The following is a 57,671-nucleotide window of genomic DNA, read 5'->3' as shown; positions in this document are numbered from 1 at the left end:
ATACGACGCAGGCGCAGACCTTTGACCGGCTCTATCCCGGCCACAACAGCTCCGATTTTTGGACATTCTTCTTTCCAGGCCTATACGAATCCTGGCAGCAATGGGCCTCCAACCCCTCATCCCGCCCCGTTGCCGATTACATTACCCAGACAGCTCCCTATACCGACGCTATCACCGGCAAGCTGATCGTCAGCTTTTTCCATCCGCTTTGGACGCCCGATAGACATCAGGTGGCCGGTGCGGCCGGCGCAGATATTACACTCACGCAGCTTGCCGAGATCGTGGAACATGTGAAAGTCGCTCAAACCGGCTTCGGCTTTCTCGCCATGTCGAATGGGAATGTGGTCGCAATCAATCCCGTAGGCGAAAAGGTCATCGGCTTGCGCGCCGCCAACGATGCCGCCGCCAAGGGGGTTACCGGCCTCGACCGATCCTTGCGCAACAGCACGCAAACGGCCATTACCAAGCTACCGCTCGACGCCGACGGCGTGATCCAGCACATCAGCCTCCGCGAACAGGGAGAGGACGTTCCCTATCTCGCGGTCGTCAAGCAATTGCGCCCGACCAATCTCTGGGTGGACGGACCAGTCAAGAGCGAGGTCATGTCGCTCGGGATCGTGGTGCCCGAGCGCGAGATCTACGCCTCGCTCATCGCCGCCAAGGATGAAATATCGCGGGCGACCAACCGCATTTTGCTCTATCAGATCATGGCCGTTCTCGTCTCTCTGATGATCGTCACCGCGGCGGTTTTTGCCGCCTCGAAACGCGTCACCAGTGGCATCAGCGCGCTGGCGAGTGCCGCAAAGCGCATACAGGCGAAGGATTATTCGGTTAGGGTCGATATTTCGACCAGGGATGAAGTAGGGGATGCCGGTATCGCTTTCAACAGGATGGCGGAGGATATCAGCTTCCACACCGAAAACCTTGAAAAGCTCGTTTCGGACCGGACCAGCGAGATCGAGGCGGCCAAGGAAGAGATCTCAACCCTCAACAGCCAATTAAAGAACGAAAACCTGCGGCTGGGTGCGGAACTCAACGTCGCCAGGCAGATCCAGCTCATGGTCCTGCCGCGGGCCAAGGAACTGACGGCAATCAACAATCTGGAGATTGCCGCCTATATGCGCCCGGCCGATGAAGTCGGCGGCGATTACTATGATGTTCTGCAGAACGGAAAGAACCTGAAAATCGGCATCGGCGACGTGACCGGCCATGGGCTGGAAAGCGGTGTGCTGATGCTGATGGTCCAGTCGATTGCCCGCGCCCTGCAGGAGGCGGGTGAGATGGACCCGGCAAAATTCTTGACCGATCTCAATCGGACGATCTTCAAGAACATCGAACGGACCCGGACCGACAAGCATATTACCTTGTCGTTCCTCGACTACGACGGCGAGAGATTGACGATATCCGGTCAGCACGAAGACATGATCATCATTCGCCAGGACGGCAAGGTGGAGCGGATAGATACGGGCGATCTCGGCCTTCCGGTCGGTCTCGAGCCTGATATCGCTCCCTTTATCGATACACGGCAAGTGCCCTTCGAAAAGGGCGACATGGTTGTGCTGCATACGGACGGCGTCACGGAAGCGGAGAATTCGAAGGGCGAGCTGTTTGGCTTCGACAGGCTTTTGGAGGATGCCCGCCGCCTGCATGGCGGGACTGCGGAAGAAGTCGTCGAGGGCATACTCGACGATTTGATGACTTACATCGGAACCCACAAGATCCATGACGATATCACCCTTGTGGTGATGCGGCACAGGTGAGGAAATGACGACAGCAATTTTCGGCGAGGAACGTCTGGTTTCGTTCGACGCCACCAATGCTCTTCGCATACGACTATTCGACGGACCGCTGCATCTGGCATGGCGCCATTCGGCCATGACATCCGACTTTATCGCGGAGACGATAGCGCTCGGTTTCCGCTCTTCCGAGCGCCAATACAAGACGGTGCGGCACGACATCGGTTACCTGACCAACGAGCTTATCGAAAATTCGATCAAATTCCGCGCCTCGGGCGAGATCCTCATCGAGGCATTGAGGGATGGCCATTATTTCCGGATGCGGATCGTGAATTTGATCGACCGCGAAGCTATGGCGCGATTTCAACAATTATTATTGAGAGTTACCGCTGGCGATCCCGGCGATCTCCTCATAGAACAGATCGAAGCAAGCGTTCTTGCCGGCGACGATGCGTCCGGGCTAGGACTGTTGACATTGATGAGCGACTACCAGGTTCAATTGGCCTGGCATTTCGATGAGAATGGCCCGCAAAAGCGGATCAAGCTCCAAACCTATGCCGCCATGGCGATTGCATCGGCGTGAACCCGCGAGAGGCCGTTTATGGAAATCAAGGAAGAAGCATTCCGCGTCTGGTCCGAAGGCAGCACCTTATATTTTGACGGCACGATGCGCCTGGCTGGTCCCGATGCCTATGCACCGGTCTACGATCTGGCCAGGTCAGTTCTTCATGGGAGCGGAGGCAAAGCGACTTTCGATCTGACCGGTCTGCAGTTCTTGAATTCTTCGGGCATCAACCTGCTTGCCAAACTGACCATAGAAGCACGCAAGCATCCGAATATTCACCTCACAGTGTGCGGCTCCTCGCAAATTCCCTGGCAGATGAAATCATTACCGAACTTGAAAAAACTGCATCCGCGCCTGGATTTACGCCTGACCTAGCCCATGCCGCGCAAAACTGCGCGACGATTTTGCTACGATGACATGCTGAAATCAAAGACTGAAGCGCGACATGGCGAACCTCAAAGATCGCAACGCGCTTTAGCGATCAAGTGCCCGTCGCCAAGCGTCCCAACGCTTGAACGCGAATAGTCGCTGCGACGAGGCGTCGTCGTGACACGAAATAACGCGTGGGTCTATTAGTCGACGAACCTCGGTTAGTTCCACCTTACATCTCTCGGCTTCTTCGTCTACACAAATAAGTATAACAAATCGAAGCTGCTGGAAAATTATTCAGTAAATATCAGTTAAAATAATACCTTAATGGTAAGCGCGCGGCACGTTAGTTAATCTTCGCACTTATTTTCCGTGTCATAAAAATGTACAGAATGCAAAGCTTCTGCATTCCGTGATAATGACAGAATTGTTAATTATCGGTAAAATATAACCGTAAATTGTAGCAATAATTCCTTGTTGTAAAAGCCTTGCACAAGGGAAAAGGCGTTGCTTTTTCCTGAATACTCGGCTGCGCGTCTAATTTACCGGGAGGGTTTGATGGGCATAGCGTTCAAATCTACAAGTATATCGCTAAACAATACAAAGAGACGTACCATCCTCGTTGCGGGCGGCGCAGGGTTCCTTGGGTCACATCTTTGCGACCGACTTCTACAGGATGGTCATGAAGTCATATGTGTGGATGATTTTTCAACCGGACGGATGGACAATCTCTGGCATCTCCTTCGTTACGAGACGTTCAGTTTCATCCGCCACGACGTCATCTCATCGCTCGATCTGCCCGTCGACGAAATCTACAATCTGGCTTGCCCGGCATCTCCGCCGCATTATCAGGCCGATCCGATCCGTACGATGAAAACATGCGTTTTCGGCGCGCTCAACTTGCTGGAGCTTGCCACATATCATCAAGCGCGCATTTTCCAGGCCTCGACCTCGGAAATCTATGGCGACCCCCACGTGCATCCGCAGCCGGAAAACTATTGGGGTAACGTCAATTCCTTCGGCCCTCGCTCGTGCTACGATGAAGGCAAACGCTCCGCTGAAACGCTTTTCCGTGACTTTCACGCCCGTCATGGCGTCGACATCAGGATTGCGCGCATCTTCAACACCTATGGACCGCGCATGCGCCCCGACGACGGCCGCGTTGTTTCCAATTTCATCGTACAGGCGCTGAAGGGTGAGGATATTACCGTCTATGGCGACGGCTCTCAGACGCGCTCCTTCTGCTATGTCGCCGACCTGATCGAGGGCTTCATTCGCCTGATGGCCGACCAAACGACGATCCATACGCCCGTCAATCTCGGCAATCCGGCGGAGTTTACCGTGCGCGATCTTGCCGAACAGGTCATCGCGATTACCGGCTCCAAGTCGAAGATAATCCATAAACCCCTGCCGATCGACGATCCCCGCCAGCGCCGGCCCGATATCACCATCGCGAAACGCGAACTGGGATGGGAACCGTCCATCGCCCTGACGGATGGATTGAAGTCCACCATCGCGTACTTCGAACGTCAGTTGGTACGTACGAGCAGCGAGCTTTTCGAGGTTGCGTGATGGGCAAGCAAAAAATACTCGTCGTGGGTGGCGCCGGCTTCATCGGCAGCCACACCGCGAAGCTCCTGCATCGACAAGGCTTCGAGCCGGTCGTCTATGACAACCTCTCGACGGGCCATCTGACCTCCGTGCGCTGGGGACCCTTCGTGGAAGGAGATATTCTCGACACATCCCATCTTGCCGAGACAATGGAGGAGCATAGACCTGCTGCAATCATCCATTTCGCCGCCTCCGCCTATGTCGGCGAGTCCGTCGAAAATCCTGCTAAATATTATGCCAACAATGTCAGTGGCACGCTGTCGGTTCTGGAGGCATGCCGCCGCACGGAAGCGGATAAGCTGATCTTTTCATCGAGCTGCGCAATCTACGGAATTCCCGCGCATCTGCCGATCCGCGAATGCGAGACGCCTCAGCCGATAAATCCCTACGGCAGAACCAAGCTGATTGCCGAACATATGCTGGCCGACTATTCGGCAGCCTATGGCCTTTCCTATGTGGCGCTGCGTTACTTCAACGCCTCCGGCGCCGATCCGGAACAGGAACTCGGCGAATGGCATAACCCCGAAACACATCTCATTCCCCGCGCATTGCTGGCGGCGGCCGGCACGACCGAAACCTTGGAAGTCTACGGCGACGATTACGACACGCCGGACGGCACGTGTGTGCGCGACTATATCCATGTGCTGGATCTTGCCAAGGCGCATGTCCTGGCGGTCGAATATCTACTGGCCGGCGGAAACAATCTCGCCGTCAATCTGGGAAGCGGCCACGGCACGTCGATCAAGGAGATCGTCGGCGCGATCGAGCGCGTTTGCGGTCGCCAGGTTCCTGTCGCCATGCACAGGCGGCGGCCGGGCGATCCGCCTGCTCTTTATGCCGCTTCGGATCTTGCTGCCGAGAAGCTTGGCTTCCGCGCTCTGCATTCGGACATCGAAACGATCATCCGGACTGCAGCTCCCTTCTTCGGGCTGGAGATGCGAGGATGACATCGATCCGAACACGAGCTCAAGCAATGAAGGACCGGGCGTTGATGACGCCGGTGCTGCAAGGTCGCAAGCGCGCGGAATATATGGTTTGCGCCGCGTTATGGCTTGCGGCACTCGGCTATTTCTGGAGTTGGTGGCTCGCACCCGCGCACCATGTCGACGCTCTCGGGTCGATATTGGTGACCCTGGTACTCGCCTGGGTGACGATCATCCCAGCCTATTTCATTGTCGTCTTCTTCCGCGCCGAAAAGCCGAAAGGGGAATTACGACTTCCTGCCGGCAGCCGCATCGCGATGGTGGTGACCAAGGCGCCATCGGAGCCCTTTTCGGTGGTGGCCCGCACGTTGGATGCCATGCTGGCGCAGGAGGTGACCCACGACACCTGGCTGGCAGATGAAGATCCGTCGCCCTCGACGCGGGATTGGTGCAGCAAATATGGCGTCCAGATTTCCACCCGGAAGGGGCGGGACGATTATCACCGCCAGACATGGCCCCGGCGCACCCGCTGCAAGGAAGGCAACCTTGCCTTCTTCTACGATCACTACGGCTATGAAGGCTATGATTTCGTCGTGCAGCTCGATGCCGACCATGTGCCCGAACAAGGCTATCTTTTCCAGATGCTTCGGCCCTTTGCCGACCCGGCAGTCGGCTATGTGTCCGCGCCGAGCATTTGCGACCAGAATGCCCATGAGAGCTGGGCGGCTCGCGGCCGCCTCTATGCGGAAGCCAGCATGCATGGATCGCTTCAGACCGGGTTCAATCATGGGCTGTCGCCACTTTGCATCGGCTCGCACTATGCCGTCCGCACCAAGGCCCTCAGGAGCATTGGCGGGCTGGGACCTGAACTGGCGGAAGACCACTCCACCACACTGATGATGAATGCGTATGGCTGGCGCGGCATTCACGCGCTCGATGCCATTGCTCATGGCGACGGTCCACGCACTTTCGCCGATCTCATCACCCAGGAGTTTCAATGGTCGCGCAGCCTCATGATGATCCTGCTGCAATATTCGCCAAGCTTGATCAAACGGCTGCCGCTACGCCTCAGAATGCAATTCCTGTTTTCGCAGCTCTGGTATTCCCTCTTTTCTCTCTTCATGGCGCTGATGTTCATCATGCCGATCATCGCGCTTACGAGAGGAAAGACCTTCGTCGATGTGTCGTATCCTGACTTTTTGCTGCATTTCGTGCCGCAGTCCATTCTGCTGATCCTGTTCGCCTACCGCTGGCGCAGTACGCATACATTCAGGCCAGTCGATGCGAGTATTCTGAGCTGGGAGATGACGTTGTTCCTGTTTGCCCGCTGGCCATGGGCACTTATGGGTTCTCTCGCTGCCATTCGCGATTGGACGACTGGAACATTCGTGGATTTCCGCGTCACTCCGAAGGGTACATCGGACGTCGATCCTCTGCCATTCAGAGTTCTTGCACCCTATGCCATGCTCTCTTTTGTCTCCATCCTGCCGGTTCTATTTGTCAGTGCTGCGGAAGAGAGCAGCGGCTTCTATATCTTCGCGACGATGAATGCCACCATCTACACTTTACTGCTGCTGGTCATCATCGTTCAGCATGCGCGTGAAAATACGCTCAGCGCGAGCAGGCGCTTTTACCGGCCGGCGCTCGCCAGCGGTCTGATTGCTCTGACTGCCCTGCCATTTTTCGGCATCATGGAGCACGGCCGCGCCGGAGCACAATCATTGATTTGGGACACCGACGGCTACGTATTGTTCGATACTCGCTTTTCGGTGGCAGGTGCTGGAATTGGCGGTCGCGGACTGCACAGAATGGTGCTCAATCCGCACTGGCACGTGAGCGACACGGGCGATTGAGTTTCATACAGGGACACTATGGTGGAACGCAGATGAAGATGGCTGTTATGGAAACCGAGCAGGATCTCAGCGCGCTGGCGGAACGAAGCCATGCCCGTCAGATCGGCGCTTGCATCTGCGCCATAGGTAAGTCGGCAAGCACGCAAGGTAACCTGCGAGACATTGCCAGGCGGCGAAACCGGCAGCGAGCCTTGAGGGCAGCAGCGCCAAGGCTCGCCAATCACGAACACGGGAGAAATAATATGAAACCATCAAGGAAGCAGACCTCCCTCCTCCCCGCAGCATCGCTGGCATGCGCGATTGTTCTCGGGCTTGCGACGGCGAGCAATGCGGCCGTAGCCGCGACCACCACCAAGGTGCCGGACGGCGCAAGGCCCATGACAGCGGCTGAACTCTACATGCTCTATCACGACAAGAGCTGGCGCTGGCCCGATGGCGCCGGCCGAATGCAGAATACCGACCGTCGGTTCTCAGCCTGGGTCGACGGAACCGGTGGACAATCCTGGGCTGAAGGCCGCTGGGCTATAACAGACACCGGCCGGCTGTGTCTGGAGGCAACCTGGCATGCCGCAAACGGCCAGTTTCCGGCCAAGACCTGCTTCGTCCATCGCATCTTCGATGGAACGATCTATCAGAAACGCGAGACTGGCGGAGCATGGATTGTGTTTCGCCATCCCATTACCGAGAAAACCGATGAGGCAACAAACCTCATCGAAGATGATCTGGTCTCACAACGACTGGAGGCCTTGAAGACCTCTTTAACCGTCCGCAAGACCGAATAGAGGAAGGAGGCAATGCGATGAAAACCCTATCGAAACTAACGACGGCTTTGCTTGCGGCTGGCGCCCTCTGCGGGGGCATATATGCTGCCAACAACGGCTTGGATGCAAGGGCCGAGACCCGGCCGCTCTTCAATGACAAGAGGCCGATTATCACTCCCCAATCGCTACCGGGGGGTGCCTATGATCCCAACGGGGATTTCTCCAATGACCCCAGTCCAAAGATCGAGCACCTCTTCCTGCCTTGGGAAGATGTCGATCTGTCGACGCTGAGCACGGCAGACGAATATGCCCGCAAGCGCGGGCGCTCGCTGCTGATCACGATCGAGCCGTGGTCATGGGCCCGCAACTGGCGGGTCACGCCAACCGATCTTCTCAGTGGAATTCTGGCGGGTCACTACGATTCCAACATGACAGCGATCTGCTCCGCGGCCGCCAAGCTCAAGGCGCCCGTCACCATTCGCTGGGCTCATGAAATGGACGAGAAGAACGGACAGTTCACCTGGGCCTATTGGAAGGCGGACGACTATGTGAAAGCCTATAGGCACGCGATCAATGTCTGCCGCAAGAGCCTTCCCACGGCAAAGTACATGTGGTCGCCGATGGGCAAGGATGGGCTCGAGGCCTACTATCCCGGTGATTCATTCGTCGACGTCGTCGGATTGTCGGTGTTCGGTTACCAACCATTCGATCTACGCAAGCTCGGGCGGGATTCGACCTTCGTGGAAGCGACCAAACCCGGCTATGACCGTGTGAAACGCTTCAAGAAGCCGATCGTGATCGCGGAATTGGGCTACCAGGGCAACGAGGCCTACGTTCACGCATGGGCCGAGGAAGCCAACAAGCCGCACTCCGAATTCCCCGACCTGCAATCGGTGGTCTATTTCAACGATCGTGAAGTCTACCCCTGGCCGGACGGTCTGGGCAGGCCGGACTGGCGAGTCGCCACACCGCCCCTGCTGAACTGACCGCGATGATGAAAGGTGGAGGAGAAACATATGTGCTGGTTCCGTTTCATCATCCTGAATACCATGTTCGCGATGCTGCTGGTCGGTACCGCGAACGCGGCGACGCATCGTCATATCGATCGAATGACGGCGCACGCGGCCCATCAAGCCATGCCGATGAGTGCGAAGGAGCTCAAAAAGCTCTACGCAGGACGCTCCTGGATATGGAAAGACGGGGCCGGCTTCTTCTCCCGCCATCACCGCCGATTCACGGCCTGGTCGCACACGGGCGCTCGAAAATCCTATGCAAAGGGCACCTGGTATGCGACCGATCGCGGTAGACTCTGCATGAGCGCTGTCTGGCACAGCAAGAAAAGTGCAGCATCCAATGTGTCCTGCTTCCTGCATCGCGAGAAGGCTGGGATCATCTATCAGAAACGAGCATCAGGCGGAAAATGGTATGTGTTCCGTCATAATCCGATCAAACATGATGACGAAGTTCTGAAACTACGACGGGGCGATTATGTTCGCAGTCATCTGCCCGGTTGAAGTCGAATACTCACATAGGGGCTTTTTCTTGGATAGCGGGCGGCACGCGTCCCCACTTGTTCCGTAGAACCGCCATCCGGAGAATGCCCCTATTCTTTGCCGCGCGCACAGCGCGACAGTCGCTGGCTCAGCTTAGAACGCGCCGCGATTGTAGCAATGCGACGTTCTTCCAAATCCGCTTGGCGTACAGATATAGGGAGCGCCCTTGAAGTAGTCCTCAGCGGACATCGAAGTAGTCTTGGCAAGCGATCTTCCACTGTAGAAGACGACGTCGTTCTTTTGATACTTCTTCATATATAGCTGAACCGTCTTATTTTTTACATGCAGGTTCTCGGCCGCATTAGCGTTTACAGCCATTCCTGCCGAAAATGCAATCGCAAGTATTACAGGCACGGAAATAGCAATTTTTCGATTGCCAGTAGTCAGATTATAAGAGTTCTTCCAAAAACTCATAAGTTTACTCTCCTTTGCAAGTTTCACTCGTGTATTTCAGCTGAAAATATTTAAGCAACTTCTATAAATATCTTGAAAATATTAACGAAATCTGCTTAATTTCCCTACAGCCTTCCGGCGGGGAACTGCAACAATGCTGCCTGCAATGAATATAGCTTGGCGCGATATTCGGTGGATGCACAGAGCCTTGACTCAGACATCCACAGACTTCTTTGGTTCGCTGGCCAAGGCGCATCGCAGGGCAGAATCATTTTCTCAAGACGTGATCCAATCACGTCCTTTCAGTCCGCCAACCGGCGGACGCTCGGATGGACTGGAATTCGGGCTGTTTTGCGACGAAGGGGGAATATCTTAGATATGCAAGATTTATACTATCCCCGCGCGATCTATTTTGGCCGTCCATCACTCCCTTTCATCCGCCCGTTGCCAGAACAATGCGGCGATCGCCAGTCGAGTTGGAATGCTTCGTCGAAAGGCTATTACGATGATTTGGGATAAAACGGAGACTAGCTCCGAACAACCGACCCTTGTCGACAGGCGTCGCTGGCCCCGCATTTCCGAAGCTCCCCTTTGCGGCAACGCCACAGACCTGCCGGTACTCGTGTCGCTGCCGTTTTCCACGTCCAATGAGGCTCCCAACCGGCAATTCCTGGCTTGGCGGAAGCATATGGCGCCCTTGATCGATGCTTATCTTCCCGAAAGCGCCGAGGCCGCCGATGGCTTTGCTGCGAGCCAAACCGTATGGAATCTGGAAGGGGCACTTCTCGTTCAGCAGCAAACGCCGGCCTTCCGTTATGAGCGCCCTGCAGAAAAAGTACGCTTCAGCGCCATAGATCATTGGCAGATCACCTTTCTGCGCACGGGCAGAACATGGACCAGCGTCAACGGACATGTGGTCGAAAACGAGCCCGGCATGATGGAAATCCGGGCACTTGGCTGCCCGTTTTACGGCCGCACCATAAGCGCGCAATCTGTCTCCCTCATCCTGCCTTGCGATCTGTTTGCCGATCACGGCGGATTGCCTGGAGCAAGCAACAACATCGTCCTGGGGGGTGAGCGCGTCAAGTTGCTGGCTGACTACATTGCTTTTCTTGAAGCAAACCTCGACCGTTTGACAAAAGACGACCTGCATAGTGTACGAAACCAACTGCAGGAAATGATATTTCATAGTGTCGCACCGTTGGTGAACGGCCACACGACCGGCGATCGCAGCTCCGAGATCGGCCTTATGACAAAAGCTCGTCGCTTTATTCAGAACAATCTCGGATCGGCGGATCTAACCCCTGAAGCATTGAGCCGTGAATTGGCAATCTCCCGAACCAGGCTTTATGGGCTGTTCCAGACATCGGGTGGTGTTTTGAACTATGTGAGAAGACGAAGACTTCTGGCTGCACGCGCGGCACTTGCCGACTTGAGCAACGGTCAGAAAATTGCAGATATAGCCGGCAATCTCGGCTTTGAATCAGCAGCTAACTTCAGCCGGGCCTTCACACACGAATTCGGCTATAGCCCAAGCGAAGTCCGCAGGCATACAGGCGAATGCAAAGTCGATCATCTACCGCAGATGACGGAGACATCCACCTTCGGCGACTGGCTTAATACGCTCGGTATTTGAGCGGTATAAAGCGACATGTCGGCATGGCAGTTCCGATGGCAGTAGTTCGGATATTGCTACAGATACATGTGGCGAGCAATATATGCAGTCGATATGCGGTGTAGCGGCTGCTAGGTCACCGACATCACCCGCTTTCAATCCGGCTGTGGTGAAGAGGTTGTTTCCCCCTCGGAAATCTCGCAGGGCAACAAGAGTGGTTTGCCGAGCTCGGGGGCACCCTGCTTGCTCAATAAAACAGCGACCGCCGCAGCCGCTATGTCCTGAATTGGCTGCTTGACGGTGGTCAGACGTGGGATTGTCATGCTTGCAAGCGGAATACCATCAAAGCCGACGATGGAAAGGGCAGCCGGGATTGGAATTCCCAAATCGTGAGCTGCCCTCATGCAGCCGATCGCCTGTTGGTCGGAGCTGGCGAATATGGCGGTTGGGCGCTCGTGGCGCGCGCGTGCGAGAAGATAGTTTCCGGCAGACCGTCCGCTTTCATAGTCGAAAGCGGCTTCTGCGATCAGCGGCGTCGCACTCTCCTCGCCATCGCCGACCAGCTCCATTGCATCGAGATAGCCCTTGAGACGATCGTTCGCGGGAACCGAGTCCTTCGGACCTGAAATGAAACCAATACGGCGATGGCCGAGCTTCACGAGATGCTCGACTCCGAGACGCACGCCGCTTCGATGATCGGCGGCGATGCCGGAGTAGCCCGGCAGGAGGCGGTCGACGATGACGATCGGCAGCCCCTTCGGCAGTTTGAGCGTATGGAAATCATTGCTCGGAACAAGGATGATGCCATCCACCTTCCGGCTTGTCAGCTGGCCGATACGATCCGCCTCCTTGGCTGGATGATCGAAGGAGGTCATGACGATGATGTTATAGCCATGCCTTGCCGCCGCCTGCTCTGCGGATTGCACAAGTTCCGAAAAGAAGGGGTTGGTCAGGTCGGGAATGACGATGCCGATGAGACGGCTGACCTTGCTGCGCATGCTTCTGGCAGATGGGTCTGGCATATAGCCGAGCTGCTCGATAATACCCCTGACCCGCGCCCTCAATTCCTCCGTCACGGAAGGATGATCATTCAAAACCCTTGAAACGGTCCCGGTGGAAACCCCCGCCAGCTTGGCAACGTCTCGAATTCCGACCTTTGGCATATGGATACCGATATCCCTTCATCTCACCTTCCGAGGCGCCTGATTCGGGCTCTCAGCTAATGGTCTCCGCCGTCTTAGTCAAAGGCTTCAAGGCAAGCCGATTCTCCATTGCGCGGATAAATGCGATACTCACATGGAAACGGTTCATCATATCTTTCTTCCGGCGTTGGTAAAGTTGAAATTTCAGCCAAGTTGAGCCGATTTCGATAGCGCCTTGACAATTCTTAGCGGCATGCTACCCAATATGCGTGGAACCGGTTCATTGTCGTGGACAACTCAGGTGGAGCTGAGCCAAGAACCGTTCAGGAGGAGAGAAAATGTCCAATTCTACCAAGCGCGACACCGCCTTCATCAACACGCCGCGGCGCTCTGCGCTGAAACTCGGACTTGCCGGCACTCTGGTGCTTGCGCTGTCCTGCGGCGTGTCGCCTGCCTTTGCTGCCGGCAAGCCCAAGGTCGGGCTGATCATGAAATCCCTGTCCAACGAGTTCTTCAAGCAGATGAAGGCCGGCGCGGACAAGTACGCCGCTGAAAACAAGGACAAGTTCGACTTCAAGGCCGTCGGCATGAAGGACGAACGTGACTTTGCCTCGCAGGTCGACGCCGTCGAGAATTTCGTGACGCAGAAGTACGACATCATCGTCGTCGCACCGGCCGATTCCAAGGCCATGGCCACGCCGCTTGCAAAGGCGGTGAAAGCTGGCGTGAAAGTTATCAATATCGACGTGCCGCTCGATGCCGACGCCAAGAAGGCCGCCGGTATCGATCTCGCCTTCTTCGGCCCTGACAACGCTGCCGGCGCCAAGCTTGCCGGTGATGCGCTCGCTAAGGATCTTGGACCCGGCGCAAAGGTTGTGATCCTGGAAGGCAATCCCGAGGCCGACAACGCCAAGGAGCGCAAGGCAGGCTTCATGGATTCCATCAAGAACGGTAAGCTCGAGCTTCTCGACAGCAAGACCGCACATTGGGAAACCGAAGAAGCCAATACCGTCATGACGAATTTCCTGACGAAATATAAGGATATTCAAGGCGTCATGGCTGCAAACGACTCCATGGCCCTCGGTGTCGTCAAGGCGCTCGATGCATCCGGCCAGGCAGGTAAGATCAAGGTTGTCGGCTTCGATAACATCCCTTCCGTCAAGCCCTTGATCAAGGACGGCAAGATGCTTGCCAGCGTCGAACAGTACGGCGCGGAAATGGCAGCCATGGGCATCAAGTACGGCCTTCGCGAATATGCCGGCGAAAAATTCACTGGCTGGGTGAAGACCGACGTGACGCTCGTCACCGCCAAGGACCTCAAATAGTCGATAAACCCGCCTTGCGGGCAGGGATGCGTCGGCATTCGCCGGCGCATCCGCTTTTCGATCGATATTCTGACCGGCCGTTTAGCGTGAGGCGTTAGCTCCAGTGGAAGGCGGCGCGAGGAAGATCGTTATCTCCAATTCGAAATGGAAACGCTGATGAGGTGGACGTGCCAGAGACAGTAGATGATGTCATCCTGAAGCTGGAAGGAATAGGCAAGCGCTTCCCGGGCGTTGTGGCACTGAAGGATGTCTCAATAGAGATCAGTCGCGGCAAGGGTCACATTCTTCTTGGTGAAAACGGTGCCGGCAAATCGACGCTGATCAATCTGCTTGGCGGCGTCTTCAAGCCGGATGATGGCCACATCCTGTTTGACGGCAAAGCCTATCATCCGTCCTCTCCGCTCGAGGCGTTCAAGGCGGGCATCCGGGTCATTCACCAGGAGCTACATCCGCTTTCCAATCTTACCGTCGCCGAAAACTTGCTTTTTGAGCATCTGCCGCGCCGATACGGCTTGGTAAACTATAGGCAAATGAACACCAGGGCGGCGGAGCTGCTGGCAGAAGTCGGCCTCGGCGTGGCGCCGACGACGCTTGCCAGCAGCTTGAGCGTCGCCCAGCTTCAGTTGCTCGAGATCGCCAAGGCGCTCTCCAACGAAAGCAAGCTTCTGGTTCTTGATGAACCGACGGCAACCCTAACCTCCAAGGAAGTTGATCGGCTCTTTGAGATTCTCAAGCGGCTGAAGGCGCGGGGCGTTACCACGCTCTATATATCGCACAGGCTCGAAGAGATCTTCGAGGTGGGCGATGACGTCACCATCCTGCGCGACGGGCAGCATGTGATCACGCGGCCGCTCGAAGGGCTCGGAATTCCGAAAATCGTCGAACTCATGGTCGGGCGCGAACTTGCGCAGCACGACGCCCTCCGCGGCGACAGTACCATCTCCGGCGAGGCGCTTGGCGTCTCCGGTCTCAAAGTGACGAGCCACAGCCCGGAACTGTCATTTTCCGTTGCCAAGGGAGAAATCGTCGGCATTGCCGGGCTTGTCGGCAGCGGCCGCACCGAGGCTGTTCGAGCCATATTCGGCGCCGACGCCAAGGCTGCAGGCGAAATCCGCATAGATGGCCAGCCGGTCGAGATTACCTCGCCCAAGGACGCCGTTACCGCCGGGCTGTGCCTGGCGACAGAAGATCGCAAGGTACAAGGGCTCATGCTCGACATGAGCTGCGCGCAAAACACCACCATTACCAATCTCGCCAAGGTCTCCCGCAACGGATTGATTTTGCGCAAGGCGGAAGACGAGTCCTCACAGCGTCTCGTGCGTGAATTGCGAATAAAGACACCGTCCATCCATCAGGCCGTCAGGACATTTTCCGGCGGCAACCAGCAGAAGGTCGTCATCGCCAAATGGCTGTTTCGCGGCCCCAAGGTGCTGATCTTCGACGAGCCGACCCGAGGCATCGATGTCGGCGCCAAGGCGGAAATCTACGAGCTTCTGTGGAAGTTTGCCGCCGAGGGAAAAGGCGTCCTCGTCGTGTCTTCGGATCTGCCGGAACTCATGAGCATTTGCCATCGCATCATCGTCTTCTCGGACGGCAAGATAGCCGGGGAAATCTCCCGAGCCCAATTTGACGAGAGCAGGATCCTCTCGCTCGCTTACAAGGAGTACAGTCGTGTCCGGAAACATTGAAAAGGCGACCGAGGCAAAAGAGGCCAGCGTCTGGGACAAGCTTATCCGGATCTCGATGAAAGAGGCCGGTGTCGCCATAGCCCTCGTCCTGATTTTGATTTTCTTCTCGCTGACGGCGCCCTATTTCGCGACGCCGGAGAACTTCCTGAAGATCTTCGTGCAGATCGCCATCAATACGGTGCTTGCCGCCGGCATGACCTTCGTCATCCTCACCGGCGGCATCGATCTTTCCGTCGGATCGCTGCTGGCGCTTTGCACAGTCATCGGCGCGACGATCATGATCGACCCGAGGTTTTCTCCCTGGCAGGCGATCGCTCTCGCATCGCTCGCCTCGATGGGGGCCGGCGCGATCCTCGGTGCCATCAACGGATGGATCTGCGAGAAATGGAAACTTCCATCCTTCATCGTCACGCTCGGCATGCTTAACGTCGCAAGCGGCCTTGCCCGCGTCGTCAGTGATAACTCCACCATCACCGGCCTGCCGCAGCCCTTCGTCGATTTCGGTAATCTGATTTTCTGGGGCGTCCTTCCATCGATCTTCCTGATCGCCATCGTCGTCGTCCTCATCGGCTGGTTCGTGCTGCGCTATACTGTGTTCGGACGTTTCGTCTTCGCAATCGGGACGAATGAGGAGGCCGTCCGCCTATCGGGACATGAACCGAAGAAGTACAAGATTGCGGTCTTCACCATTTCCGGACTGACTGCCGGCATTGCGGCCATGGTCTATCTGCTCCGCCTCAATGTCGGCAGCCCTGTCGCCGGCATCGGCTATGAATTGAACGCGATCGCGGCCGTTATCATCGGCGGAACCAGCCTTTCAGGCGGCAAGGGATCGATCATCGGGACGCTTGTTGGAGCCTGCATTCTGCAGGTGCTGTCCACGGGGCTGCAACTCTTGGGTGCCGACGACAACATCAAGCCGATCGTCATCGGCGCCGTTATCGTACTGGCCGTCATTCTCGACAGCTATCGCGGCCGGTTGATGCGGATATTGGAGAGCCGCTGACAAGGCGGCTCTCCGGAGCAAAGGCTATGGCCCGACAAAATCGAGCTTTGCCGTCAGGCCCGCTGCAATTTCCAGGTCCGGATTTCAAACGGCATGATGTCGGCAGTGCCGGTGCGTTCGATCGGCTCCTCCAGGATGTTCAGCGGCCCCGAAGCCTGCCATCCTGACGGCAGGGTCAGCGACAGGCGGCCGCGCCGACCGGCCGGTTCGTATAGCCGCAGGATAAGACCCTCCCCTTCCTCGGCCGGTTTCAGGCCGGAGAAGGCGACTGGTGCGCCTTCGACGCCAAGCGGCGATAAGGTGCCGGCCGAAAGACCGCTTGCCTCCACGCTGACCAGCGGCTGGTTGAGATCGATCGCCTCAGCTAGAACACCACCGTCATACCACGCGCCCTCATGCGGCATCAGCGCATAGGTAAAGCTCTGCTCGCCTTCATCGGCCAGCGGATCGGGATAGATCGGCGAGCGCACGAGGCTCATGCCGATGACATTGCCGCGGGCGCTGTGACCGTATTTGGCACTATTGAGCAGGGCGACGCCGAAGCCGGGTTCGCTCAGATCGACGAACCGATGCGCCGCCGCCTCAAACATCGCCTGCTCCCAGGAGGTATTGGTATGCGTCTGCCTCTCGACGACGCCGAAGGCGCATTCGAAAGTGGCGGTGCGCGACCGCACGGCAACCGGATTGAGGGTTCTCAGCAGCGTTCGCCGATCATGCCAGTCGATGGTCGTTTCGATATCCAGTCTGCGGGCATTGGCCGTCAGAACATAAAGCTGAGTCACGGTCGAGTTGCGGTATCGATTGATGACACGGATCGCGGCGCGATGCGGTCCCTCCTCGACCAGAGTGATGCTCTCCGGCCGATCGAGCCGGATGCCTTTCTCGGCATAGTCGGCATCCACGTCCCAGGCATCCCAATTGCGCGGCTTGTCGGCGGGATAGACCCAGAGCTGGTTGGCAGCCTCTTCGAGAGCCTCCCGCCCCGTTGCCTTGTGAACAAGGCTTGATACCGCTCCATCCTTGCCGATGATGACAGACAAATGCTCGTTTTCGAGATGATGGGTATCAGCTTTCAGAAGCCCGGCAGGCCTGATCGCCTTGCGATCGAAGACCGCGACGGAAAGAGGTGCGACGGAATCGGCCGAGGCCAGCATCGTTCCATCCGACAGCGTTGCGGTAAGCGGGCGTGGCGAAAGCGACGGGTTGACGACGACAAGCGCATCCGTGACCCCGCCGGTTGGAAGACGGGCCGACAGCGTCGTCAGGGACCTGACTTGCTCCGCCTTGGCATTGTCGATCACGCCGTCAAGCTCGCGCTCGGCATCGGCATAGACCTCGCGAATGCTCGATCCAGGCAGGATATCGTGAAACTCGTTCTTCAGAACGACGCGCCAATCCGTCTCGAGGCTTTTGGGCTTGGCAGCGCCCAGCATATGGGCAAGCGAGGCCAGCGTCTCCGCCGTGATCAGGGCACGTTCGGCCTGGCGATGCTTGCGCTTGACCCCGCTTTGTGACGTCAGCGTCGCGCGATGCAGTTCGAGGTAGATTTCCCCGTCCCAGACCGGAAGCTCCTTTTCCTTAGCGGTGCGGTGCGCCTTTTCGTAATAGCCCTTCACAGTGCCCCAGCGTGCCTTCGGGATCGCCGGGAAGTCCCGCAACTGTACTTCGCGCTCGACCATTTCCGGCGTGACGCCGCCGCCACCATCGCCATAGCCAACGGCCAGCAGCGAGGTGTCATGCTGCGTCTTGCCGCGGAAATTCTTCCATGTCGGCACGAAGCAATCCGGCTGCACGAAGCCGTTATAGCCTTGCATGGGGTTATCGAACGTATGGGTCAGCACCTTGCTGCCATCGAGCCCCTTCCACCAGAACAGGTCGGACGGAATGTGATTGCTTTCGCTCCAGTTCACCTTGATCGTGAAGAAGCTGTCGATGCCTCCAAGCCGCAGGATCTGCGGCAGGGCACCGGAAAAGCCGAAACAATCAGGCAGCCAGCAGACGCTGTGACGCAGGCCGAAATACTTTTCGAAATAGCGCTGGCCATAGAGAACCTGACGCACAAGGCTCTCGCCCGTCGGCATGTTGGTATCAGGCTCGACCCACATGCCGCCGACCGTCTCCCACTTGCCTTCGGCCACCTTCTTCTTGATCCGCTCGAGCAGTTCCGGATCATCTTCCTCTATTTGCGCATAGTATTGGGCGGTCGATTGGTTGAAGCGGAAGTCGTCGGAGCGCTCCATCAGCGAGAGTGCAGTGTTGAAGGTGCGGCGCATCTTGCGGCGCGTTTCGCCATAGGGCCAAAGCCATGCCAGATCGATATGGGCATGGCCGGTCAGCAGCAGTTCGCCATTCTGTGGGAAGCGCTTTTGAAGCTCTTTCAGTTGCGCAAGCAATTCATCATAGGCAGCAGCTGCCGAAGCACTCTGCGCTTCGCTAAGACCGGCTGGATTGTCCTGAAGTTCCGGCAGTTCCCAGATCTTCTGCTGCATTGCCGCGCCTGAGGTGCGCGAGATATAGGCTGATGTGTCGGAGGGCCAATCGAGGCTGCGCAGCGCCCGTTCGGCGGCATCGATCAGATGCGGCACGACTTCGTGGCCGTCAAGAATATCGGCAGCCTCGCCGATCTGCTGCAACAAGAGATGCAGCCGGTGGACCGGCTCATCCAGCCAGATCAAGCGCGCCCTGTTCAGCTTCGGCGCCCTATTCGGCTCCCCGAACGGAAAACGCGCGACGCTCTCGGTCGCGATCTGGAAGTCGCGACCCTTGAGCGGAAACTCCTGGTGATAGGGGTCGAGGCCGAAGGTCTCAGCTTCACCATCAGGGTAGCGCAGCGTCAGCAGGCTCTCGCCGCCAAGGTCGAGCTGCAGGCGGATCTGCTCGAGCGGCCAATCCTGCGGCGCCGTTGCCTTGGCAGCGAAGCGAACCGTTCCGTTGCGATGCGGCCAATCCTGATGATGCGCTATCGGCTCTCCATCGAAGGTCCAACCATCGATCGCGAGGCTTTGCCTGTCACGCCAATACGCAAGCTCGGCAGTGCGGACTTTCAGGCGATCAAGGCGTTGGGCAATAGTAAGAGACATGGCGGATCCTATCGGAAAATCGACAACTGGCGGCGGAGGAGAGAATAGATTAGCGCAAATGGGTCGCCAGCCCCGCACCCATCTCCTCCCAGCGGATCGCGCAGCGAGAATTTAGATTAGGTACCTTTGTTTTGGCGTCAAGGCGCGCAGAAATAAGTTGCGAGAGCTTTGTCCGTGATACACAAGCGTGAAAATATGCAAGAAAATCGAAGATCCGAGGCGTGAGGAAGGGTCGCTTTGACGTATCACGGCGCTGGACGCAGACGGTCACCTGCGTTTTTCGCGAACGGATCAGAGCTGCACCGGGCGATGTGCTGCACATCGCACCTGCCGATGAGGCCGTTCATCTGTTTGACGAAAGCGGACAGCGCATCGCTAGAACACGCTCGGAATTCAATTGAGGAGAGATGTCTATTACCTGTGTGATGCCGCACGCAGCGATGGAGCGGAAGCCGTCTTGCGAATGGTAATTTCAATGCCGCCCATGGACGTACCGTCATCGGTTACATCCGGTATGCGAATGCAAAGGACGTCGGAATAGTTGCGGAACGTGCCGCCGATCAGCTCATATATTGCAAGTGCAGTATTCTCGGGAAGCTCTTCGACCGATACGCTTTTACGTTGCTGCATGGGATTCTCTTCCAAAAGTCGGGCCGCCTTCAAGAGATTGGGCGACTGCCGACACTTTAGTCCTGATTTGTCGCAAAGATATCCCGGGAATCATGAAAGCTGTCACAAATACGTGAGGTTCATTTCCAGGAAAACGCGGCGACGGCACAATGTCGTGATTGGCGACCGAGTGGCGGGCTTACTCTATAGAGCAGCCTCGCATCGGGACCATGAAGATGGAGCGATCCGGAAGCCGTTCTTTCCCGACGATTTTACTTCATACAAACCACGATCCGCTTTGGTGAATATGTCCTTGGAAGAATGACCGGGCACGATTATCGCCGCGCCGACGGAGGTCGCGATGCGAATGGTCTTCGTCGGCGTGGAGACGGTCCAGTTCAATTCTCTGACAACGCGATCGGCGATTTTTGCGAGATCCTCAGTCGAAAGGCATTCGTGAATGACGGCGAACTCGTCGCCGCCAATTCGCGCGACCATATTGGCCTTGGGGACCGCGCGTGCAAGTCGGCGGCCTGCCGCCTTGAGGCAATCATCCCCAGCCTGATGTCCGAGAGTATCGTTCACGGATTTGAAGCCGTCGAGATCCACGAGAAGGAGCGCTGTGGCGGTTCGGCCCTCGGCTGCGCATATTTCGTTGAGAAACGTTTCAAATCTGGAGCGGGACGTCAACCCGGTGAGCATGTCGTACTCGGCCAATTGACGAAGCTGCTCGACCATCGTCTTCTCGGCGGTGATATCCTGCTTCATCCCGAAAATTCTGGTCGCAGCTCCGTTCGCGAATTCGACGCAGGCGGTTATTCTGATCCATCGCCGATTGCCTCTTGCGGTCATGATCTCAGCATCCAGGCTGAAACCCTCGCCAGTGCGAATTGCCTTCTCGCGCACCTCATCGAGACGCTTTCGAGCCTCGGGAGTGTAGAGTTTAAGGATCTCATCCCTCGTCAGCGGCGTTTGCGGCGCAAGATCAAAGAGCTCGTAGACCATATCCGTCCAGCTGAGTGTCTGGTCGGGAAGACTGCATTCCCATACCCCGATACGAGCGGCCTTGAACGATCGATCAAACAATTCACGCAAATGCATGAACTCGCGCGAGGCGATTGCCTGAGGATCGAGTATTCCATTTCCATCGCAGGACACTGGGGGCCTCACCAGCTGATCAAAAGGACCTCACCAGCTTTATCGCCGGTAATCTTTCCCAGTGGAATGATTACATGGATTGTTTGCATATTGGTTTCCAAATGCAAGAGCGCCGCGATGATCATCGACGTCAATAGCCCTATTTTGAGGGTGGCCTCCCTGAAACAGAGGATTTCAGGCGTTTGTGAAAATGAGTCCCAAGGTCAAGAAGGGTGTCTGCCCCAGACCTGATACTGAACCACTCCGGCTCACATCTGGCCGACACCGCTCAAGCCGATCAATGCGCCAACGCCGAGAACGATGAGCGGATGGACGCGCGTCGTCGAAAGGACAAGTGCGCCCACTGCGGCAATCGCCGCGAGAATCCACCCCTGGGTTGATGCCTCTGTGATGACAGCCGCGCTGGCGGTGACAAGCCCGGCGGTCATCGGCACCAATCCCGCCTGCACGATCCGTCGCCATGGCCTGTCCTTGAAGCGGTTCCAGAGATGAAGCACCAGATAGGTCAGGACCGAAGAAGGCCCGAACTTTGCAGCTGATGTGACGAGCATGCCCGCCCATCCGGCCACGTGCCAGCCGACCAGGGGCACGACCATCAGGTTTGGACCGGGAGCCGCTTGCGCCAATGCGAACAGCGCACCGAATTGCTGCGCCGTCATCCAATGCTGCACGTCGACGACCTGCCGATGCATCTCCGGAAGAATGGAATTGCCACCGCCGAAGGCCAACAGCGAAAGCTGGGTGAAGATGATTGCAAGAGAAACGAGGGTCATGGTCATGCTTCGAGCTTCCAGGTGGCGAGGATGCTGAGCGGCGCCAGAACCAGCATGGTCGGCAGCAAGGGCAGCCCGGCAATGGCGATGGCAGCAAAGCAAATGGCGGCAATGACCAAGGTGACTGGCCTGCGACGCAGCGGCAGGACGATCTTGACGGCCATCGAGATGAGCAGACCGGCCGCGGCTGCGGCAAGGCCTGCAAACATATGCTGGATATGCGGATCGCTATTGAACTGATCGTAAATGACGCCGAGACCGATGACGATTGCCGTCGGCGCGACAATCAGGCCAAGAAGAGCCGAAAAAGCACCCGCCACGCCCTGAAATTTCGAGCCGAGCGCAACCGCCATATTGATGATATTGCCGCCGGGCAGGAACTGACACAGCCCCAGCAGTTCGGTGAACTCCTCCCCCGTCAGCCATTTGCGATCCTCGACCACCATGCGGCGTGCGAGCGGCAAGACCCCACCAAACCCGATGAGGCCGAGTCTGAAAAAGCCGAAAAAGAGCTCCGCGACCGTTGGTCCTTCGCGTTGAGCAGCACTGGAATGAGAAATGGCATCCATATCGTGGCCTGTATGTTTATGTCGGACAGACCGTCAAAATAGACTTTTACCGATCATGCGTCCAATATATGGATAGAGCATCATCCATATGTTTGAGATATGCCATGATCGAACTTAGACATCTCCGTTATGCCATGACCGTTGCCGATGAGGGCCATATGACCCGCGCTGCCGAAAGACTCGGCATCCAGCAGCCGCCGCTCAGCCAGCAGATAGCCAAGCTGGAGGCCATCGTCGGTGCGGCGCTCTTCAAACGCCTGCCGAGAGGCGTCGAGCTGACGGATGCGGGGCGGACGTTTGTGGAGAGGGCAAGGACCATTCTCCACGATGTCGATCTTGCGATAGAGGCGACAAGGCGCAATGCCCGCGGAGAAGAGGGAAGCCTCGCCATCGGCTTTACCAGTTCGGCCGCCTTTCATCCCTTGGTCAGCGCCGCCGTCCGCTCGCTCGGCGAGACATCGCCGGATGTCGCGCTCAAGCTTGAGGAAGCCAGCACACCCGATCTGATCGCCATGCTGCATTCCGGCCTTCTCGACGTCGCGCTCGTGCGCTCTCCCGTTGCACAGTCGGGCGGTCTTGTGATTTCTCGAGTTCTCGATGAAGAGATGCTGGTCGCTCTTCTAGATCGTCATCCCCTTGCGACGGCGAAAAGAGAGGAGCCTCGCCACGTTCGATTGTCGGAGCTCGCAGACGAAGCCTTCATACTTTACCGCCGTCCCTCCGGGCCGGGGCTATACGACAGTATCATAGCGGCTTGCCTTGCCGCGGGTTTCAGCCCGAAAATACGGCATGAAGCTCCCCGGTTGCTGTCGACGCTCAGTTTAGTCGCCGCTGGACTCGGAATCTCCATCATTCCAGGATCGATCGCCCGGCTGGAGACGAACGGCATCGCCTATCTAAGGCTCGACCCGGGTGCCAATCTCGTGGCGCCGCTTTATCTCGCGCGAAAAGATGAGCAACCAAGCGGCGCGCTGCAACTATTTGGCAACATCGTTCAGCACGAGAAAACCTTACTGAAATAAGCCGGCTATCTTTCTAGCCGCAAAGATCAAGCGACCTGAGACTGATCCTCATGTCGCTCCATTCGATCACCGCCGCAGCCTAGAAGCTCAAAGTCGTATCCTTCCAAAGGCGAAATCCTCCGAAAAACGCATTTTCGTTGTCGCTGATACGGCAGGCGGGGGGTAGTTCCTTGAGCTTCTCGGCATTGCCGCCGCCAATGACGATTTCGTGCGGCAGCAAGGCCGCCCTCAATCTTTCGACGATATCCTCGATCGACTGCCGCCATTTTTTCTTGCCGTATTTTTCAAGGCCACGCTCGCCGATGAAGTCTTCGAAGGTGCCCCGCTTCTTGTAGGGCAGATGGGCAAGCTCCATTGGCAGACAAACGTGATTGGCAATCATCGCCGAACCCAATCCTGTGCCGAGGCCGAGAAACAGCATATTGCCATCTTTGTAGTTGCCGATTGCCTGCATCACGGCGTCGTTGACAAGCCTGACCGGCTTGCCGAAAGCGGCGGAAAAGTCGAAATCCTGCCAGCCGCTTCCGAGGTTATGCGGTTCCATAGCTGGCCTGTTGTTCGAAACAGGCCCGGGATATCCCATACCGATAACGTCGTATCGCCAATCACTCGTCAGATCCTTGACGGTCTGGACCATCTCTTTTGCCGACATTGTAGGCCCGGAGACGGCCGCCCGGCGCTCACCGCCGGAGCTGAGACGCATTTTTACATGCGAACCGCCGAGATCGATTGCCAAGACGACAAGCTCCTCTGTCGCAGCCGGCGCCACGGTTTTCTTCAGTTTTACGTTTGTTTTGCGGCTCTCTGTTACCTGGCTCATATTCGTCCACACTTTCTATCCACGACGGGTACAAATCGCACTATGGCGCCTCAACGACGGAGACGGAGAAATCCTCTCCTTCCCAATGATCGGTGTCAGGCCAGTAAAAGGTAAAGGCAATCGACCCGCCTTTCGCCAGGCGCTCGCATGACAGCTCCGCAACATGTATCCCGAAGCCGTTCTGGCTCGTTTCGGTATCGCTGGCGTTAGCCCAACCGTCGACACTCCAGCGAATGATCGCCCGCGCCATGACTTCGATCCGCAGGCGTTTGCCGACGGAAAGCTGCGACAGCTTGTTGTTGAAGCGCCATGGCACGAAGGGTGCCGTCACCTTGTTTGTCACGTAACGCTCGACACCTTGCGGCGGCATGTCGAAAACCGCCCCGTCTCTCAGCGAGCGCAGGAGCTTGATATGCTCGGCATGAGCCCAGACGAGTGGCATGGCGCTGCCGGAAGGTTTCCCGAGAACAAGGCCCAGCTCCGGGATATCGGGCTGGTCCCACACCTGTTCCGGCAGCAATCCGCCCTGCCCGGCAGACTGCTCGAGTGTCTTGAGCAAACCAAGAGCCGCATCCGGCCGGCCGGCGGCGAGCTCATAATGGGCGCGCTCGCCCGCAAGTAAGGGCCATGGACGCCCGATGCCCGTGCCGTCGAACGGGCCGCCATCTTCGTGCTCGCCATAGCCGTCACCGGTATAACGATACCATAGCGGCCCTTGCGGCAGGTCGCATTTGAGCTGTGCGTCGATCACCTTCACCGTGTCGAGGATGCGAGGATCGTCGGCGGCTCGCAATCCGAACCGTACCAGCGCCAAGGCATCGGGACTGACGACTCGCGCGGTCGGCAGGAACGATTCAGCGGGCGGCCTGTTCTTGATCGGCACGAAACCATCGGCGGGCGAGCTTCCGTCGGCGATCTCAGGCGGCGCAATACGGACATAGTAGCCCTTGACCCCGAGAGCGGCGCTTTCCGCATCGCTGCTGACATAGGTCCAGCGCTCGATCTGGTCGTTCCAGGCATCCGCGGTCTGCCGCAGATAGTCCGCATTGTGCATCTGACCGGCAATTTCCAGAATATCGGCCGCCGCCAATAGCGCAGCGATCTCAACCGCCAGTGTGAAGGGAGAAAAGCCGCCATCCTCCTCCCAGCGGTCCTCACCCGTGACGGGGCCGTTGACGACGACGTAGCGCGCTGCGCTTTCGACCATCGGCACGTAGGACAATAGCAGATCGCCCGTAAGGACCCCCTCGCGGCGCAGCGCATCGGCAAGCAGGATCGGGAAAGCGCATTCGTCCATTTGGATCCCGCTCCAGTAAGGCTCGCCATCCAGCCAGCAATTCTGCGGCCAATGCCCATCCTCTTCCTGGATGACGCGCAGATAGGCCAGAATGCGCAGCGCATCCTGCGAAGCGCCCGCAGCTAAAAAGCCGCCGGCTGTCTCGACCAGATCGCGCGGCCAGACCAGATGATAGCCACCGAGGTCTTCGTCGCCCTTGGCAAAGCCCCACGGAATGGAGAGAGAAGCAACGGCCGGACCCTCGAAAGAGAGTGGCCGGTGCGTTGCCAGTACGGCTGTCGAGATTCGATAGCGATTGACTTCGGGCGGCGGCGCTCTCGGTTCATCCAAACCCAGCAATCCGTCCTGCCAGATCCGCCAGTCGGCGACATAGCTGCGCTCGGCGCTGTCATAGCCGGCCTGCAAGCTGGCAAGAGCATTATAGCCGGCCTCTTTTGAATGGCTTCCAAAGCCGAGCGATACGGTGACCGTGTCGCTGCCGCCGATCAGATCGATCTCGCCGGTCAGGGCGACGTTGCCGTCGACGGCACGCGCGACGGCTGGATCCAACCGGCCCTCTTTCTGCAATTGCTGCCAGCCGTCGGAAATACCGACATAGCCGGCAGATGCCGTTCGCCAGCCGCGGCTGACGGCAAGAGCCATCGAGATGCCGCCTGTGCCCGTCGCAAAAAGCATCGGCGTGCCCTTATAGTCTTCCACCCACCCCGTATTGCCGTAACCGGCATTGACCAGATGGGGAGCGGCAAGCAGATAGAGACGATAATCGTGGATCGCTCCCTCAAGCGGCTCGAACGATATCTGCTGGAGCAAGCTGCTGCGCATGGGATCGACGATGATGCGCTTGATGATCCGGTAACGGCCATCGATTGCAGTATTGATCAACCGATAGGCCGGAACGCCATCCTCGACCGTGGTGACGACGCTCTCCGTATCGCGCTTTTCATCCGAAAAATAACCATCGGGACCTGTGACGATCAATCCGATGTCGCGGGTACAGGCACTGTCGACGCGGGGATAATAGATTTCGTTCAAGATGCCGTGACTGAGAGTGAACCAGATGCGGCAAGCCGGCGAAAGCGCCGTGCCAACTCCGCTCTTTGCACTGGACGTCCAACGAGGTTCGATACCGTTCACGTTGGGGCCGGAAGCATCGTAAGGCGCCATGCACTATCTCCTCTATTGCTGCAATCTGCTCCGACGAAACTGTTTCGGCAAGACGGAACCTTTGCGCATTCAAGCCGATGTGCCCTTGTTTTCACCACCATTGACAGCCCCCGCCCGTTCTGTATTCTGTTATAAAATCTTATATAACATAATTATGGAACATAATTGGGAGAATTTCGATGAAACTGGGACTCGGATTCCTGATTGCGGCTGCCTTGGTTGCAGCGCCCTCACTTTTGATGGCTCAGGAAAAAGGTGGCGTCATCAATGTCGCGACGATCGGCGAGCCGCCGACGCTCGATCCAATGACTTCCACCGCAGATCTCGTCGGTATCGTCACCCAACATATCTTCGAAACGCTCTACACCTTCGACAAGGGCTGGAACGTCACGCCGCTGCTTGCCGAGAGCCTGCCCGAGATCAGTGCCGACGGCAAAAGCTACACGATCAAACTCAGAACCGGCATCAAGTTCCATGACGGCAACGTCATGACGTCCAATGATGTGGTCGCCTCGCTCAACCGCTGGACCAAGCTGGCGTCGCGCGGCAAGCAGGCGGGTGGCTTCATCGAATCGATCACCGCCCAGGATCCGGCCACCGTCATTATCAAGCTGAAGCAGCCCTATGCCCCGCTTACCTCGCTGCTCGCCTTCAACAACTCGGCCGCCATCATCATTCCGGCCAGCAGGCAAGCAGATACGATGACCGACTTCATCGGCACCGGTCCCTATATGCTGAAGGAGCGCAAGCCCGACCAGTATATCCAGTTGGTCCGTTTCGACGGCTACAAGCCGCGCGATGGTGAAAGCAATGGTTACGGCGGCGCCCGGCATCAATATCTCGACGAAATCCGCTTCGTCCCAGTGCCCGATGCCAATACCCGCGTCGAGGCGGCCATTTCCGGCCAGTACGACTATATCGACAGTCTTCCTGTCGAATCCTTCGACAAGCTGAAGTCCGCTTCGGCGACCCAGCCGCTGCTCCTGAAGCCGTTCGGCTATCCGGTCTTCGTCTTCAATACCGCCGACGGCATCACGAAGAATGTCGCGATCCGCAAGGCGATCCGTCAGGCGCTCAGCATGGAAGATATGCTGGCGGCAGCCTTCGGCAGCACAAATTTCTATACGGTTGATGGCAACATGTACCCTGCCCCCTTTACCTGGAGCACGGATGCCGGCGTCAAAGGGAACTACAACGTCGCCGATCCGGAAGGTGCTGCAACTGCCGCCAAGGCGGCAGACTACAAGGGCGAACCGATCCGCATCCTGACCAGCCGCCAGTACGAGTTCCATTACAAGATGGCGCAGGTCGCGGCCGAATATCTGAAACAGGCGGGCTTCACGGTAGACCTTCAGGTGGTCGACTGGGCGACGCTGACCCAACGCCGGGCCGACAAGGCGCTGTGGGACATTTACATTAGCCACAGCCCTTTCCTGCCGGAACCGGCGCTGATCGGCACGCTGTCGCCAAGCTCGCCCGGTTGGTGGACGACGCCGACGAGCAAAGCCGCGATCGACGCGTTCAACACAGAGGTCGATCCCAAGAAGCGCATCGAGCTTTGGGCCAATGTTCAAAAGACCATTTATGACGAAGCTCCGATGATGAAGATCGGCGATTTCAACGCCGTTGCGGCGATCTCCACCAGGCTTCAGGGCGTCGCCCCCGCGCCGTGGCCCTACTTCTGGAATGCATCGATCAAGAAATAAGCCTCCCAAGGCGCTCGGGCGCCGGTCGCGGCCGGCGCCCGTTCCGAATCCCGTCCGCTTGCGGATCTAGAGCAATCCCAGGAAAAACGCACAGCGGTTTTCCGTTCGGGATTGCGAGAACAAAGAAATAGGGTGGTTCCGCCGGTCGAAGAGAAGCGGAACTACTCTGGGAACCGACGCAATGATACGTTACATCCTTCAACGGCTTGCGGGCATGATCGTCGTGATGTTTCTCGTCGTCACGATCGTTTTCGTGATCGTGCGCGTGACCCCCGGCGATCCGGCCGCCGTCATGCTCGGCCCCGATGCGACCGCGCAGGATATTGCCGAACTGCGAACCCGGCTTGGCCTCGACCAGTCCATCGTCGTCCAATACCTGTTCTATGTCGGGCAGTTGCTGAAGGGCGATCTCGGCCAGTCGATCTTCCTCAATATTCCGGTCTCCTCCGCGCTTCTTGAACGCGCCGAGCCGACCTTTTTCCTGACGCTGTTCTCACTCCTCATCGCTGGCGTCATAGCGCTGCCGATCGGCATCTATGCCGCCTATCGGCGCGGATCGCTCGTCGACCAGGCTTCGATGGCGATCGGCATGCTGGCGGCGAGCATACCGAGCTTCTGGCTTGGCCTCATCCTGATTCAATTCTTCGCGGTGCGCCTGGGGATATTTCCGGTGTCCGGCTATGGCGGTCCGGGCGCAAGTTTCCTGGATCGCATGTATCATCTGACACTACCGGCCGTCGCACTCGGTCTCGTGTCCTCGGCGCTGATCCTGCGTTTCACGCGCGCATCGATGCTCGACGTGCTCGGGGACGACTATATCCGCACCGCCCGCGCCAAAGGGCTCATCGAACGCCGCGTGGTCCTCAAACATGCGCTGAAGAACGCGTTGATTCCCATTCTCACCGTCCTTGGGCTGACAGCGGCCGTGCTGATTTCCGGCGCCGTCGTCACCGAGACCGTCTTCGGCCTGCCGGGTGTCGGAAGCCTCGTCGTCTCGGCGGTGCTGCGCCGCGACTATCCGGTGATCCAGGGGGCCCTGCTCGTCATCGCCGGCCTCTACGTCCTGATCAATTTTGCGATCGACATGCTCTACCTGCTGGTTGATCCGAGGGTACGCTACTGATGGCCGATATCGCAACCGATACACCAAAGCAGGCACAGAGCGAGCGAAGCAACTTCCTTCGCCGGCTTCTGAAGCGCAAGACCGTCGCCGCCGGCCTCATTGTGCTGACGATCTTCGTGCTGCTTGCCATCCTCGCCCCCTGGATCGCGCCCTATTCGCCCTCGAAGCTCTCGATCGTCAATCGACTGAAGCCCCCAAGCGGGGTTTACTGGTTCGGCACCGACGAGTTCGGCCGCGATATTTTCTCCCGCACCATCTATGCAGGACGATTGTCGCTGCTCGTCGGAGCCGCCGTCGTGGCTCTGTCGGCTGTGATCGGCGTCACGCTGGGCCTGCTCGCCGGCTTCTTCCAAAGGCTCGACACGCCGATCGCCCGCCTGATCGATGCGATGATGGCGTTTCCCGACATTTTGCTCGCCATTGCGCTGGTCGCAGCCCTCGGCCCGTCGCTGACGACTGTTATCGTCGCGCTATCGATCGTGTACGCCCCGCGGCTGGCCCGCATCGTCCGCGCCTCGACCCTTGTCATCCGCGAACTCCCCTACGTGGAGGCCGCCAAGGCTCTCGGCATCTCGACGTTCCACATCATGACGCGGCATGTGCTTAGAAACCTCCTGTCGCCGATCCTGGTGCAGGGCTCGTTTCTCTTCGCCAGCGCCATGCTCGCCGAAGCCGGGCTCTCGTTTCTCGGCCTCGGCGTCAGCCCCGAAATCCCGACCTGGGGAACCATGATCGCGGCCGGCCGCCAATATATCGGCCAGGCCGACTGGATGACCTATTTCCCCGGCTTTGCCATCATTCTCTCCGTGCTTTCGCTGCAAATGGTCGGCGACGGCCTGCGGGACATGCTCGATCCAAGACTTCGAAAGGACTTGTAAATGACCGGTGAAAAAGCGGGCAAGCCGCTCCTCCTCACCAATGTAAAGCCCATGGCATTCGGCGCCACCACGGCTGCCGGCGTCATCGACATTTTCGTCGGCGCCGACGGTAGGGTCGCCGCTTTCGGCCCGCAGCTTGCCGCTCCCGGCGATGTCGAGCGCATCGACGGCAAGGGCGCCTGGATCTCTCCCGGCTGGGTCGACCTGCACGTCCATATCTGGCATGGCGGCACTGATATCTCGATCCGCCCCTCCGAATGCGGCGCCGAGCGCGGCGTCACGACGCTGGTCGATGCAGGTTCGGCTGGCGAAGCCAATTTTCATGGGTTCCGCGAATATATCATCGAGCCTTCCAGGGAGCGCATCAAGGCCTTCCTCAATCTCGGCTCGATCGGCCTCGTTGCCTGCAATCGCGTTCCCGAATTGCGCGATATCAAGGATATCAATCTCGACCGCATCCTCGAATGCTATGCCGAGAACAGCGAGCATATCGTCGGCATCAAGGTGCGTGCCAGTCACGTCATCACCGGCTCCTGGGGTGTCACACCCGTTAAGCTCGGCAAGAAGATCGCCAAGATCCTGAAGGTGCCGATGATGGTGCATGTCGGCGAGCCGCCGGCGCTCTACGACGAAGTGCTAGAAATCCTCGGCCCGGGCGATGTCGTCACGCACTGCTTCAATGGCAAGGCCGGTTCGAGCATCATGGAGGATGAGGACCTCTACAATCTCGCCGAGCGCTGCGCCAGCGAAGGCATCCGGCTCGATATCGGCCATGGAGGCGCGTCCTTCTCCTTCAAGGTCGCGGAAGCGGCAATCGCGCGCGGCCTGCTGCCCTACTCGATCTCGACCGACCTGCATGGGCATTCGATGAACTTCCCGGTCTGGGATCTCGCGACCACCATGTCCAAGCTGCTCTCGGTCGGCATGCCGTTCGACAAGGTGGTGGACGCCGTCACCCATGCACCGGCCTCGGTCATCAAGCTTTCGATGGACAGCCGGCTGTCGGTCGGCGAACGGGCCGATTTCACTATCTTCGATGTCGTGGATGCGGATCTCGAAGCGACCGATTCTAATGGCGACGTCTCGCGCCTCAAGAAGCTGTTCGAACCGCGTTACGCGGTGATCGGCGCGGAGGCGATCACCGCTAGCCGCTACATACCGCGCGCGCGCAAGCTCGTTCGCCACAGCCACGGTTATTCGTGGCGCTAGTCAAAACATTAAGATCGCATAGCAGGAGCATACGTGAACACGTCCCCAACACAGGCCGCTTCAGCAGCGCAAACACCTTACCAGCGACTGGCCGCGCTCGGCATCGAGCTGCCGCCGCCGCCGCCGCCGATCGCCAATTTCGTCACCCATGTCCGCGAAGGCAACGTGCTCTATCTATCGGGTCAAGGGCCGCGGGAGCTGGATGGCCACCTCCATTCTGGCAAGGTCGGCGGTGATGTCGGCGTCGACCGGGCCTATCAGCATGCGCGGCTGACGGGCATCAATCTTCTTGCGGTCATGCACGATGCACTCGGCGATCTCTCCAGGGTGAAGCGGGTGGTAAAATTGCTTGGCATGGTCAATGCCGTGCCGCATTTCGAGGATCATCCAAGCGTCATCAACGGCTGCTCGGACCTCTTCGTCGAAGTCTTCGGCGAGGCGGGCCAGCATGCCCGTTCGGCCGTCGGCTTCGGTTCGCTTCCCGGCAATATCACGGTCGAAATCGAAGCGATCGTATCGCTCAATGATTAGTCTTTGCGCAATTCCGGACGCAAAACCGCGTCGCACTTTTGCTGGAATTGCTCCAAGGAGGACGAATTCAGTGGTTGCGCCAGCCCATCAGTTTTTCGATCCGCTCGGCAGCCGCGCGCACCTGCTCGCCATAATGGTTGCCGTCGGAAACGGCTTTCTGCTCGGGAAGCACGATCGAAATGGTCGCGACACATTGACCATCCCGGTCAACGACCGGCGAGGCTATACAGGCAACCGCATAATCGGACTCCGCCACCTGGATGGACAAGCGCTCCTCAAATGCTTTGCTCGCGGCATCGGAAAGCACGCCGGCATCGACCTCGGCCCGACCGGTCGGCGAGGTGCGGGCACAGCGCTTGAAAAGCTCGATCCTTTCCTCTTCGGGCAAATGCCCGACCAACAGCCGGCCGGACGCCGTCCAGTTGAGCGGCACGCGGGTTCCGACACGGGAAGCGACCTGGAAATGGCTTGGCCCATCCGCCATCGCCAGTACCAGCATGTTGTCGCCGTCGCGACCACAGACCTGCACCGTCTCGCTCGCCTGCCGGCAAAGATCGTGCATCTCGCGCGTTGCGACGCTCATGAAATCCAGCGACCGGGCATAGGCGAGGCCGTAATGGTAAAGACGCGCCCCGAGCCAGACGGAACCGTCGGCATTGCGGCCGAGCATGTTCTTTTCGACCAGGTCGTCGATGATCACGTAGACGGTCGAAAGAGGCGCCTTGATCGCCTTGGCAATCGCATAAGCGCCAGCCGGCGCGCCGGTTTCATAGAGATAATCGATCACCTGCAGCGCGCGGTCGATGCCGCTCACGCGCGAACGGCGCGCGCCTTTCGTTTCCGCTTCCCCGATCGAATCGGCGTCTTCAGGGGGTGCGGCGGATAGGGTGTTGGCGTCCAAATCAACGCTCCTCGTGAAATTTCGAGAAGCTATTACATTACTATGGTATAACTGTCGATGACAATCGGCAGTCGTCACTTTGGAGAGATAGAATGTCCGATGATATCCGTAGCAAGATCGGCCTGAGGCCCGTCATCAACGTATCAGGCACCATGACGAGCCTCGGCGCATCGATCGTCGTGCCCGAAGCCATTGCGGCGATGGCGGCGATCCTGCCGCAATTCGTCGAGATCAACGACCTTCAGCGCAAGGCCAGCGCCGTCATCGCGCGGCTCACGGGCGGCGAGGCAGGCTTCGTGACGGCATCCTGCTCCTCCGGCATCAGCCTCGCTGTCGCCGGCGCCATCACCGGCAACAACCTGCTCTCCATAGAGAGGCTGCCTGATGCCGCACCGGACAAGAACGAAGTCATCGTGCAGATGGGCCATGTGGTGAGCTACGGCGCTCCAGTGGATCAGGCGATCCGCCTTGCCGGCGGCAAGGTCATGCTGATCGGTCAGGCAACATCGACGCATCGCTTCCATATGGAAAACGCCATAACCGAGAAGACGGCGGCAGCCGTTTACGTCGTATCGCATCATGTGGTCGATTACGGCCTGCTGCATCTGACCGAATTCGTCGAGATTGCCCATGCCAAGGGCGTGCCCGTCATCGTCGATGCCGCGTCGGAATATGACTTGAAGCTCTTCCTGGCGCAGGGCGCCGATGTCGTGCTCTATTCCGGCCATAAGTTCCTCGGCGGCCCGACCTCCGGCATCGTTGCCGGCAGGAAAGAGCTGGTGCGCAACGCCTTCCTGCAGAATATGGGCATCGGCCGCGGCATGAAGGTCGGCAAGGAAAGCATCTATGGCACGATGGCGGCGCTTGAGGCCTGGGAAAAGCGGGACCATGCCGGCATCCGCGAACGCGAGACCGGCTATCTGAACCTATGGAAGCGAACTCTCGACGGCCGCCCCGGTGTCACCGCCCTGATCGAGCCCGATCCCACCAACAACCCGCTCGACCGCATGCGGGTCATCATCTCGGCGCCCGAGGCGCATATCACCGCCTGGGATCTTGCGGCGGCGCTTGGCCGCGGCAACCCGCCGGTCATCGTGCGGGACCATGAGGTGGAGCATCACTATTTCTATCTCGACCCATGCAACCTGCATCCCGGCCAGGAGGCGATCGTGGCGACCCGGCTTGCCGAGGAACTCGACAAGGCACGTGCCTCCAACGAGATCATCGCGACGCCGATCGAAAACCGCAGCCGGCATCGCTTCGACAGCGTGCTGAATTGGCCGGACTGAGCTGTGGCAGGAATCCTAAGAAGGGAGCAAGCATGAGCACGTCGCAGGCAAAGGCCGCAGGGGCCGCCGAACCCATCCTCTCCGTCGAGAACCTCACCACTTCATTCCTGATGGATGGCGCATGGAGACCCGTCGTGCGCAATATTTCCTTCTCGGTTGCGCCGGGCGAGACGGTAGCGATCGTCGGCGAGAGCGGCTCGGGCAAGAGCGTCACCTCGCTCTCGATCATGCGGTTGCTGCAGAGCGATTCGAGCCGCATTGAGGGGAGGATCATACTCGGCGGCCGCAACCTGCTGTCTCTTCCCGAGCATGAGATGCGCAAGGTGCGCGGCAACGACGTATCGATGATCTTCCAGGAGCCGATGACTTCTCTCAATCCGCTCTTCACCATCGGTGACCAGATTTCCGAGGCCCTGCTTTGCCACAGGGACATGTCGGCCGCGGACACCAAGGCCGAGACGATCCGGCTGCTCGAGAAGGTCCGCATTCCCTCGGCCGCATCGCGCTTTCATGAATATCCGCACCGCTTTTCCGGCGGCATGCGCCAGCGCGTCATGATCGCCATGGCGCTCGCCTCGAGGCCGAGGCTGTTGATCGCCGACGAGCCGACTACCGCCCTCGACGTCACGATCCAGGGCCAGATCCTCGACCTCATCAAGTTGCTGCAGGACGAAGAAGGAACCTCCGTCCTGTTCATCACCCATGACATGGGTGTGGTCGCGGAGATCGCCGATCGCACCGTCGTCATGTATCGCGGCGAGCAGGTGGAGACGGGTGCGACGGCCGACATCTTCCATCGCGGCCAGCATCCCTATACCCGCGCACTTTTGTCAGCTGTGCCGGTGCTCGGTTCGATGCAATCCTATGAACGGCCGCTGCGCTTCCCCGTCGTCAATACGGCAACGGGAGAGTCCGACACGCCTGCCGAGGTGCCGGATACGGTCGCAAAGGAAAAGCCGGTGCTGCAGGTGAAGAACCTCACCAAGCGCTTCGACATCCATTCGGGCCTCTTCGGAAAGCTCAAAGGTCGCGTGCATGCGGTCGAAAATGTCTCGTTCGATCTCTTTGCCGGCGAAACATTGTCGCTTGTCGGTGAATCCGGATGCGGTAAATCGACGACGGGGCGTGCGATCATGCGGCTGATCGAACCGCAATCCGGCTCCGTCATCGTCGACGGCCGCGATGTGCTCTCGCTTGGCAAGCGGGATATGCGCGAGATACGCAAATCCGTGCAGATGATCTTCCAGGATCCCTTCGCCTCGCTCAACCCGCGCATGACGGTCGGTCAGGCGATCGCCGAGCCCTATCTCGAACACAGGATGGGAACGGCAAGGGAGGCGAAAGAGATCGTCGCCGATATGCTGCGCAAGGTGGGGCTGACGCCCGACATGGCCAGCCGCTACCCGCACGAATTCTCCGGCGGCCAGCGCCAGCGCATCTGCATCGCCCGTGCCCTGGCCCTGCAGCCGAAGGTGATCGTTGCAGACGAAAGCGTGTCAGCGCTCGACGTGTCGATCAAGGCACAGGTGATCAATTTGATGCTCGACCTGCAGCAGAGCCTCAACCTTTCCTTCCTGTTCATCTCCCACGACATGGCCGTGGTCGAACGCGTCAGCCATCGCGTCGCCGTCATGTATCTCGGCGAAATCGTCGAGATCGGCCCCCGCGCCGCCGTCTTCGGCAATCCGCAGCACGACTACACGAAGAAGCTGATGGCGGCCGTTCCGGTGCCGGACCCCGATCGCCGACGTGAGAAGCGCATGGCGACGAGCGACGAATTGAAGAGCCCGATCCGGCCCGTCGATTATCTGGTCAAGCCACGCGAGTATCGAGCAGTCTCTTCCAGCCATCTGGTTGCCGTCTGACACCGCAATCCGATCGACCGGAAGGTCCTTCGTCATCGCCAGCTTGAGCGGGCGCCAATACCGGTGAAACCGCGCTTCATCCTTGCGTAGCGAAAGACGCTCTTGCAAAAGCACGCCGCCTTGATTAATCGTTTAATCAAGAAACCGGAGCGCGCTCTTGGATGAGCCAGACACGCCCTTCTTCAATTCGGGAAATCGCAATCAAGCTGGGTGTCTCCACGGCAACGGTCTCGAATGCGCTGCGTGGCACGGGGCGGGTGTCATCAGCCCTTGCGGAACAGATTCGCCAGGAAGCGGACAGGCTCGGCTATGTGCCTGACCAAGCGGCCCGCGCTCTACGCACCGGCAAGAGCAATACGGTCGGTCTGCTGGTTCCGAATATCGGCCAACCCTTGTTTCCCGCTTTTGCCCAGGCCATCGAACGAGCTGCTAAGCGGCGCGGTCTTGCCGTTCTGATCGGTGATAGTCAGGGCGATCCGCAGCAGCAGGAATTCGAAATCAAGACCATGATCACCCGCGGCGTTGATGCGCTGATCGTGATACCGACGCGCGGCACGACCATTGCGCCCACAGATGCCCCGGTGCCCGCCGCCGTCATCGACAGCGCCGCCACAACAGGCAATGTCGCCGCCAGCGATCATCGCGAGGGTGGACGTCTCATCGCCCGCCATCTGCTCGAGCTCGGTCATGACCGGCTTCTGATCCTTGCCGGTCCGGAAAATTCGCTGGTGGCACGCGAGCGCGTCGACGGAATGTGCGAAATCTTCCGCCAGGCAGGGATCGAACCGACTTTGCGACACAGCGATGCAACGTTCGAAGCCGGCAGCGCCCTCGGCCGCGAGCTTGATCTACAGCACTTTACAGCCTGCGCCGCCGCCTATGACGCCCTCGCCGTCGGCTTTGCCATTGCCATCAAAGACAGAGGCTGCAGCATTCCGAAAGACATGTCGCTCACCGGCTTTGATGATCTGATGTGGGCTCAAATCGTCTCCCCGCCGCTTACGACCGTCCGGCAGGATCTGGAAGCGGTGGCGAACCACGCGCTCGCCTTCGTTGCCGGAGAAACCGACACCAGCGGGATATTCCCGACGGAACTCGTCGTGCGACAATCCACCGCGCGCCCATCCGCCTTTGCCAAGGGAGGCAGGCATGCCGAATGAACCCCAAGACCTCCATTCGTCCGAATTGCGCGACCGTGCCGTGCGGGCGGCGTTGGGGCTTGAGCCGTTCGATATACTCATCATCGGCGGAACGCTCGTCGATGTCGCGACTTCGGAAATGAGGCCGGCGGATATCGGCCTTGTCGGCCCCTTGATCGCAAGCGTTCATCCGTGGGGGACACGGAAGGACGCAAGCCAGATTGTCGATGCTTCGGGACATTTCATCACGCCCGGATTTATCGACACGCATATGCACGTCGAAAGCTCGATGGTGACGCCGAGGCGATATGCCGAAACGGTCGTTCCCCAGGGCACGACGACGGTCTGCTGGGACCCGCATGAAATCGGCAACGTCGCCGGCCTCGACGGCATTCGATGGGCGCTGGAAGAAACACGGCAATTGCCGCTGCGTTTCCTCACCCTGGCGCCATCCTGCGTGCCTTCGGCGCCCGGCCTGGAACTTGCCGGCGCGGAGTTCCGCTCAGACGAAATGGCGATCATGCTGAGCTGGCCGGAGATTTCCGGCGTCGCCGAAGTGATGAACATGCGAGGGGTTCTTGAGCGAAGCGAGCCGATGCGCAGCGTCCTCAAGGCCGGACTTGCGAGCGGCAAGCGCGTTTGCGGTCATGCTCGCGGCCTCGAAGGCGCGGAATTGCAGGCCTTTGTTGCCGCAGGCATCCAATCGGATCACGAACTCACCTCAGGCGAGGACTTGCTGGCGAAATTACGGGCGGGCCTGACCATCGAGTTGCGCGGTTCTCATGACTATGTCCTGCCCGGCGTTGTCGAGGCCCTGAAAAAGCTGCCTCATCTGCCGCAAACGCTGACGATCTGCACCGATGACGTCTTCCCCGACGACCTCGTGAATGACGGCGCGATGTCATCAGTCCTGCGGCGCCTCATAGGCTATGGCATGAAGCCGGTCGATGCCATCCGCGCCGCCACGCTCAACGCCGCTATGTGGTTGAACCGTTATGATCTGGGGTTGGTCGCGCCCGGCCGCCGCGCCGACATCGTCATCCTCTCCGATCTGGAAAGGATCGTGGTCGACCGCGTCTATGCATCGGGGCGTGAAGTTGCCAGAGGCGGCAATATTATTGGAAGAGGCACGAGCGTGTCCTCGGATGCCTATCGCGACACCGTAAAGCTTGAGAAACTTTCCGCCACCGATTTCACCATCACTCTGCCAGGTATGACTGAGGCAAGGGTGAACACCGTCGTCAGTCCGCGGTTTACAAAATGGGGAGAGGCGGCCGTCAAAGTCGAAGACGGCAAGCTCGTTCTGCCTGATCACATGCTCCTGATGGCCGTCATCCACCGCCATGGCAGAAAAGAGCCGACGCCCGTCATCGGCATCCTGGAGGACTGGGGCCATTGGCGCGGTGCTCTGGCAACGACGATATCGCATGACAGCCATAACTTCACGATCTTCGGCCGCGATCCGGCGGATATGGCTGCGGCGGCCAATGCCGTCATTGAGGCTGGCGGCGGCATGGCGACGGCGGCCGATGGCAAGGTGACGGCAGTGCTTCCCCTGCCCGTCTGCGGCTTGCTGTCGGATGCGCCCGCAAAGGACGTGGCCGACGACTTCGCCAGGCTGCGCGCGGCGGCCGACGCCATCGCTGACTGGATGCCGCCCATTCGCACTTTCAAGGCAGTCGTCGGAGCAAGCCTCGCCTGCAACCCCGGCCCGCATGTCACCGATCTCGGGCTGACCGACGGAACGACCCAGGACATCAGACCGCTTCTGGCTACAAGCCGAAACTGAAGTCACCGGCCAAACGGTATTATTGCCGATTTAGGAGAACATCCGAACCGCAGTGGACGTTCTATATTCTGTCACATCCATGTCATGAAATACGCCGACACCTCATGCCAAATCAGGAGCGGGTACCCAGATGGATTATTTCAGACGTTTCAACTTTCTGTTCGCGACGCCAACCTTTGACAATGAGGATCTGGAGGGTGCCCGCTACAATCAGATCGTCGAAGAGATCGAACGCTCCGGTTTCGAGGTGGTGCGCGCGCGCAATCTCGAAGACGCCGAGATCGCCGTGCAGACCGATGCCGCCATCGGCTGCATGCTGGTCGACTGGGGCAAGAAGGGTCTTGAAGGCAAGACAGCCTCTCTCATCAACCTCATGCGCCGGCGCGGCCTCGAATTCCCCATCATCCTGCTGATCCGTCGCAAGCGCTTCGAGGATGTGCCGGTCGAAGTCCTCGATTTTATCGACGGCTACGTCTTCCTGTCAGAAGAAACGCCCGCTTTCATCGCTAAGAGCCTCATCAGCCGCCTCAAGCAATATGCCGAAACGCTGAAGACGCCGTTCTTCGGCGCTCTCGTCGATTATGCCGAGGAGGGTAATCACCTCTGGACCTGCCCCGGGCACAATGGCGGCATCTTCTATAGCCGCAGCCCCATCGGTCGGGTCTTTATGGAACATTTGGGTGAAGCGGTCTTCCGCGACGATCTCGACAATTCCGTGCTCGATCTCGGCGACCTCCTGACCCATGAGGGACCTGCGCTTGCCGCGCAAAAGGAAGCAGCCAAGATCTTCGGCGCCGAGAAGACCTATTTCGTCCTGAACGGCACCTCCACGTCAAACAAGGTCGCGCTCTCGGCGCTCGTGACCGACGGCGATCTCGTGCTGTTCGACCGCAACAACCACAAGGCCGCCCATCACGGCGCCCTAATGATCTCGGGCGGCATTCCGGTCTATCTGCCGACCAGACGCAATCTCTATGGCCTGATCGGTCCCATGGATTTCGCTGAAATGGACGAGGACGCGCTGCGCGAGCGTATCCGCACCCATCCGCTGGTGAAAGATCCGGAGGCCTACAAGAAGCCTCGCCTGTTCCGCGTCGCGGTCGTGGAACAGTGCACCTACGACGGCACCATCCACAATGCCGAGATGATCCTCAAGCGGATCGGCCATCTCTGCGATTACATCCTTTTCGACGAGGCCTGGGCCGGCTTCATGAAGTTTCATCCGCTTTATGCCGGGCGCTTTGCCATGGGCCTCTCCGACCTCGGCCCGGATGCGCCGGGCATCATCGCCACCCAATCCACCCATAAGCAGCTGGCAAGCTTCTCGCAGGCCTCGCAGATCCACATGAAAGACCGGCACATTACCGGCCAGAAGCGCCGCGTAGAGCACCGGCGCTTCAACGAAAGCTTCATGCAGCACGCTTCGACCTCGCCCTTCTATCCGCTATTTGCCTCGCTCGACGTCGGCGCGCAGATGATGAAGGGCCGCTCGGGCGAAGTGCTCTGGGACGACACGATCCGTCTCGGCATCGAGCTGCGCAAGAAGATCCGTGCCGTGCGCCGCGAATTCGAGGAGAAGGAGCATCGCCCGGAACGACGCTGGTTCTTCGAGCCTTTCGTGCCGGATCGGGTGGCAATCCCGGATGTGGCGAGCCCAGGCGCCGTGCATGACGTGCCGTGGGAAAGCGTCGCAACCGACCAGCTCGCCACCAATCCCGCCTTCTGGCACCTGACGCCCGATGCGGCATGGCACGGCTTTTCCGGCATGGAACCGGGTTTTGCCATGACGGACCCGAACAAGCTTACCCTGCTGACACCGGGCTTTGATCGCCGAACGGGGAAATACACGGAACACGGCATACCGGCGCCCGTAGTCGCGCAATATCTGCGTGAAAACCGCATCGTTGCGGAAAAGAACGATCTCAATTCGCTGCTTTTCCTCCTTACCCCCGGTGTCGAAGCCAGCAAGGCCGGCACGTTGATCAGCGGCCTTGTCGCCTTCAAGAAGCTTCATGACGACAATGCGCTGCTGGAAGAGGCAATTCCGGAATTCTATCGCCGCCGTCCGGGCCGTTATGCGGGCGTGCGGCTGCGCGATCTCTGCGCTGAAATGCACAATTTCTTCCGCCAGGCCGATGTCAGCGCGCTGCAGACGAAGCAGTTTTCCGCCGAACACCTGCCACCGATCGCCATGTCGCCGCACGATGCCGCACGTTGCCTCGTTCGCAACGATGTCGACTATCTGCCGATCGACGCTATCGCCGGCCGCATCGCAACGACACCCTTCGTCGTCTATCCTCCGGGTATTGCGACCATCGTGCCGGGCGAGCGCCTGACGGAGCAGGCAAAGCCCATGATCGACTATCTCAAGATGTTTGAAACCTGCTTCAACACCTTCCCGGGCTTCGAGGTGGAGATCCAGGGGCTCTATCGCGAGATCGATGCATCCGGCAAAATCCGGCTCTATACCTACGTTGTCGCGGAATAAGCTGGAAATTCGGATTGGTCATGAAGCAGGATAAAACAATCATCGTTCGCCCGTCCCGGGAGAGCGACGTCGATGCCATGCTGGCAATCTATCGCCGCCACATTCACCGCGGCGTCGAGGCCGGGGTCGATGATAGCGACACGCCACAGCCGGACGATCTGCGCGAACGGCGCAAGAATTTGAAGGACAAACGCTTCCCGCATGTCGTTGCGATCGAGGGTGAGAAGGTCGTCGGCTATGCCTATGTGGTATTGTTCCGCAAGCGGCCGGCCTATCGCTACACCGTCAAGCATTCGATCTATGTGCATCACGACCATGTCGGCCAGGGTGTCGGGAGCCTGCTGATGCGCGGGCTGATCGACGCCTGTGCCGCTGCCGGTTTCCGGCAGATGATCGGCTATATCGATGCCGACAACTCGGCGTCGCTGGCCTTGCACGAGCGCTTCGGCTTCGTTCGCGTCGGCCTTCTGCCAGCCGTTGCCTATCGTTACGGCCGCTGGGCCGATACCGTGATGGTCCAGCGCTCGCTCGGTCCCGGCTCCACCACGCAGCCGCCTCCGCCGCCGCTCTCCACCCGCTGAAGCAAAGGGGCTTATACCGGCTGCGTTTGAGCTGGCCTGAAACCCAGCACGAAATCCACGACTTTCGAGGAGGACATTTCGCAAGGCTTGAGGGTGAGGCTGGCTCCCGAGAGCACATAGAGATTGAAGCTAACGACATCGGTCCCGCCAAGCTCCTCGCCGTAGAGCCAGATCCGTTTCCCGTCAGCCGATCGCTTGACCGTCACACCCCAGAGGCGATCTTGAAAACGCCCCTCCGAATAGCCGTCAGACAGCTTCGCCAGCGCATGTTCGAATTCCGACAATTCGGACGCCAGCAGCGCATCTTCGGTCACGGCGCCAGGCATTCGTCGCATATGCCGCAGCCGTCCTCATCCATCTTCCTCGCCGCTCGCTGCCTTCGGCAGCATAGGCACGCGGTTCCGTTAGATCGAGATTCCTCGTCATGCTCGGGCGGAAGGATTTCCATCAGCAGGTCGGAAAGGGGTTCGGTTGCGATTTGGCCCATCTTGAGGCTCCGTATTGGGGGACGGACAAGAGATAAGAAGCCTCGAAGGCATCTCAAGGTGGCGCTTGCGAATGACTGTCACAGAGCGATTTTCCCGCGTCTCTCCGGCACGACAACAGAGCCGGTTTGATATCGTGATCAGGGATGATATGTTCTGTATTTGTTTCAGATTCTGCAATTGAAGGGTCCATGCTTGAACCTGCAGCATGATGACCGAGATCGCCATGAACGACACCAACACAAACCCTGTTCGGAAGATCATCCATGTCGATATGGATGCATTCTATGCATCGGTCGAACAGCGAGACAATCCCGAGCTGCGCGGCAAGCCGCTTGCGGTCGGCGGGTCAGCGGCGCGCGGCGTGGTCGCGGCCGCAAGCTACGAGGCCCGCGCCTTCGGCGTTCACTCGGCAATGCCTTCGGTCACGGCAAAACGCAAATGCCCGGACCTGATTTTCGTGCCGCCGCGCTTCGATGTCTACAGGGCAGTGTCGCAGCAGATCCGCGAGATCTTTGCCGAATATACTTCGATGATCGAGCCGCTCTCGCTCGACGAAGCCTATCTCGACGTCACCCAGAACAACAAGGGCATGGAAATCGCCACTGAAATCGCGCTCGAGATCCGGGCCAAGATCAAGCAGGTCACCGGGCTCAACGCCTCGGCCGGCATTTCCTACAACAAGTTCCTCGCCAAAATGGCAAGCGACCTCAACAAGCCCAACGGCCAGGCTGTCATTACGCCGAAGAACGGGCCGGCCTTCGTCGAAACGCTTCCTGTCAAGAAATTCCATGGCGTCGGGCCGGCGACAGCCGAGCGCATGCACAAATACGGGATCGAAACAGGGCTAGACCTGAAGTCGAAATCCCTCGCCTTCCTGCAGGAGCATTTCGGAAAGGCGGGGCCTTATTTCTACGGCATCATTGCCCGCGGCATTGACGAGCGCCAGGTAAAGCCCGACCGTATTCGTAAATCCATTGGCGCGGAAGATACGTTTGCCGAGGATATCGACGATCTCGAGCTGGCAACGGCGGAGTTGTGGACCTTAGCACAGAAGGTCTGGCGCTACTGCGAAACAGGCGGTTTCAGCGCCAAAACGGTGACCGTGAAGATAAAATATTCGGACTTCACCCAAGCGACACGCAGTCGGACAAGCTCCCTGCCGCTCGCAGACAGCGGCGCTGTTTTTGAGACAGCCTCGGCGCTTCTGGCAACCGTCCACCCGTTTGCGCGGCCGATCCGGCTGCTCGGCATCACGCTTTCGTCTTTGACGAACGAAGAGGCCGACGATGGGAGATCACAGCCTCAGCTCGACCTCGGCATCTGAGAGATGATAACCTCCCATCCGCCATCTGGCCGCGCTCGGCATTCCCTTGGTCGAGGGACCGTAGAGCCGATTGAGGCTCAGCCAGGACGGGACGCGCCGTCGCGGGCACTTGATCACGCATCGGGTCCCCTTCACGATCTACCGGCAACGCCGCTCAGCAAGACCGCTTGCGCTTCATCATCGCGTTCAGCTTCTCCGCCCCGGCTTCGTCGACAGGTGTGTAGACGATCATGCGGTCGTCATTGCTGGGGCTTGCCCACCAATTGTTGGATTGCAGCGGCAGGACCGTGCCATCCGCCAGCCGAAAACGCTTCACGGTATTCTCGATGCCCTTGAGCTGATAGCGATCCCATACGATGCGGAACTGATCGGAAGCGCTCATATAGCGTTCCAATTGCCGCTCCCAGCTCGGGTCATCGAGATGCTCGGCCATAGAGGCACGAAACAGCGCTGCCATATTGGCCAGCATCTCGTCGGGATCGGCCTGGCTTGCACGCCAGGCAGGATTGACGAGGGACAGATAGATGCAGTTCCGGTCTTCAGGCGGAAGGGCATCGAGATCGACGCCGACGAGACGGCGATAGGCCTCGTTGAAGCCGCGTATATTGTACCGTTTCGTCTGGATAAGAGCCGGATAAGGACAGAGATGATCGAGAATGCGCTGGCTAGCCTCGGTGAGCGGCTCGCAGACGCGGGGATTTTCGAGCCGGGGCGGAACCGGCAGATTGGCCAATCTGAACAGGTGCTCCGTTTCGACTTCGTTGAATTCCAAAGCATGCGCGACGGAGAGCAGTACGCGCGGCGACACGCGGATCGGGCGGCCCTGCTCCAGCTTGGTGTACCAGGTGATGCCGATATCGGCGCGTGACGCCACTTCTTCCCGCCGCAATCCGGGTGTACGAATCCGTCCCGCTCGACCGAGTCCCAATCTTTGCGGGTCGAGGGTTTCCCGCCGCCTTCGCAACATCTCGCCAAGTTCCTGTGCCCGCGAAAGGATCTGATTGGAGCTAATATCGAGCGTGCCGTGCATTTCCATTCTCCAGCCTGACACTTCTTATACCAGTCTAAACAGGCATCTTGTACCAGTTTAACATGGGTGTAAAACGCTGTGGACTCAGTTTTGAAAATACTTTGAGGTCCCCCATGTCTTCCGCACCAATCCGGCTTGGCCAATTCGGCCTGCTGATCCTGCTGGCCGGGCAATTGCTGCTGCAGCTCGATTTTTCCATCATCAATGTCGGCCTTGCCGCCATCTCGGCCTCGCTGCATGCCGGCGAGACCGAACTTGAGCTTTTCGTCGCCGCCTATGGCGTCGCCTTTGCCGTCTGCCTGGCAATGGGTGCGCGCCTCGGCGACAATTTCGGCCGCAGGCGCATGTTCGGCCTGGCCGTCCTATTGTTCTGCCTCGCCTCGCTGCTATGCGGGGTGGCGACATCAGTCACCTTCCTCATCGTTGCGCGCGCGCTGCAGGGGATCGCCGCAGCACTCATGGTGCCGCAGGTGCTGGCAACCATCCATGTCAGCTTGACCGGACGCGATCACGCCCGCGCCGTTTCGCTTTACAGTGCAATTGGCGGCATCGCCTTCATCGTCGGCCAGGTTCTCGGCGGCTTCCTGATCTCTGCCAATATTGCCGGCTCCGGATGGCGCAGTATCTTCCTCATCAACCTACCGGTCTGCATCCTGATCCTGGTCAGCGTATGGCGCCATGTTCCCGAAACGCGTGGCCAAGGCAGAGTTCCGGTCGACTGGTCGGGCATGATAACGCTGGCGCTGCTGACTTTGTCGGTTCTGCTGCCGACCGCGCTCGGCCCGTCGCTCCACTGGAACTGGCTTTGCCTGCTCGGCTTCGTGCCGATCCTGCCACTGGTGGCACTCCTTTGGCGTATCCAGCGCGGCAAGGAGGTGCGGGGCGCCTTCCCAATCCTGCCGCCGTCGCTCACGCGCATCTCCAGCATGCGGTTCGGCGGGCTGATCGCCATACTCTTCTTCACCTGCTGGAGCGGCTTCATGTTCGTCTTCGCCCTTACCTTGCAGGCAGGTGCCGGGCTGACCCCGCTGCAATCAGGCAATGCCTTGATTGCACTTGGCGGCTCCTATTTCGTCTCGGCCGCTTTCGTCACGCCTCGCCTTGCAAACATACGGCGCGAACTCATGCTGGCGATGGGCTGCGTGATCCAGATGAGCGGGCTTGCTCTGCTCATCGTGACGCTCGAAACCGTCTGGCCGCAGCCAGGAGTCGTCAACCTCATTCCCTCCACAGTCCTGATCGGTTTCGGCCAGGCGCTGATCGTCAACAGCTTCTACCGGCTGGGGCTGGCCGACGTGCCGCATGAACATGCCGGCGCCGGCAGCGCCATGCTCGCCACCATGCAGCAGGTGTCGTTGGGTCTCGGGCCGGCGATCCTGGGGGCCGTATTTGCCCAGGTACTGCAATATTCCAGCGCCTATCTCTCTGCCGGGGTCACGGCGATCGCCGTCGAACTCGGGCTGATGGCCATCCTGCTGGTGGCCACGCTTCTACGATTGGCACGGCAGCGCAGCCGACCAGAAGAAGACGCCGATCTCGGCGACGCCCTCATCGTCGCACCCGAATGATCGGACGATCAGCGTTAAAAGCATTGATCCCATAACAAAATCCGGCCTGTCGCCAGGCCGGACTTGCAAGCATAGGCCTCGTCTTCGACCAGATGCGGCTACGCCGGCAGCTGGAAGACCCAATTGGCGATCAGCACGATGGCAAGGCCGCCGGCAAGCGCCAGATAGGGCAGAATACCCGCCTTCTTGACACCCAGATCCTGGCCGACCAGACCAAGATCATCCATGGCGCCGGCCGGGAACTTGCCGCCATCGCGAACATAATGCCTGTAGGCAAAGACCGGCAGAATGAGAGCTGCAAAGGCAAAACCGATCCAGAGAGCATTGGCATAGCCCCAGACCTTGGCGCCGGCGCCCAGGAAGAGCGCATTGACGAAGGCAAGGATGGTATTAAGGCCGATGAGCCAAGACGGCGCTTTCCACGGGCGCTCGACATGACCGGAGTCCATGCGGTGGATCCAGCCGGAATTGAGGTTCAGGAAGTTGAAGATGATGTATCCGACGTTAGAGACGGCAAGCACGAAGAAATAGCCGCTCGTGTCCGACGCAATGGCCAGAAGAAAGAGATTGAAGGCGAAGTCCGTCCACATCGCTCTCGTCGGCGCACCGTTCTCGTTCACATGATCGAGATATTTCGGCAGCCAACCGTCCTTCGAGCCCTGATAGAGAGTGCGCGAGGAACCCGCCATTGCCGTCATGATCGCAAGGAACAATGCCAGGATCATCAGGATGACGAGTAGCTGGGTAACGATCCGGCCGGCGCCGATCAGGCCGCCGAGCGCTTCAGCGACGCCGGTGCCGTCGACGATGCCTGGCGCCAGCATGCCGGCATGACCGAGCACACCTTGGAAAGCAAAGGGCACCAGGAAGAAGAAGACGCAGCAGGCAAGGCCCGAGTAGAAGATTGCCTTGAACGTATCCGTCTTCGGGTTCTTCAGTTCGCGCGTGTAGCAGACCGCCGTCTCGAAGCCATAGGTCGACCAGGCGGCGATATAGAGGCCGCCGAGGAAAAGCGTCCAGCCGCCATTGCTCCAGGTGCCGTCAGTCGCAGCGTAGGCCGCTGTCGGCGGTAGCAGGCCGGTCACGTTGGCGGAGAGGATTTGGCCGCTGACGATCGGATAGACGCCGATGATCAGAAGCGGCACGAGCACGATGATCGCGAGCCACTTCTGCACGCTGGCCGTTTCGGAGATGCCGCGATGCTGGATCGCAAAGATGATCAGCATCAGGACTCCGCCAATGAAGAAGGTGGCGTTGATATTGGCGGTCGCGAGGAAAGGAATGTTGAAGCTGACGAGAGACCAGTTGCGGATGGCCGGCGTAAAAGCTGCAACGCCGTCGGCGCTGAGCAACGCTTTCACCGCATCGTCGGGCGATGTACCGGCGTGCGCCGCGATGTATTCGGCAACACGCGGGCTATCGGCGGTGATCGACGTCGCATGGGCGCTGATCCAGCTCAAGACGGCCTGCGAATCCGCTGCCGGAATGGGATAAAAGGCATTGAGAATATAGCCGGCCGCTATGGCGCAGCCGAGGGACAGCACCGGCGACCAGGCAAACCAGTTGCACCAGACCGAAAGCGGCGCGATGAATTTCGAGTAACGCAGCCAGGCCGTCGCGCCATAGACCGAGGCGCCGCCGGACTTGTTGCCGAACATGCCGGCAATTTCGGCATAGGTGAAAGACTGCAGGAAGCCCATGATCATCGAGATGATCCACACGACGAAGGCAAGCTTGCCTGTCGTGCCGGCGATGCCGCCGATGGAGAAGAGAACAAGCGGCGGCACGCCGGCAGCCACCCAGAACGCGCCCTTCCAGTCAAGCGCGCGTATAAGCTTACCTTCGGTGCCGGCGGAAGCGCCGGCGTCCACGATGTCAGTCATTGGCGATATTCCCCATTTTGTTCCGGACGTATCTCTCGTACGTCTCCCTGAACGTGCCTCCCATGGCATTGCGGGGCTTGCTGGAGGTTTTCATGAGCCGAGTCTGCGCGCGGATTCCAGATGCATGCCCTTTATGCATAGTGAAGATATTTTCTTTTTAGTCAATATCTCTTTACTTTCAGACGGCATTTTGTCAGCATGATTCCGGTGTCCGACACGCCTCATTCCCGAGAGGGCTCTATGCGAGATCTCCATCCGTCAGCAGCCGGCATACGGCCCGTCTCGGCGAGCATTATCCGCTATCCGGGCGTTCCAGCGCTGCCGCCGGACACCGAGCGCTATCGCTGCAAGGGCGGTGGATCGCTGGTCGTGCGCGTCGAACCCGGCGATCGGATTTCGGTGACGGATAGCGAAGGCGGGCAGGTCTGCGAGCTGACCTTCCTTGACGAGAAGGGCCGCTTTCAATCCGCTGGCCTGGGGTCGGCATTCACTGGCGAGGCGACAGGTCTCAAAGCCATTCTTTCTTCGGAGGATGAAAGTGCGGCTCGCGTCAGGACGGCGCTGGAGCGGCGCGGAGCCGATCTGGCATCCGCAGCGGCACTTCACCTCTTCGGCGCCTCTTCGCCGACAGGCAGTACCGCGGAATTCACGATCGCGACCAAAGGCCTGCTTGTCGCCTGTGCACCAGGAATGGCCATGTCACCGGAAACGCAGGATACGGCAACACCCATCGAAGTCAGGATCCGTCGCACGACCATCCTGCGAGACTATGCCTCCGCATTGCCCGAACCGCTCGCCGATCCGATCGAGGATATTCGCATAAAAGCGGCGACCGCTTCGGCCTATTTTGTCCGCGCCGGCGAATATATCCAGATCATCGATGTCTATGGTCGGCAATGCACCGACTTCCAGGCCTTTTCCGCCCGCAAGGTCGATAAGGGGCTCGATCTTGCGCTCGACTCCACCGTGACCCGCACCCTGCTCGGCCGCAGCTATCCAGCGCCCGGGCTGCCGTCCAAGGCCTTCGACCGTGATTTCGAGCCGCTGGTGGAGATCGTCCAGGATACGGTCGGCCGCCACGACGCCTTCGCAACGGCCTGCAATTCCCGCTATTACGACGACATGGGCTATCCCGGCCACGTGAACTGCACCGACAATTTCAACGCGGCGCTCGCGCCCTATGGCATTGCCGGCCGAAAGGGCTGGGAGGCGCTCAACTACTTCTACAACACCAATGTCGATCACAATAACCAGCTCTATCTCGACGAACCTTGGTCGAGACCGGGCGATTACGTCCTGATGCGCGCACTGACGGATCTCGTCTGCGTCTCCTCCTCCTGCCCCGATGACATCGATGCGGCCAATGGCTGGGACCCGACCGATATCCATGTCCGCACCTTTTCAGGCAAAGAAAAATTCACACGAGCGGTGGCCTATCGCATGACCCCTGATGCCGACCCCGAACTGACGCGGGAGACCGCGTTTCACCCGCGCCTCTCCGCCCTGACGCGCGACTACACCGAATATCGTGGCTTCTGGCTGCCGAACCGCTTCTCATCGGAAGGACCGGTGGAGGAATACTGGGCCTGTCGCGAACGCGCCGCAGTCATCGATCTTTCGCCGCTGCGCAAGTTCGAGGTGACGGGGCCGGATGCGGAGGAATTGCTGCAATATTGCCTGACGCGCGATGTGCGCAAGCTCTCGACCGGCCAGGTGGTCTATTCCGCCATGTGCTACGAACACGGCGGCATGATCGACGACGGCACGCTGTTTCGCCTCGGAGACAAGAATTTCCGCTGGATCGGCGGCGATGACTATAGCGGCATCTGGCTGCGCGAGCAGGCGGAGAAGAAGGGCTTCAAGGCCTGGGTCCGCTCCTCCACCGATCAGATGCACAATATCGCGCTACAGGGCCCGAAAAGCCGCGATATCCTCAAGGAGATCATCTGGACGACGCCGCGCCAACCGACGATCGGCGAGCTCGAATGGTTCCGTTTCGCGGTCGGCCGCATCGGCCACTTCGAGGGAGCACCGGTCGTCGTCTCTCGCACCGGTTATACCGGCGAGCTCGGCTACGAGATCTTCTGCCATCCGAAGGATGCCGCCACTGTCTTCGATGCGGTCTGGAAAGCCGGCGAGCCTTACGGGCTGAAGCCGATGGGTCTTGAGGCGCTTGATATGGTTCGCATCGAAGCCGGCCTCGTCTTTGCCCATCATGAATTCGACGATCAGACCGATCCCTTCGAGGCCGGCATCGGTTTCACCGTCCCGCTGAAATCGAAGCAGGATGATTTCATCGGCCGCGAGGCATTGGTGCGACGGAAGGAAAATCCCCGTCATCTGATGGTCGGTCTAGATGTCGAGGCCAATGAAGCCGTGGGACATGGCGATTGCATCCATATCGGCCGTGCGCAGGTCGGCGTGATCACCAGCGCGACACGGTCGCCGATCCTCGGCAAGACCATTGCGCTAGCGCGGGTCGATGTCACGCATGCGGGGGTCGGCACCAAGGTCGAGATCGGTAAGCTGGATGGTCAGCAGAAGCGGCTTCCAGCTGTCATCGTGCCGCTTTCTCACTACGATCCGCAGAAGACGCGGCCGCGATCCTAATCCGCCTTCCTCTGTGCGCTCGAAATCGCGCGCGCAGCTTCTTCCGAAGAGTTGGCAAGCGAACGCATTTCGGCCGCCAGAACAGCAAAGCCCGATCCCGCCGTCCCCGCTCTTGCAGCCTCGATGCCGGCATTGACGGCAAGAAGCTTCAGATAGCGCAGGGACTGCAGGATCTCATTGGTCTTGGACGCGGTAACCCGCATGCCGGCGGTCTGCTCGTCGATACGCTGGTAGAGCGATTCGATATTCAGGATGCTGCCTTCGAGATAAAGAAGCTCCCCGGCCTCATCCCATACGCCGCCGCCGGTCTCCGTTACCCAGAGGAAATGGCCGTCGCGATGACGGATGCGATACTCCATCGTCCAGTCGGTGCGGCTTTCCAGAGCCTTGCCGACAAGCTCGTCCATAAGCGGGATATCCTCTTCGCACATGATCGAAGTGAAGGTTCGGGTGCGGTTGCCGATGATCTCATCGGCGGGATAGCCGAAGATGCGCTCTATGCCGTCGGTCATCTCAAGCATCGTATAATTTTCATCTGCCCGGCAGCGATAAAGAAAACCCGCCATACGGCCGAGAACGCTTGTCTGGAAATCCATGAAGGCCGTGCCCCGAAGAGAAGGTTGCGGATGAACTCGTTTCGTCTCAACGCATAAAAGAGCCGGCAAGGGCTGCTCTTCGCCTCCCTTGCCGGTTAGGTGGGGAAGTGACCGCGGATCAATTGCGCAGATATTCCTCCATCGAATCGTCAAGCGCATCGACCCAGGGCGTATGATGCGTCGGCGACATGGTGCCGGTCATCAGCGAGCGGTAGGCGTGGTCGCGGAAGCCCATGATGTTTTCCGCCTTGTGGTGCTCCCACTCCATGAAGGTCTTGTTCGTGCCTTCGATGTCGAAGCTCGGATAATCCGTCTCGGCGAGCAGCTCCTTCACATAGTCGCCCTGGTACCAGATCATCTGTTCGGCATCCTCGAGCGTTTCCTCGCGGGCACGCCACTTGTCGAAGTTCGCCTGCAGCTCCGCTTCCGGCGGCAGCTTGATACGGCCCATGATGACATCGCGCGCCCACCAGGCCTGCACGTCGAACATGTTGAAGGTGTAGAACTGATCTTGCATGCCGATATAGAAAAGCTGCGGATTCTTGTCGAAGATCACGCCCTTGTAGAGATGGTCGGCCCAGAGGCGGTTTGCCGTCTTCAAACGCAGATCATCCGGTAGGAAGGGGAAATGATGCTGATAGCCGGTGCAGAGGATAAGCGCGTCGACCTCCTTCGATGAGCCGTCGAGGAAATAGGCCGTCTTGTTTTCAAGACGCGTCAACAGCGGCCGCTCCTCGAAATTCTCGGGCCATTTGAAGCCCATCGGCTTGGAGCGATAGCTCGTCGTCACCGACTTTGCCCCGTATTTCCAGCATTGCGAACCGATATCCTCGGCCGAATAGCTGCGGCCGACGAGGAGGACGTCCTTGCCCTTGAACTCCAGCGCGTCTCGGAAATCGTGCGCGTGCAGCACGCGGCCGTTGAAGGTCTTTACGCCCTCGAAATAGGGCACGTTCGGCGTCGAGAAGTGACCCGAGGCGACGACGACATAGTCGAACTCCTCGTCATACATCCGGTCCTGGGGGCGATCATGCGCGGTTACCGTGAACTTCTTCGTCTCTTCATCGAAGCGCACCATGCGCACCGGCGTGCTGAAGCGCACCCATTTGCGCACATCGGCCTTCTCGACGCGGCCCTTGATATAGTCCCAAAGTACGGCGCGCGGTGGATAGGAGGCGATCGGCTTGCCAAAATGCTCTTCAAAGGAATAATCGGCGAATTCCAGGCATTCCTTCGGGCCGTTCGACCAGAGATAACGATACATGCTGCCATGCACCGGTTCGCCATATTCATCGAGGCCTGTACGCCAGGTATAGTTCCAGAGGCCGCCCCAATCCGCCTGCTTTTCGAAGCAGACGACTTCCGGGATATCAGCACCCTTCTTTGCAGCCGATTGAAAGGCCCTTAGCTGGGCAAGGCCCGAAGGGCCGGCACCGATAACGGCAACTCGTGTCATGTGGCATTCCCCTTCTCGATTCTATCGAAATTCTTATGGCATGCAGAAGTTCGGCGTGGCGTCCGGCATCAATCCGGGAAGATGCCGGGGCTGGTCGGCGCGCCGTCGTCATATCGCGAAAGCCAGTCGATCGTGGTCTGGCGGAAGCGCGTCAGGCCCTTGTAGTCGATGAGCTCGGGCGGCAGCGTCTTCAGCACGCGCGGAAAACGGCGCGCCCATTTCGGCACGGTGACGAGCTCATTCATGTTCATCAGATAGCAGCGGATGACGAAGAGAATGGCGTTGGAGCGCGGCAGGCGCCACAGGCTCTGCAGCTCCACGCGCAGATGCACCTTCTCGCCGACATTCTCAGGCGTCACCGTGGTGCGGTCCGGACCCCATTTCGGATAGTTCTCAGGACTGGTATCGAGGCGCGGATTGATCGTCATCGTCCAATTGAACCGGCGCGTTGGCTTGCCCAGCTGCAGGTTCAAGAGGAATTTGAGCGCACGGTCGAAGACGCCGATCTGGTGGGCGAGCGGCACCGGCCCGTGCCACTCCATGAAATTCATGCCGATATCGAAATCGAGCGACCAATCGGCCTGGGTCGTCACCATGCCGGCATCCATCCAGAGATTGCCGTCGCGCTGGTCGACGATGCAGAAATCGCCCTGCGCCTGGCGCGTGATGTATTCGAAAGGTTCGTAAGGCAAGGTCGATGCATCACCGAAGGTGAAGGTGTCGTCTATGCCAAGAGGACGATTGATCCAGCGCCACTGGTCGCCGTTCTTGGTGAGCGTGAAATGCTCGGGATAGCCGGCCGCCTGCTCTTCCATCAGCAGTTCCAGCGTATCCCATTGCGCCGTCATCATGTGCGGCAGCGCCTGATAGCGCAGCGGATCTTCCTTCAGCACCAGAGCCCGGTCGTGCATCTCGGCGACATAGTGCTCATCGACGTCGATGAGGCTTTCGTAGACCGTGTTCTTCCGCCCCTTCACATGCGGCTCCATGTTGACAGAATACATGTATTCGTCGCGATCGAAGGGGAACGGGAAACGCCTGATATTTTCCGGACTGTTGCGGTAGCTGAAATCGTCCCTGAACGTTTCCTGCTTGAAGGCGATTGCCATGTCCGTTCTCCTAGATATCGGTTGAGTGCCTAAAGGTCGAGATGCAGCGCGCTTCCTTCGAAGCGGGAAACGCAGATCATCACCTTCCGGCCGGAGGCCTTTTCTTCGTCGGTCAGATAGACGTCATTATGCAGAAGCTTGCCGTCGCAGACCGCGACACCGGTCTCGCACTGTCCGCAGGCACCGCCGCGACAGAGGAAGGGCGCATCGATGCCGGCAGCCTCGATCGCCTCCAGCATGCTCTCATGATGGCCGACGTGAACGGTCTTGCCCGACCGCGTCAGCGTGATGGAGAAAGGCTTTCCGGGCTGCGACGACAGGAAGCGCTCGGAATGCAGGTTCTGTTCCGGCCAGCCGGCCTCGATGCCCGTTTTCAATACGCCATCGATCATGCCGGCCGGGCCGCACACATAGAGATGCGTGCCGAGCGGCTGGCTTTCGAGCAGACGTGCCACAGGAATGAAATTGCGATCGGCATCGCAATAGATCTTCACCCGCTGCAAGCCATATTGCTCGACAAGCTCCCGGCAATAGGCGCCGCGATCGAGCGAGCGCACGGCATAATGCAGCTCGAAATTCGCGCCTTCGCGGGAGAACTGCTGCATCATCGCAATGAAGGGCGTGATGCCGATGCCGCCGGCAATCAGCAGGTGCTTGCGGCCGCGCCAGTCCGGCTGGAAGAGATTGACGGGATAGCTGACCTTGAGCTCGTCGCCCTCCCTCACCTTCTCATGCATGAAGGCGGAGCCGCCGCGCGAGTCCTCGACGCGCAGCACGCTGATCTCATAGGCCGAGCAATCATGCGGCGCCGACATTAGCGAATAGGCATTGCGGCGAACATGGCCTTCGTCGTTCATCGAGACGATGACATGGGCGCCGCCGGAAAAATAAGGCATCGGCGCGCCGTCGAGACGCTCGAAGCGGAAACGCTTGATGCGGTCGGCAATGGGCGTCACCTTCGCGACACGAACAGGAATTTCCGTACCACCGCTCACAGGAACAACTCCTCTGGATCGGGCGCAGTGCCCGGCTCTTCCGCATCGATATTGACGCCCTGGAAGGCGCCGAGACGGCGCGAGTAGTGGTCGCGCACCAGAAGCGGCAGACCGCAATGGCTGCAGTTGAATGGGCTGTGCGTGACATCCTCGGTGATGCCCTTGCAGTGGACGCATTGCACGCGGCGCGCCAGGGAACCGCGATGTTCCGTGATGATCGAGGCATGATCCATGCCGTAGTCGAGCGCCACCATCATTGCCTGGCCGATAAAGCCCTCGGTGCCGGCTATATAAAGCCGCGTGCCCATGTGAGCTGTTGCAAGCGAGCCCTTCAGGCGGAAGAGCAACGTCGCAATGGTCGGCGCCGTGAAGAACATGTCGGCGCCGAGCCCGCGCAGTGCCTCATCATGGCCTTTTCCTTGCGAGCCGCGCGCGACATAGAGGATTTCGCTGCGCGACAGGATGGTATCGTCAAGCCCGGCCGTCTGGTCGAGGAGGGCATTGGCGCCCTCGCCTTCCAGCGCGAACAGATGCCGCCGGGCATGCGGCTGGATGGAGAGACCTTTGTAGACCGGTCGGCTCTTGATGCCTTCGACAAGCATGAGCGCCTCCTTAGCCGATGGCCGTCCTCTTCTTCTTTTCAGGATCGTCGAACGGCAGCGTATGGGCTATTGCGCTCGTCTTCAGGCTCTTGCCGCGCACTTCGAGCTTCGTGCCCTGTACGGCCTTGTCGACATCGAGTCGGGCGATCGCCATCGATTTCTTGGTGAGCGTCGAATAGCAGGGGCAGGTGATGACACCGACCTTTTTGCCCTCGGCATAGACCTCGTCGCCGAGATCGGCCGGACCGTCCGCATCGATCAGCATGCCGAAGATCTTGAAGCGCTCCTTGCCCTTGAGGCGCGCATGTTCCTCGGCGCCGCGGAAACCCGTCTTGCCGGGGCTGACGGTGAAGTCGAGGCCGAGCTCCCAAAGGCTGTCGCCGGGCGGCTGGTCGGCGAAGGGGTACATCTGCGAGTTATCGTATGGATAAAAGAGAAGATAGCTTTCGACGCGCAGCATGTCGAGGACGCTGAAGCAGCAGGGAATGATGCCCATCTCCTCGCCTTCCGCGACGATGCGGTCCCAGACCATCGGCGCGTCCTGGCCGCGCACGAAGATCTCATAGCCGCGCTCGCCGGTATAGCCGGTGCGCGAGATCATGACAGGCGCACCGAACAGCGTCGTCTGCATGTGATGGAAATATTTGAGATCGCGGATACCGGGCACATATTTGGCGAGATAGTCGACCGCGACAGGTCCCTGCAGCGACAGATCATGCAGATCGTCATCGAAGAGAACGGCACAGTTGCGGCCAGCCGCTTGCTTGAGCACTTCCTCGTGGCCGGAGCCCGAGCCATGCACCAGCATCCATGAGTTCGGACCGGTGCGGTAGACGATGCAGTCGTCGGTGAAGTAGCCGCGATCGTTCAGCATCGCGGCGTAGACCGAGCGGCCGGGATAGATCTTCGACATGTCGCGGGTGGTGATATAGTCGAGCACGGCAATGGCGTGCGGTCCGACCAGATGCACCTTCTTCAGGCCGGAAACATCCATGATGCCGGCTTTGGTGCGGATCGCGACATGCTCCTGCGACATGTCCTTCTCGTAGGTCCAGGCGGTTCCCATGCCGCTCCAGTCCTCGAGTTTCGATCCGAGAGCACGGTGCCGGTCCGCCAAGGCGGAGAAACGCCATGATAATGCCATTTCGTTCCCTCATTTTCTTCTATGGAATAATTATTTCCTGACTATAGTCGTCTTTCATGCCTTGGCAAGCCGATCCGAGTGGTTTTTTGTCATCACCCGGATGGCATTTTCTTCAAAACTTAGGCGGCTTTCTGCCGGCTGAGCGATAGGCTGCGATGACGGTATTGGCCATCAGCATGGCGATCGTCATCGGGCCGACACCGCCCGGAACCGGGGTGATGGCGGCAGCGACTTCGGAAGCTTCACCATAGGCGACATCGCCCACCAGCCGGCTCTTGCCCTCGCCCCGCTCCGGTGCCGCGATCCGGTTGATGCCGACATCGATCACGGTCGCT

General features: G+C 59.1%; 48 protein-coding genes and 2 pseudogenes (1 of these 50 running past the window's edge). 30 read left to right on the top strand and 20 right to left on the bottom strand.

What is annotated here, in order from left to right:
- From AC13QE_RS00250 to AC13QE_RS00210, 9 genes are all read left to right on the top strand, one after another.
- A protein-coding gene (locus tag AC13QE_RS00250; protein ID WP_488482084.1) for a SpoIIE family protein phosphatase crosses the window boundary here: on the top strand, window positions 1-1,760 show its 3' portion. 601 nt of this gene lie to the left of the window's left edge; 1,760 of the gene's 2,361 nt are visible here — the last part of the coding sequence; its start codon lies beyond the left edge, outside the window; it ends in the stop codon at window positions 1,758-1,760.
- A 4-nt stretch (window positions 1,761-1,764) separates the two neighbouring features.
- On the top strand, window positions 1,765-2,319 hold the full coding sequence (locus AC13QE_RS00245; protein ID WP_132720377.1) for a slr1658 superfamily regulator: 555 nt from the start codon (window positions 1,765-1,767) through the stop codon (window positions 2,317-2,319).
- A gap of 18 nt (window positions 2,320-2,337) precedes the next feature.
- Window positions 2,338-2,676, top strand: coding sequence for a slr1659 superfamily regulator (locus tag AC13QE_RS00240; protein WP_015343796.1), 339 nt, complete (start codon window positions 2,338-2,340; stop codon window positions 2,674-2,676).
- 552 nt (window positions 2,677-3,228) lie between these two features.
- Window positions 3,229-4,242 (top strand): UDP-glucuronic acid decarboxylase family protein, encoded by a 1,014-nt coding sequence (locus AC13QE_RS00235; RefSeq protein ID WP_488482083.1) that lies wholly within the window; start codon window positions 3,229-3,231, stop codon window positions 4,240-4,242.
- Window positions 4,242-5,228 (top strand): UDP-glucose 4-epimerase GalE, encoded by a 987-nt coding sequence (gene galE, locus AC13QE_RS00230; protein WP_488482082.1) that lies wholly within the window; start codon window positions 4,242-4,244, stop codon window positions 5,226-5,228. Before AC13QE_RS00235 ends, galE begins: the two co-directional genes overlap by 1 nt.
- Window positions 5,225-7,057, top strand: coding sequence for a glycosyltransferase family 2 protein (locus AC13QE_RS00225; protein WP_488482081.1), 1,833 nt, complete (start codon window positions 5,225-5,227; stop codon window positions 7,055-7,057). The genes galE and AC13QE_RS00225 overlap by 4 nt, the downstream gene beginning before the upstream one ends.
- A 242-nt stretch (window positions 7,058-7,299) precedes the next feature.
- Entirely contained in the window at window positions 7,300-7,839 is a 540-nt protein-coding gene (locus tag AC13QE_RS00220) for a DUF995 domain-containing protein (protein WP_488482080.1), read from the top strand.
- Between the two features lie 17 nt (window positions 7,840-7,856).
- Window positions 7,857-8,804 carry a glycoside hydrolase family 26 protein gene (locus tag AC13QE_RS00215; RefSeq protein WP_488482079.1) on the top strand — a complete coding sequence of 316 codons (948 nt, stop codon included), beginning with the start codon at window positions 7,857-7,859 and terminating at the stop codon, window positions 8,802-8,804.
- A gap of 15 nt (window positions 8,805-8,819) precedes the next feature.
- Window positions 8,820-9,332, top strand: a complete 513-nt coding sequence (locus tag AC13QE_RS00210) for a DUF995 domain-containing protein (protein WP_488482078.1) — start codon at window positions 8,820-8,822, stop codon at window positions 9,330-9,332.
- A gap of 132 nt (window positions 9,333-9,464) precedes the next feature.
- Here the strand turns inward: AC13QE_RS00210 and AC13QE_RS00205 are convergent, their stop codons facing one another.
- The gene (locus AC13QE_RS00205; protein WP_488482077.1) at window positions 9,465-9,785 is read right to left on the bottom strand and encodes a hypothetical protein; all 321 of its coding nucleotides are present in this window, start codon (window positions 9,783-9,785) and stop codon (window positions 9,465-9,467) included.
- Window positions 9,786-10,269: 484 nt separating this feature from the next.
- On the opposite strand from AC13QE_RS00205, the gene AC13QE_RS00200 reads away from it, so the two are divergent.
- A complete protein-coding gene (locus AC13QE_RS00200) occupies window positions 10,270-11,400 on the top strand; it encodes a helix-turn-helix domain-containing protein (protein WP_488482076.1) in 1,131 nt (376 codons plus the stop codon).
- A gap of 134 nt (window positions 11,401-11,534) precedes the next feature.
- Here AC13QE_RS00200 and AC13QE_RS00195 read toward each other — a convergent pair whose 3' ends face one another.
- Window positions 11,535-12,542 carry a LacI family DNA-binding transcriptional regulator gene (locus tag AC13QE_RS00195; protein WP_488482075.1) on the bottom strand — a complete coding sequence of 336 codons (1,008 nt, stop codon included), beginning with the start codon at window positions 12,540-12,542 and terminating at the stop codon, window positions 11,535-11,537.
- 317 nt (window positions 12,543-12,859) lie between these two features.
- Here AC13QE_RS00195 and AC13QE_RS00190 point away from each other — a divergent pair, with 317 nt between their 5' ends.
- From AC13QE_RS00190 to AC13QE_RS00180, 3 genes are all read left to right on the top strand, one after another.
- The gene (locus tag AC13QE_RS00190; protein ID WP_488482074.1) at window positions 12,860-13,846 is read left to right on the top strand and encodes a substrate-binding domain-containing protein; all 987 of its coding nucleotides are present in this window, start codon (window positions 12,860-12,862) and stop codon (window positions 13,844-13,846) included.
- A 161-nt stretch (window positions 13,847-14,007) separates the two neighbouring features.
- Window positions 14,008-15,534, top strand: coding sequence for a sugar ABC transporter ATP-binding protein (locus AC13QE_RS00185; protein ID WP_488482073.1), 1,527 nt, complete (start codon window positions 14,008-14,010; stop codon window positions 15,532-15,534).
- Window positions 15,518-16,540 (top strand): ABC transporter permease, encoded by a 1,023-nt coding sequence (locus tag AC13QE_RS00180; RefSeq protein ID WP_112411066.1) that lies wholly within the window; start codon window positions 15,518-15,520, stop codon window positions 16,538-16,540. Before AC13QE_RS00185 ends, AC13QE_RS00180 begins: the two co-directional genes overlap by 17 nt.
- Window positions 16,541-16,593: 53 nt before the next feature.
- Here the strand turns inward: AC13QE_RS00180 and AC13QE_RS00175 are convergent, their stop codons facing one another.
- On the bottom strand, window positions 16,594-19,620 hold the full coding sequence (locus AC13QE_RS00175; RefSeq protein WP_488482072.1) for an alpha-mannosidase: 3,027 nt from the start codon (window positions 19,618-19,620) through the stop codon (window positions 16,594-16,596).
- A 242-nt stretch (window positions 19,621-19,862) separates the two neighbouring features.
- On the opposite strand from AC13QE_RS00175, the pseudogene AC13QE_RS00170 reads away from it, so the two are divergent.
- Window positions 19,863-20,021, top strand: a pseudogene (locus AC13QE_RS00170) (sugar ABC transporter ATP-binding protein); the annotation flags it as partial.
- 13 nt (window positions 20,022-20,034) lie between these two features.
- Here AC13QE_RS00170 and AC13QE_RS00165 read toward each other — a convergent pair.
- The 4 genes from AC13QE_RS00165 to AC13QE_RS00150 form a co-directional block, all read right to left on the bottom strand.
- The gene (locus tag AC13QE_RS00165) at window positions 20,035-20,250 is read right to left on the bottom strand and encodes a hypothetical protein (protein ID WP_132720364.1); all 216 of its coding nucleotides are present in this window, start codon (window positions 20,248-20,250) and stop codon (window positions 20,035-20,037) included.
- Window positions 20,251-20,433: 183 nt separating this feature from the next.
- Entirely contained in the window at window positions 20,434-21,234 is an 801-nt protein-coding gene (locus tag AC13QE_RS00160) for a GGDEF domain-containing protein (protein ID WP_488482848.1), read from the bottom strand.
- A 401-nt stretch (window positions 21,235-21,635) separates the two neighbouring features.
- Window positions 21,636-22,166 (bottom strand): chromate transporter, encoded by a 531-nt coding sequence (locus AC13QE_RS00155; RefSeq protein ID WP_488482071.1) that lies wholly within the window; start codon window positions 22,164-22,166, stop codon window positions 21,636-21,638.
- Window positions 22,163-22,729, bottom strand: a complete 567-nt coding sequence (locus AC13QE_RS00150) for a chromate transporter (protein WP_488482070.1) — start codon at window positions 22,727-22,729, stop codon at window positions 22,163-22,165. Before AC13QE_RS00150 ends, AC13QE_RS00155 begins: the two co-directional genes overlap by 4 nt.
- Before the next feature lie 104 nt (window positions 22,730-22,833).
- On the opposite strand from AC13QE_RS00150, the gene AC13QE_RS00145 reads away from it, so the two are divergent.
- Window positions 22,834-23,751 (top strand): LysR family transcriptional regulator, encoded by a 918-nt coding sequence (locus tag AC13QE_RS00145; RefSeq protein WP_488482069.1) that lies wholly within the window; start codon window positions 22,834-22,836, stop codon window positions 23,749-23,751.
- Between the two features lie 79 nt (window positions 23,752-23,830).
- Here the strand turns inward: AC13QE_RS00145 and AC13QE_RS00140 are convergent, their stop codons facing one another.
- Together AC13QE_RS00140 and AC13QE_RS00135 are read right to left on the bottom strand one after the other, a co-directional pair.
- Window positions 23,831-24,571, bottom strand: coding sequence for an ROK family protein (locus AC13QE_RS00140; RefSeq protein WP_488482068.1), 741 nt, complete (start codon window positions 24,569-24,571; stop codon window positions 23,831-23,833).
- A 40-nt stretch (window positions 24,572-24,611) separates the two neighbouring features.
- A complete protein-coding gene (locus AC13QE_RS00135; protein ID WP_488482067.1) occupies window positions 24,612-27,032 on the bottom strand; it encodes a glucan 1,4-alpha-glucosidase in 2,421 nt (806 codons plus the stop codon).
- A gap of 179 nt (window positions 27,033-27,211) precedes the next feature.
- Here AC13QE_RS00135 and AC13QE_RS00130 point away from each other — a divergent pair, with 179 nt between their 5' ends.
- The 5 genes from AC13QE_RS00130 (at window position 27,212) to AC13QE_RS00110 (ending at window position 32,479) form a co-directional block, all read left to right on the top strand.
- Window positions 27,212-28,738: an ABC transporter substrate-binding protein gene (locus tag AC13QE_RS00130; RefSeq protein ID WP_488482066.1), complete on the top strand. Its 1,527-nt coding sequence runs from the start codon at window positions 27,212-27,214 to the stop codon at window positions 28,736-28,738.
- A gap of 181 nt (window positions 28,739-28,919) precedes the next feature.
- Window positions 28,920-29,861: an ABC transporter permease gene (locus tag AC13QE_RS00125; RefSeq protein WP_488482065.1), complete on the top strand. Its 942-nt coding sequence runs from the start codon at window positions 28,920-28,922 to the stop codon at window positions 29,859-29,861.
- On the top strand, window positions 29,861-30,739 hold the full coding sequence (locus tag AC13QE_RS00120; RefSeq protein ID WP_488482064.1) for an ABC transporter permease: 879 nt from the start codon (window positions 29,861-29,863) through the stop codon (window positions 30,737-30,739). The genes AC13QE_RS00125 and AC13QE_RS00120 overlap by 1 nt, the downstream gene beginning before the upstream one ends.
- Window positions 30,740-31,948 carry an amidohydrolase/deacetylase family metallohydrolase gene (locus AC13QE_RS00115; RefSeq protein WP_488482063.1) on the top strand — a complete coding sequence of 403 codons (1,209 nt, stop codon included), beginning with the start codon at window positions 30,740-30,742 and terminating at the stop codon, window positions 31,946-31,948.
- Between the two features lie 18 nt (window positions 31,949-31,966).
- On the top strand, window positions 31,967-32,479 hold the full coding sequence (locus AC13QE_RS00110) for a RidA family protein (protein ID WP_488482847.1): 513 nt from the start codon (window positions 31,967-31,969) through the stop codon (window positions 32,477-32,479).
- 67 nt (window positions 32,480-32,546) lie between these two features.
- Here the strand turns inward: AC13QE_RS00110 and AC13QE_RS00105 are convergent, their stop codons facing one another.
- Window positions 32,547-33,380, bottom strand: a complete 834-nt coding sequence (locus AC13QE_RS00105; RefSeq protein ID WP_488482062.1) for an IclR family transcriptional regulator — start codon at window positions 33,378-33,380, stop codon at window positions 32,547-32,549.
- Window positions 33,381-33,472: 92 nt separating this feature from the next.
- Between AC13QE_RS00105 and AC13QE_RS00100 the strand changes: the two genes are divergently transcribed.
- From AC13QE_RS00100 to AC13QE_RS00075, 6 genes are all read left to right on the top strand, one after another.
- A complete protein-coding gene (locus AC13QE_RS00100; RefSeq protein ID WP_488482061.1) occupies window positions 33,473-34,669 on the top strand; it encodes an aminotransferase class V-fold PLP-dependent enzyme in 1,197 nt (398 codons plus the stop codon).
- 32 nt (window positions 34,670-34,701) lie between these two features.
- On the top strand, window positions 34,702-36,534 hold the full coding sequence (locus AC13QE_RS00095; RefSeq protein WP_488482060.1) for an ABC transporter ATP-binding protein: 1,833 nt from the start codon (window positions 34,702-34,704) through the stop codon (window positions 36,532-36,534).
- Between the two features lie 161 nt (window positions 36,535-36,695).
- Window positions 36,696-37,694, top strand: a complete 999-nt coding sequence (locus tag AC13QE_RS00090) for a LacI family DNA-binding transcriptional regulator (protein WP_488482059.1) — start codon at window positions 36,696-36,698, stop codon at window positions 37,692-37,694.
- On the top strand, window positions 37,684-39,462 hold the full coding sequence (locus AC13QE_RS00085; RefSeq protein ID WP_488482058.1) for an adenine deaminase: 1,779 nt from the start codon (window positions 37,684-37,686) through the stop codon (window positions 39,460-39,462). Before AC13QE_RS00090 ends, AC13QE_RS00085 begins: the two co-directional genes overlap by 11 nt.
- 130 nt (window positions 39,463-39,592) lie before the next feature.
- Window positions 39,593-41,950, top strand: coding sequence for an Orn/Lys/Arg family decarboxylase (locus AC13QE_RS00080; RefSeq protein ID WP_488482057.1), 2,358 nt, complete (start codon window positions 39,593-39,595; stop codon window positions 41,948-41,950).
- A gap of 20 nt (window positions 41,951-41,970) precedes the next feature.
- Window positions 41,971-42,531, top strand: a complete 561-nt coding sequence (locus AC13QE_RS00075) for a GNAT family N-acetyltransferase (protein ID WP_488482056.1) — start codon at window positions 41,971-41,973, stop codon at window positions 42,529-42,531.
- A gap of 11 nt (window positions 42,532-42,542) precedes the next feature.
- Here the strand turns inward: AC13QE_RS00075 and AC13QE_RS00070 are convergent, their stop codons facing one another.
- Window positions 42,543-42,857 carry a hypothetical protein gene (locus AC13QE_RS00070; RefSeq protein WP_132720435.1) on the bottom strand — a complete coding sequence of 105 codons (315 nt, stop codon included), beginning with the start codon at window positions 42,855-42,857 and terminating at the stop codon, window positions 42,543-42,545.
- 367 nt (window positions 42,858-43,224) lie between these two features.
- On the opposite strand from AC13QE_RS00070, the gene dinB reads away from it, so the two are divergent.
- Entirely contained in the window at window positions 43,225-44,343 is a 1,119-nt protein-coding gene (gene dinB / locus AC13QE_RS00065; RefSeq protein ID WP_488482055.1) for a DNA polymerase IV, read from the top strand.
- Between the two features lie 154 nt (window positions 44,344-44,497).
- On the opposite strand, the gene AC13QE_RS00060 is transcribed toward dinB, so the two are convergent.
- Window positions 44,498-45,373 carry a helix-turn-helix transcriptional regulator gene (locus AC13QE_RS00060; RefSeq protein WP_183872522.1) on the bottom strand — a complete coding sequence of 292 codons (876 nt, stop codon included), beginning with the start codon at window positions 45,371-45,373 and terminating at the stop codon, window positions 44,498-44,500.
- A 113-nt stretch (window positions 45,374-45,486) separates the two neighbouring features.
- Here AC13QE_RS00060 and AC13QE_RS00055 point away from each other — a divergent pair, with 113 nt between their 5' ends.
- Window positions 45,487-46,941, top strand: a complete 1,455-nt coding sequence (locus tag AC13QE_RS00055) for an MFS transporter (RefSeq protein WP_488482054.1) — start codon at window positions 45,487-45,489, stop codon at window positions 46,939-46,941.
- A gap of 98 nt (window positions 46,942-47,039) precedes the next feature.
- Here AC13QE_RS00055 and AC13QE_RS00050 read toward each other — a convergent pair whose 3' ends face one another.
- Window positions 47,040-48,824 (bottom strand): trimethylamine N-oxide permease, encoded by a 1,785-nt coding sequence (locus AC13QE_RS00050; protein WP_488482053.1) that lies wholly within the window; start codon window positions 48,822-48,824, stop codon window positions 47,040-47,042.
- Between AC13QE_RS00050 and AC13QE_RS00045 the strand changes: the two genes are divergently transcribed.
- Both AC13QE_RS00045 and AC13QE_RS00040 read left to right on the top strand, forming a co-directional pair.
- Window positions 48,814-49,026 (top strand): hypothetical protein, encoded by a 213-nt coding sequence (locus tag AC13QE_RS00045; protein WP_488482052.1) that lies wholly within the window; start codon window positions 48,814-48,816, stop codon window positions 49,024-49,026. The genes AC13QE_RS00050 and AC13QE_RS00045 overlap by 11 nt on opposite strands.
- A gap of 38 nt (window positions 49,027-49,064) precedes the next feature.
- A complete protein-coding gene (locus tag AC13QE_RS00040; protein ID WP_488482051.1) occupies window positions 49,065-51,434 on the top strand; it encodes a trimethylamine N-oxide demethylase in 2,370 nt (789 codons plus the stop codon).
- On the opposite strand, the gene AC13QE_RS00035 is transcribed toward AC13QE_RS00040, so the two are convergent.
- The 7 genes and pseudogenes from AC13QE_RS00035 to AC13QE_RS00005 all read right to left on the bottom strand — a co-directional run.
- The gene (locus AC13QE_RS00035; protein ID WP_488482050.1) at window positions 51,431-52,030 is read right to left on the bottom strand and encodes a PAS domain-containing protein; all 600 of its coding nucleotides are present in this window, start codon (window positions 52,028-52,030) and stop codon (window positions 51,431-51,433) included. The genes AC13QE_RS00040 and AC13QE_RS00035 overlap by 4 nt on opposite strands.
- A 118-nt stretch (window positions 52,031-52,148) precedes the next feature.
- The gene (locus tag AC13QE_RS00030) at window positions 52,149-53,486 is read right to left on the bottom strand and encodes a trimethylamine monooxygenase (protein WP_488482049.1); all 1,338 of its coding nucleotides are present in this window, start codon (window positions 53,484-53,486) and stop codon (window positions 52,149-52,151) included.
- A 68-nt stretch (window positions 53,487-53,554) separates the two neighbouring features.
- On the bottom strand, window positions 53,555-54,595 hold the full coding sequence (locus AC13QE_RS00025) for a heme-dependent oxidative N-demethylase family protein (RefSeq protein WP_132720342.1): 1,041 nt from the start codon (window positions 54,593-54,595) through the stop codon (window positions 53,555-53,557).
- A 29-nt stretch (window positions 54,596-54,624) separates the two neighbouring features.
- On the bottom strand, window positions 54,625-55,590 hold the full coding sequence (locus tag AC13QE_RS00020) for a PDR/VanB family oxidoreductase (protein WP_488482048.1): 966 nt from the start codon (window positions 55,588-55,590) through the stop codon (window positions 54,625-54,627).
- Window positions 55,587-56,192: a dimethylamine monooxygenase subunit DmmA family protein gene (locus AC13QE_RS00015; protein WP_488482047.1), complete on the bottom strand. Its 606-nt coding sequence runs from the start codon at window positions 56,190-56,192 to the stop codon at window positions 55,587-55,589. The genes AC13QE_RS00020 and AC13QE_RS00015 overlap by 4 nt, the downstream gene beginning before the upstream one ends.
- Before the next feature lie 10 nt (window positions 56,193-56,202).
- A complete protein-coding gene (locus AC13QE_RS00010; RefSeq protein ID WP_488482046.1) occupies window positions 56,203-57,336 on the bottom strand; it encodes an aminomethyl transferase family protein in 1,134 nt (377 codons plus the stop codon).
- A gap of 112 nt (window positions 57,337-57,448) precedes the next feature.
- A pseudogene (locus tag AC13QE_RS00005) lies at window positions 57,449-57,671 on the bottom strand (bifunctional methylenetetrahydrofolate dehydrogenase/methenyltetrahydrofolate cyclohydrolase); the annotation flags it as partial.

This window comes from Martinezella sp. CNPSo 3957 (genome assembly GCF_057784395.1).
The sequence above is the reverse complement of the archived record's forward strand: the minus strand, read 5'-3'. Positions and strand labels throughout refer to the sequence as shown.

Excerpts from the sequence above, each read along its gene's own strand:
- AC13QE_RS00140 (WP_488482068.1), bottom strand. The coding sequence starts at position 24,571 with ATGAGCCAGGTAACAGAGAGCCGCAAAACAAACGTAAAACTGAAGAAA.
- AC13QE_RS00115 (WP_488482063.1), top strand. The coding sequence starts at position 30,740 with ATGACCGGTGAAAAAGCGGGCAAGCCGCTCCTCCTCACCAATGTAAAG.
- AC13QE_RS00125 (WP_488482065.1), top strand. The coding sequence starts at position 28,920 with ATGATACGTTACATCCTTCAACGGCTTGCGGGCATGATCGTCGTGATG.
- AC13QE_RS00080 (WP_488482057.1), top strand. The coding sequence starts at position 39,593 with ATGGATTATTTCAGACGTTTCAACTTTCTGTTCGCGACGCCAACCTTT.
- AC13QE_RS00155 (WP_488482071.1), bottom strand. The coding sequence starts at position 22,166 with ATGACCATGACCCTCGTTTCTCTTGCAATCATCTTCACCCAGCTTTCG.
- AC13QE_RS00150 (WP_488482070.1), bottom strand. The coding sequence starts at position 22,729 with ATGGATGCCATTTCTCATTCCAGTGCTGCTCAACGCGAAGGACCAACG.
- AC13QE_RS00200 (WP_488482076.1), top strand. The coding sequence starts at position 10,270 with ATGATTTGGGATAAAACGGAGACTAGCTCCGAACAACCGACCCTTGTC.
- AC13QE_RS00190 (WP_488482074.1), top strand. The coding sequence starts at position 12,860 with ATGTCCAATTCTACCAAGCGCGACACCGCCTTCATCAACACGCCGCGG.
- AC13QE_RS00055 (WP_488482054.1), top strand. The coding sequence starts at position 45,487 with ATGTCTTCCGCACCAATCCGGCTTGGCCAATTCGGCCTGCTGATCCTG.
- AC13QE_RS00060 (WP_183872522.1), bottom strand. The coding sequence starts at position 45,373 with ATGCACGGCACGCTCGATATTAGCTCCAATCAGATCCTTTCGCGGGCA.
- AC13QE_RS00040 (WP_488482051.1), top strand. The coding sequence starts at position 49,065 with ATGCGAGATCTCCATCCGTCAGCAGCCGGCATACGGCCCGTCTCGGCG.
- AC13QE_RS00240 (WP_015343796.1), top strand. The coding sequence starts at position 2,338 with ATGGAAATCAAGGAAGAAGCATTCCGCGTCTGGTCCGAAGGCAGCACC.
- AC13QE_RS00225 (WP_488482081.1), top strand. The coding sequence starts at position 5,225 with ATGACATCGATCCGAACACGAGCTCAAGCAATGAAGGACCGGGCGTTG.
- AC13QE_RS00045 (WP_488482052.1), top strand. The coding sequence starts at position 48,814 with ATGTCAGTCATTGGCGATATTCCCCATTTTGTTCCGGACGTATCTCTC.
- AC13QE_RS00175 (WP_488482072.1), bottom strand. The coding sequence starts at position 19,620 with ATGTCTCTTACTATTGCCCAACGCCTTGATCGCCTGAAAGTCCGCACT.
- AC13QE_RS00205 (WP_488482077.1), bottom strand. The coding sequence starts at position 9,785 with ATGAGTTTTTGGAAGAACTCTTATAATCTGACTACTGGCAATCGAAAA.
- AC13QE_RS00135 (WP_488482067.1), bottom strand. The coding sequence starts at position 27,032 with ATGGCGCCTTACGATGCTTCCGGCCCCAACGTGAACGGTATCGAACCT.
- AC13QE_RS00090 (WP_488482059.1), top strand. The coding sequence starts at position 36,696 with ATGAGCCAGACACGCCCTTCTTCAATTCGGGAAATCGCAATCAAGCTG.
- AC13QE_RS00235 (WP_488482083.1), top strand. The coding sequence starts at position 3,229 with ATGGGCATAGCGTTCAAATCTACAAGTATATCGCTAAACAATACAAAG.
- AC13QE_RS00095 (WP_488482060.1), top strand. The coding sequence starts at position 34,702 with ATGAGCACGTCGCAGGCAAAGGCCGCAGGGGCCGCCGAACCCATCCTC.
- AC13QE_RS00145 (WP_488482069.1), top strand. The coding sequence starts at position 22,834 with ATGATCGAACTTAGACATCTCCGTTATGCCATGACCGTTGCCGATGAG.
- AC13QE_RS00165 (WP_132720364.1), bottom strand. The coding sequence starts at position 20,250 with ATGCAGCAACGTAAAAGCGTATCGGTCGAAGAGCTTCCCGAGAATACT.
- AC13QE_RS00035 (WP_488482050.1), bottom strand. The coding sequence starts at position 52,030 with ATGGATTTCCAGACAAGCGTTCTCGGCCGTATGGCGGGTTTTCTTTAT.
- AC13QE_RS00015 (WP_488482047.1), bottom strand. The coding sequence starts at position 56,192 with ATGCTTGTCGAAGGCATCAAGAGCCGACCGGTCTACAAAGGTCTCTCC.
- AC13QE_RS00195 (WP_488482075.1), bottom strand. The coding sequence starts at position 12,542 with ATGCCAAAGGTCGGAATTCGAGACGTTGCCAAGCTGGCGGGGGTTTCC.
- galE (WP_488482082.1), top strand. The coding sequence starts at position 4,242 with ATGGGCAAGCAAAAAATACTCGTCGTGGGTGGCGCCGGCTTCATCGGC.
- AC13QE_RS00215 (WP_488482079.1), top strand. The coding sequence starts at position 7,857 with ATGAAAACCCTATCGAAACTAACGACGGCTTTGCTTGCGGCTGGCGCC.
- AC13QE_RS00025 (WP_132720342.1), bottom strand. The coding sequence starts at position 54,595 with ATGGCAATCGCCTTCAAGCAGGAAACGTTCAGGGACGATTTCAGCTAC.
- AC13QE_RS00030 (WP_488482049.1), bottom strand. The coding sequence starts at position 53,486 with ATGACACGAGTTGCCGTTATCGGTGCCGGCCCTTCGGGCCTTGCCCAG.
- AC13QE_RS00075 (WP_488482056.1), top strand. The coding sequence starts at position 41,971 with ATGAAGCAGGATAAAACAATCATCGTTCGCCCGTCCCGGGAGAGCGAC.
- AC13QE_RS00100 (WP_488482061.1), top strand. The coding sequence starts at position 33,473 with ATGTCCGATGATATCCGTAGCAAGATCGGCCTGAGGCCCGTCATCAAC.
- AC13QE_RS00050 (WP_488482053.1), bottom strand. The coding sequence starts at position 48,824 with ATGACTGACATCGTGGACGCCGGCGCTTCCGCCGGCACCGAAGGTAAG.
- AC13QE_RS00160 (WP_488482848.1), bottom strand. The coding sequence starts at position 21,234 with ATGGTCTACGAGCTCTTTGATCTTGCGCCGCAAACGCCGCTGACGAGG.
- AC13QE_RS00245 (WP_132720377.1), top strand. The coding sequence starts at position 1,765 with ATGACGACAGCAATTTTCGGCGAGGAACGTCTGGTTTCGTTCGACGCC.
- AC13QE_RS00130 (WP_488482066.1), top strand. The coding sequence starts at position 27,212 with ATGAAACTGGGACTCGGATTCCTGATTGCGGCTGCCTTGGTTGCAGCG.
- AC13QE_RS00120 (WP_488482064.1), top strand. The coding sequence starts at position 29,861 with ATGGCCGATATCGCAACCGATACACCAAAGCAGGCACAGAGCGAGCGA.
- AC13QE_RS00070 (WP_132720435.1), bottom strand. The coding sequence starts at position 42,857 with ATGCCTGGCGCCGTGACCGAAGATGCGCTGCTGGCGTCCGAATTGTCG.
- AC13QE_RS00220 (WP_488482080.1), top strand. The coding sequence starts at position 7,300 with ATGAAACCATCAAGGAAGCAGACCTCCCTCCTCCCCGCAGCATCGCTG.
- AC13QE_RS00010 (WP_488482046.1), bottom strand. The coding sequence starts at position 57,336 with ATGGCATTATCATGGCGTTTCTCCGCCTTGGCGGACCGGCACCGTGCT.
- dinB (WP_488482055.1), top strand. The coding sequence starts at position 43,225 with ATGATGACCGAGATCGCCATGAACGACACCAACACAAACCCTGTTCGG.
- AC13QE_RS00085 (WP_488482058.1), top strand. The coding sequence starts at position 37,684 with ATGCCGAATGAACCCCAAGACCTCCATTCGTCCGAATTGCGCGACCGT.